This is a genomic window from Arthrobacter alpinus (genome assembly GCF_001294625.1).
In the GTDB taxonomy this organism is placed as follows: domain Bacteria; phylum Actinomycetota; class Actinomycetes; order Actinomycetales; family Micrococcaceae; genus Specibacter; species Specibacter alpinus_A.
Map to the genome: position 1 here is coordinate 3,967,040 of NZ_CP012677.1, position 56,108 is coordinate 4,023,147.

The window sequence follows — 56,108 nt, forward strand, 5'->3', positions numbered from 1 at the left end:
CTACACCGATGAGGGCACCTTTGACTTGGTCGGCAACAACATCCCCGTCTTCTTCATCCAGGATGCGATCAAGTTCCCGGATGTCGTCCACGCTGCCAAACCCCACCCGGATCGGGAGATCCCGCAGGCACAAAGCGCCCACGATACTTTTTGGGACTTCGTGTCCCTGCACACTGAAGCCCAGGCCCACACGATATGGTTCATGGCCGATAGGGGCATTCCCCGCTCATTTCGGATGATGGAGGGTTTCGGTGTCCACACTTTCCGTCTGATCAACGAAGAGGGAAAGTCCACCCTGGTGAAGTTCCACTGGAAGCCTGCACAGGGGGTCCATTCCTTGGTATGGGAGGAAGCCCAGATCGTCAATGGCATGGATCCTGACTTTCACCGCCGGGATCTGGCCGATGCCATCGAATCAGGAAACTATCCGTCGTGGGAACTGGGAGTCCAAGTGTTCCCGGACACCGATGACGAGATGTTTGAAGGAATCGACCTGCTTGACCCCACCAAGTTCGTACCGGAGGAACTTGCACCGGTGCAGATGCTGGGTCGGATGACGCTAAACGCCAATCCGAAGAATTATTTCGCCGAAGTAGAGCAAGTTGCCTTCCATCCGGGCCACTTGGTGCCTGGAATCGACGTCACGAACGATCCGTTGTTGCAAGGCCGGTTGTTTTCCTACCTCGACACACAAATCAGCCGCTTGGGTGGACCAAATTTCGGCCAACTTCCCATCAATCGGCCCCATGCACCCGTCAATGACATGCTGCGTGACGGTATGCACCAGAGCGCTGATTACATCGGGGTGGCCCCCTACAAGCCTAATTCGCTCGACGGCGGCTGCCCCTTCCATGCCGGAGCAGACGCCGGGGCGTTCATTGACTTTCCCCAGCCAGTTGAAAGTGCGGCCAAGGTTCGAGCTAATCCTGCCTCTTTTAGTGACCATTACTCCCAAGCGACCTTGTTCTACCGCAGTCTCTCTGCCACCGAGCAGGCCCACGTCGTGGAGGCCTACACTTTTGAACTTGGCAAATGCTACGAACAGGTCATTCGGGAACGGCAGTTGGCGGCACTGGCCAACATCGACGCGGGCTTGTGCAGCGAAGTCGCAACAGGTCTGGGCCTTTCGGCGCCCGAACCCGAACAGGAACCCACCTCGGAGGCTACCAGTCCCGCCGTATCCCAAATCGGCGGTACGTGGCCGGTGGCCGGTCGTGTCATCGGAATCGTCACGGACGCCGGTAGCGACCCTCAACGGGTGCTCGAGGCCCGGGATGCGATAGCTGCAGCCGGGATGCTCGCACTCTTGGTGGCACCTGTGGGTGGGACCCTGCAAGGAACCAGCGAACCCGTCCAAAGGACGTACGCCTCAGCACGATCGGTCGAGTTCGACGCTCTGCTCCTTGCTACATCCGCCGGCGCTGGATCAGAAACAGGACAGCACATCCCCATCGACGAGCGCGTGAAGGTGATGGTCGCGGAGGCTTTCCGCCATGCCAAGGCCATCGGCGGGTGGGGCAGCACTCAGGATGTCCTCAAGGCTGCTGGCGTGGACGTGGATGCCGAAGGCATTGTCCAGGGCAACCCGGATGAAGTCGTCCCCGCCCTCGCCACCCTCTTGGAACGACATCGCATTTGGCAACGCTTCGCGACCCAAGCCTGACCGCAGCCTTGCCAGGGGTCGGGCCGTCAACCCAACCCCTGGCAGGCGCTGTGTCTTAAGGCGTCAGTGGGGCCCGGCGGGTGCGTCGGGACCTAAAATCCATCACCGCCCTCGTTCCCAAGCGCCCGGACTGTGCTCGGACAGGGCACCGTTCTCGACTCCCACGGTTCGGGACTGCCATGGCCGGGACCTTGTCCGAAGTGTCTGGGCCGTGGCCTGGTTGTTCTGCTTGGCTGGGAAGCTGTTTGCCTGCTGGCGTGCCCGCCACGGCTTTATGCAATGTGACTGGTTCAGCTCACTGGGGATGATGGCGCCGTGGGGTCAGCGTATTGGCCGGTCCTGTCCAATGTAGACAAAAAACCGGCGAACCCCCCTTCGATGCGGCTTTGCAAGCGGGCGGAGGTGCCAACGCGGCATGTGTCGGTGGCGAGGACGTGGAAGCCGCCCGCACGGGCTTGTGCCACCAAGGCGCGGTCTTCACCCACGGCAAGGTCTGGGAAACCACCGAGCTTGGTGAACACGTCGGCCCGTAGGCCCAGGTTGGCTCCATGGATGTGGGGGTGTCCTTCACCGAGTTGGTGGCAATTGCGCCACTGTGCCAGGCGTGTGCCTGATAGTTCACCGGGCATGGGTTCGACCGTGCCGAGGAGCATCTGGGCACCGCTGGTGGCAAAGGCATGGTGGCATGTGAGCCAGTCCTCGGGGACGGCGCTGTCAGCATCGGTGTTCGCTATCCACAGCCTGCTAGGTTCCACACTGGCCATGGCCATCGCAGCGGCGATCCCGGCATTACGAGCACCGCCCACCCGCCCAGTGTTGGTGCTCATGACGTGCACTTGCGGGTCTCTGTTCAGTATTTGTGCGGAATGATCGCTTGTGCTGTCCAGAACGAACGTGAGGGTGGTGCGCACGTCCGGCACTGCTTCGGCTAGTCGTGCCATGGCGTCATGGAGGGCCCCAAGTGCCCGGGGCAACAGTTGGGCCTCGTTTCTGGAGGGTACGACGACGGCGATCTCGCCAATGACGGGGCTCACGGGGCGTCCCGGAAGCAAAACATCTCGAGTAGGAAGTCTTCTTCGGTGTAGGCGGCCAACAGCTTCAGCCGGGCATCGTTGCGGAGGATTCTGTGGACGTCGTCGCCCCCTAGAGGCCATCCGGCTATGGGATGGCGCCAGTGGCAGGCCGCGACACAGGTGTCGGGCAATGCGGAAGCAGCCATCTTTCCAACAACCTCTGAGAGTTCTTCTGCGGTGAAGTAGTAACCGGTTTCAGAGAGGACGAATAGATCGAAGCGCCCAGGGGGCCATTCTTGTGGCAATGTCGAGTGAAGGATGTGGGCATGCTCGATGGTGGCCAGGCGCAGCTTAGCGCTGGCCGCCGCCTCTGCGCTGGCGTCGACGCCGGTGATCTGTCGGCTGCGGGGTGCCAATTCGGCCGTCAAGGCTCCGGTGGAGCAGCCCAATTCCAGCGTCGACTGGTAGAGGGTGCGGGGAAGTGCTGCCAGCAGCAGCGACCGCTTCCGTGTTTCGTACCAAGATTGCGGGTCCCATGGTTCGGCGCCGTCGGCATGGACAGCGTCAAACTGGGTGCCCAACCATGCAGGGTACCTGGGACCCGACGGTGTGAACTTGCCGGCCATGTCGATGAAGGTTTCAAAACTGCGGCCGAAGTGTGCCAACAACGCCGGGGAGAGGAGGGTTTCGTCCCCAGCGTTGTCGGACAGGGGTGCGATTTGGCTGGTGTGGCTGGACATCGCAGCAGCCTTCAGTGCATGTTCTTTCGGCGTCAGGCCAAATTTTCGCAGTGCCGGCCAGGGAACGTTGGGGTGTGCCGGGGAGCCCCAATGCCACATCCAGATAGGATATTCCAGCAGCAGGCTGCCGGTGAGTGCTGCGGCGTTGGTAGCCGCGGCCCCTGCAGCGTCGTGGTCCGTGTGGCCGTCGGCGGACCATGGAGCCACAATCAACGTTGCCGCTCCGCCGGGCGTCGCGGCGGTGGCAATTTCGTGCTCCAGATCCCGGGTGTGTTCGCTGAGTCCGCCGTCAGGCAGGCGAAGGGTTCGGCAGTTAACCCCTGGGGTGAGCACAGCCAGTGCCTTTTGGAGTTCGATGGTGCGAAGTGCCGCCAAATGTTCCGGTGTGTGCGTCGTGGATCGGGGATGGGATTTCTCTCCCATGGTGGCCACCAGCACCTCAACGCTCACGCCGTGGTCCGCCGCCCGTTGTAGGAGCCCGGCAGCACCGAGCGTTTCGTCGTCGGGGTGCGCGGCGACCACTATCAGTTTCTCCACCGTGTCCCAGTCAATTCCCAGTTCGGCCATGGCAGAAACACGCGGGCTTTCCAGCCAATCCGCTTCGGGGGTGGCTTCCTGGTCGTGGGTAAAAGTCACCATGGAGGTTCACCGCCGCCCGCTGTGGTGAACACCGAACGGCCCTGGGCAGAGAGGGAGCGCTCCGCGTGGTCTTGGCGCAGATAGAGTTCCAAATCCGCCACACGCTGGGCATGTTCTGGTTCGAAGGCCAGCGGTTCGGGCCCCATGCCGTGTGCTGAGACGGTAAGGATGGTCTCGGAGGCGGAAACGACAGCGGCCCTGAGGCGTGCCGCCGTAAGTGCGGGCGCGTCGCCCCCGCCATGTTCCAACGAGTCGGCCGATTGTCGGTCGACGGTGGCTGCTGCGGCCTCAAAAGCCACTCTTGAGGACCAGAGTGCCTGGTCGAGCGTCCCAAGGTGCCAGAGGGCGATTTGGTCGGGTTCGCGTGAAAGGCAATGCCGATACACGCGCCTGGCCAAGGCTGTTGCGGCGCCGTGCCAGATGGCTGCCACCCCTATGCCGCCCCACGAGAAGCCGGGCCTTTGGACGTACCATTCAGGGCTACCGACGGCTATGGCCGGGACATCCACCAGGGACAGGCCTCGACTGGGCACAGAGGGCAGCCCCAACGCCGTCCATGCCCGTCCCATAGTGGAGATGCCCGGATGGCTAAGTTCGATCGCGAACAACCTCATGCCGTCCTCGGCCCGTGCCGTCACGAGGGCGTGGCTGAGATCCTCCGCCAAGGAACACCATGGCTTGGGTCCGTTGAGCCGCCAGCCCCGGTCTGTTTCAGTTGCCAGCAGCTGCTCTCCCGGTCCCTGGGCCGCGAAGACACCCCAGGTGGAGTCTCCCGTTTGGATGTCACTCCGCCCGGCTTGGTGAAGAATGGCCACCGCATCCACATGTGGTTCGATGATCCGTGCTGCCGTGAGATCCGCCGCCCCCAAGGTAGCCAACGCCTGCCAGAGCCCCAGTGTCCTTCCCCTCCCGGGGAAGGGTAGTTGCGGACCGAGCTCCCGTGCAAGGCCGAGGATCGCCGGAACCCTGCCGCCACAATCACGGGCGGCATCATGGAGCCCGTCCAGGAAATCAGTGCCGTCCAGATCCGTGATCCCGTCTCTGGTACCCAGGTACACCCCCCGGCGGGACGGGAGCCCCGAGGTCGCGGTGGTCGGAGCCGTGGGCTCGTGCATTGCCGGGGTCATAGGACCTCCCTAGGTCAGTTAGTGAAAACGGCGCATTGCCGTTGTTTTGCCAGCGGCGTTATCCGGGTGCTGCTTGGCCCCGTTGCGGAGCAAGAGCCAGATGGGTCAGCTCGCAGGACCAGAAGGCAGCGCGCCGCCTTCATCCGCCCAGTCCTGGCCCACGGCATCGTTCAACGCAGGGTCTGAATCCACGTCTTCGAGCGTGCGATGCACACCGGCAACCGATTCAGAGGCTGGGTGGATCGCTGGGCTATCCTCATTCGCATCCCCGGTCGACCCACCAAAGAGACGTGATCCCATTTTTTCGGATTCCTCCTTGACGGATTTTTCCACGGTTTGGACCGTGTCCTGGACTGCGTCCATCCGCCAAAAGGCGCGAGCGTTCTTTTTCAGGCTCTCATAGCCGCGGCGCCCGACACGGGTGCCGAGAACATACCCCACAGCCAATCCAGCTGAGAAAGCCAACTTCGTTTTCATCGGTAACTCCTTGCCTGCACGTCATCCGTGCCTTGGTATCGCGGATCTACAACGTAATGGGTGGTTTCTCAAACTCACTCTAACCACGCTCGCGAGATTCGGGAATGAGCCACGCAGAGTGAGCGGGCGTACTGGTCGAGTGCGGGTACGCAGACTGCTGTTTAGCTCGGGGCTTGGCGACAGAACCGTCAGGGCCAGCGCCGCCACACTATCGAAATTACAGTAAGCCCTGTGACCAGCTACTTGCTAACAGCGGCGTCCTGTTGCCACGTAGCCCAATTTGGACACCCGCCGCCACGTGCAACCCCACGCAGGGCAGACACGACCGAACCAGCTTGACACTCCTACCTACTTGACTCTCCAACTTAAACGCTTGCGACCATACCGCTAGAGGGGAGACGGTGATTGCGTCCCCGCCGCCGGGTGGCCCTTCCCGTTGATTTTGGTTTTCGGTTTGGGCTTGAACGATTTTTCGTTCGTACAGCAGGTCCTTCTCGCCATGGTCCTCGGCGCCGTAGAGCTTGGAATTGGAAATTTTAAGTTCCAGCATCAACGCCTCCAATTTCAGGTTGATGGCCAGGTTGTCCCGGTTCTGTGTGTTTTGGATGATGAAGACCATCAGAAACGTCACGATGGTGGTGGCTGCATTGATGATCAGCTGCCACGTGTCCGAAAAGCCCAGAACAGGTCCGCTGACGGCCCACAGGAACAGGGCCAGTACGGCGCACAGGAACACGATGGGACGCCCCAGCATGGCGGCGATGAGGGTCGTGAACTTACTGAAGGAATCCTTGCGGACGCGTCTGCTCAATCTCTGGGTCTTTCCGGGAGGGGGCCGATGCTGGCAACGACGTCTTGGCCCGCCACCCCCTGACGTGCAGAAGGGTGCGGTGGGCCAGGACCTGGGCGTCACTGGGTTGGCGTTGTTTAGGGTGTGGGGCTGCCGCCGTTGACGTTCAGTGTCTCCCCGGCAACGTAGCTGGATTCGGCGGAGGCGAGGAAAACGTAGGCCGGGGCGAGTTCGGTTGGCTGCCCGGCACGGCCCAAGGGTGTGTCCTTGCCAAATTCGGGCAGAGCCTCCTTGAGTTGGCCATCGCTGACTTGCAGAGGGGTCCAGATCGGACCCGGCGCGACGGCGTTCACACGAATGCCCCGCGGTGCCAGTTGTTGCGCGAGTCCCTTGGTAAATGCGTTGATGGCAGCCTTCGTCGAGGCATAGTCAATCAGCGTGGGGGAAGGGTTATAGGCCTGGATCGAGGTGGTGTTGATAATGGTCGATCCGGGTTTCAGATGGGGGAGGGCGGCTTTCGTGATCCAAAACATCGCGAACACGTTCGTGGCGAACGTGTCAGCGAACTGTTCATCGCTTAGGTCCTCCAACGCCTCAACGGCGATTTGCTTGCCGGCGTTGTTAACGACAATGTCCAGGCCCCCAAGCTGTTCCACGGCGTGGGCGACAAGATCGCGAGCCCGAGCCGGTTCGGAGATGTCTCCGGGCAGGAGCGCAGCCTTTTGTCCGGCGTCGCGGATGATTCCGGCCACCTTTTGGGCGTCAGGCTCTTCCTCCGGCAGGTACGAAAGTGCCACGTCGGCACCTTCTCGGGCGAAGGCAATCGCGACGGCCGCGCCGATACCGGAGTCCGCGCCGGTGATCAGGGCCTTGCGTCCTGTGAGTCGACCGGTGCCGCGATAGCTGTCCTCACCTCGGTCAGTTTGGGGTTCCAAGTCCCGATCCAGTCCTGGTTCGGCCTGGTCCTGTTTCGGGGGGCTGATACTGGGAAAGCGACTCACTGGGTTCTGGAAAGTGTATTGGTCCTCGCTCATGATGTTCTCCTTTGAGGTGATTGCCATGAAGGTCCGGACTCCCCTGGAAAGGAGTCCGGACCGTACGTCCAAGCCTTTAATCCTATAACCGGTGCTGCTTCTTGAAGAGGATCAAGCGTTGGTTTTGTTCCGGCCGGTGATGGCCCCATAGATTCCTGCCACGACCAAACCGCCCACGATCGCCAGGATCCATGAACCGAGGTTCCAAAATTCCATGGTTCCCCCACCAAAGAGCAGGTCGCCGATCCACCCCCCGACAATCGCCCCGACCACGCCCAGAATCAGGCTGGTGACCCAACCGCCGCCAACCCTGCCTGGCATGACTGCCTTGACGATGGCCCCGACGATCAGGCCCAAGATGATCCAACCAATGAAACCCATGACGACTCCTTAGAAATATGAGGGTTGTGTTGTAGCGGCTTCCACCTAGGCGCCTACTTGGCTGTGTCCGAACCGGTTGGTGAGGCGGGCTTTACTTCGTGACGGAGAGTACCCGTGTTGTTTTCCAGGTGGGCCCGCATGAACCATTGAAAGAGTTCAAGCTTGGCGGCGTGGCCGATAAGCATGTCCTCGGTGATCGGGTCCAGCTCACCGGCAGTGGATATCGCCTCGCGGTGGCTGGAGATCAGTCCGTCGTAGACGGCATCCAGGGCGGAGAGATGCTCGGCCGTGTCAGCCCGGCCGACGGGATAATCCTCCCAGCTACGCGCCTGCACCATGGCCCCGCAGAGACCGTTCGGGGCGACACCCAAGGTGGCCATGCGCTCCGCTGTTTCATCAATCATTGTTCGAACGAGCTCGATCTGCGGATCCAGCATCTCGTGGACACCGATGAAATCCCGACCAACCACGTTCCAGTGTGCGTGCTTGAGGGTGAGCTGGAGATCATTGAGGGCGTGCAGGCGATTTTGCAGCAACGCTCCCACCTTATGACCATCTTTGAGCGGCATGCCCGGAACAGTGAACTTTGCCTTTGAATTATTCTTTGCAACCACAAAAATCAACTCCTTACATACATTCGACAATTGACGTTCAACACTCGACGGAACGAAGACGCCAATAACCGGTGCCGGCTATGTTGCCTCGGCGATCTTTCCTTCATGGCCATATTGCAACACCGTAGCCTTTATACCGTAGCCTTCCACGCGGTTGCAAACATTTTGAGCGTTCGCTACATTGGACAACGTCAGCCCGCCACGGCGGGGCGAAACGATCCACAAGGAGAACCATCATGGCAGATGAGAACAACCCTGGACAGTTCGGAAACCGCAATGACACCGAAGAACAAGCACGCAAGGGCGGCCAGACCAGCAGCGGGAGTTTCGGAAGTGAAAACGCCGCCGACCCGTCCCAGGCCGGCAAGGAAGGCGCGCAAGCCTAGTCGCACGACGCCAAAGTTGAGGGCGGCCGCAACAGCCACCAGAATGATGGAAACAACACCAACCTATAAATACCAATGAATTGTTTGTATATTCCAAAGTGATAAGCGAATGGGTCGTTGAACGTGACCCCTAATTGATGCTTGCGCCGAATGCGGCTATTTGTAACAAATAGTTTATCCAAAACGATGGGCGTGCCATCATTCACGCTGAATGATGGCACGCCCGCCCTGCGTTGACCTGTTAATTGGCGATTTCTCCCGGGCCGCCACCGAGAAGGGAATTACCGCACCCTGGACAAACCGGGGCGGCACTTTGAAATGAGACGGTTGTATGAATCTCCGGCACTCCAGCAGCCACTTTCCGCTCAGCCTTCCAATCAGTTAGGGTTCGCGGTGGGAAGGTAGGCTTTCAGGTTTGGTTTGTCGTGGTGATGTGGGTCGGACCGGGCTGGGACGTCGGTGTGATTCCGGGGGAGTGCTGTGGAATGTGGTGGTCTTCTTTTCGGATCGTGGGCGGCTGTAAGCAGTGCATATACAGCGCTGTCCCTGTTCCGTGCCAGGTCGGCGACGATGCCTTGTTCGAAGAGGGCTAGCACCCTTGGATTGATGTAAGATTCGCGGGCGACCGTGGGTGTGTTGTGGAGCCATTCCGCGGCGTCGCGAACTGCGGCCGTCATGGCTTGCGGAGAGGAAGCGCCAGAACGGGATGAGCGGGATAGGGAACACGCTGCAACAACAGTGCCCTGCCACGTGCGGAAGTCCTTGGCGGTGAAGCCGTGCCCGGCGATCTCACCTAGGTAGGAGTTGATGTCTGTGTCCGAGACCGGTTTCCAGTCCTTGCGTCGTCCCGCGGTGATCGCATAGCAGATCGCGGGTCCCGATGGCGGGGTGCGGGGTATGGACGCCATGTATTCGGACAATAGCTTGTCTTTCAACCGCATGTCCCAATCTCCGGCCGATTTGCCGCGGAACACCAAGTGTATGAGATCGGCCTCTGCGGTGACATGACGCCGCTGCAGTGTGGTGGCGCCAAAAGAACCGTTTTCCATGGCGTACGCAGCCCCTCCCACGCGCAGCCCGGCCCTATCGATAAGCCGGACGCCAGCGGCCAACGCCCGGCGGCGGCCATCCGTGGTCCGTTGCAGGTCACGTGTGACGGCACGGCGGATAGTTGGTAGCCGTTGGGCAAAGGCCAAAGAGCGGATGAACTTCTCGCTGTCCCGGATTTCTCGCCATCTTGGATGATAAAGGTACTGCGTCCTCCCGGCCGCGTCGACGCCGGTGGCCTGAATGTGGGCGTTGGGCTGGGAAGCGATCCAGACATTGCTCCAGGCCGGCGGGACGGCCAGCTGGTGAATGCGCTCCAGCAGCGTTTCGGAGCGGATGCGCCGGCCATTGGCGGAGATATATGTGAATCCGCGCCCGGCCACCCGCCGGGTGATGCCGCCGGTTCCAGGCTCAATCCGGCGTAAGGGTTCGGCCACGGGCATTCCTTCCTAGATTAATTGCAAGCGCGGCCATCCGCCGTGCGGGTGAGCCGTCGCCGATGACTGACGATGGGTATGCCTAATCAGCCGGTTCTTGGGGGACTTCCTCGACATACGTTTCGCCTTCGGGGCTGGTGTAAATGATGGCGTTCGGTGTTTGTTGGTTCTTCTCCGCTTCGGCTGCACGTTCCGTGGGTGGAGCATCGATTGCCGAACGTTCGGCATCACCGAACACTGCGCCCAGTCCCTTCGAGTCGGCGGTGACAGCCCCCGGCGGTATGTTCTCTCCGTCCCCGCGGGGGTGTTCTGCCTCCGGCGATTCGACTTGGTTCAGGGTGGCGAAGGTGTGGGCGCCTTGGTGCAGCCAGCTCACGCGCACACTGGCGGAACCGTCCTCAGACGTGTCGACTTCGGTCAGTACTTCTGATTCCGGGGCACCCATCTCGAACAACTTGCGCTGGTAGGACGCTGTCAGTTCGACCAGGCTCTCTGGGGTCCATTCACCAGAGCGCATCCGGACGGAAATCTCCACTGGTTCAGCATGTGATTCTGTCATTTCAACCTCTCAATAGGGAGATATTGGGTTGGGGAATATCTGATTGACGGCGTAACGGTGGACTAGGAGTTGCGGAGCGCGTCAATCAGTTCCTGTTTGCGCTTGCAGGAGTATCCCTTCAGACCGATTTCCTTCGCCTTCGCTGTCAACTCGGCGACCGTCCATTCCTCATAGGAGCCGGCCTTGCCTCCCTTGCGCGCCAGGGCCGAACGCCCCTTCTTGGCGGCGGCATTGGAGATCCTGGCCGCTTTTTCCTTTGAAGCCCCGTCGCCGCGCAAGTCTTCATACAATCCTGGACCTTTCAGACTCGGACTCTTCTTCAATGGCACTTCACCTATCCGTATTTGCCACTCTATCGACATCCCCACACCCTTTAGATCATGTCTGGTGAATTTCAACGCTAAAGCCAGTCTCCTGCCGATGCAAGGACGTGTAGAAACCCCGGAGATCCAAACACCACACGGGCGAACACTGGGGACGAGCGAAACCGACTGCCAACGTTTGCCGCCACGCTTACCGTGCATGGTCCCGGCGTCAAACCCGGCAGGGGGCACAAGGCATCCAAAACGACCTTTGGGCACCCGGTGAGGACGGGTACGCAATGAGGCAGTTCCGAATGCCGCAATGCCGTGGTCTTCCTGACGGCCCTGGGGACTCGCCGAGGACAAGCCGAGACTTCCTCAACCGCCATCTGAGGGGAGGAGTTGATTGAGGCCTTGAGATTCGGCTGGGTCATCCCCTCCGGGCGGCTACTCGTGGCTGCTCTGGCGGCCCCGCTGCCGCGGCCGCTCCCCTTGAAGTAGCCGGGCATTGGTCACCACGGAATCTCTAGTGGGGATGGCTCGATCCCGATATAAGGCCGTCCCAAGCCGAACCGGCGCGATAAGTGACATTGGACCTGCGCGGACGCACACACACCGTCTAGCGGGGTACCTATAAGCGTAACGGGTGCTCCCTCGTGGTGTGATGGACGGTGGGGTAGGTCGGGAGTACTCTTTTGCTCGACAGCAGGTCTGTGGTGATGTCGAGCAGTGGCGTTCGCGGGGTGCTGGTCGTGCCGGCAGGCCGGGGATTGAGCTTTTTGTGTGGTGGACGGTCGATACGAGGGTCCCGCCTTTTTGGTTCTTCACCGGGAGTTTTCATGAGCAGGTGGCCAGCTGGTGATCGTTCCGGTGGCGGCAATGATGACGCCCCGCCTCTGGTGTGCACGGTGTGTGGCAGCGCCGATGACTTGGTAATCGAGGCGATCGAGTCCACGAGTCCTGCAATGCCAGATTTTGTTTCCATTGAGTATTCCTGTGCTGCCTGCGAGTGTTTCTACGCCCATGACGCGACCGTCGCGCAGGTCGCCGCCCTGCTGCCGGAACAGGCCACCGTCCCGGGGGTCCTGCGATTCGGTGACCATTTCCTCCATTGCGGTGAACCGATGGAGGAGATGTTGGGTCCGTTTCCCGTCACCATACAGAACGGCGGGAAGGCACTCCCCTGCCGATCGCGGTGGCCAAAGGCGCGTTGCACTGCGGTTCAGGGTGCACCCTGGGCGACCTGGTGGCCGAGACCCTCGCCTTCCTCGCCCCGGCCGTTCTCGTCCCGCTCGGCTTCCCCGGCTTCTTCAGAGAGCGGATGTTTGCGGTATGGATTATCGACTTCGTTTTCGCATTCGTCATCGGCGTGGCCTTCCAATACTTCGCGATCGCCCCGATGCGGAACCTGGGTCTGCGAACGGGGCTGTGGGCTGCGGTCAGGGCCGATGCCCTCTCCCTCATCTCCTGGTAGGTCGGAATGTACGGATTTATGGCACTGGCCATGTTCGGGATCTATCGACCCTGGCTCGGCCAAATACCCGAGGCGAACTCATCGGTGTTCTGGTTCACGATGCAATTCGCGATGGTCGCAGGTTTCGTCACGGACTACCCCACGAACTTGGCCCTCGTGCGCAGCGGCATCAAGGAACGGATGTAGCCCCGATCCGCCCGACCAGTCGGCACCCGCACGCCCCCGTCAGAAACGGAATCCGCTCCACTCCACGACAAAGCCCACCGGGTACGTGGTAGCGGAGTTTCCCTTGGTGAGTGGGCATCAGTTCTGTGACGAAGGCTTCCCGCTCAGCTCAGTGATTTTGCCCCACCACGACACGGTGGTTGGCATCCAAACGTCGTGTCCATACGCGGGAGTCAAGGTATTCAAGCAGGGGAACCACGATACGTCTTGTTGTGTTGAGCGCTTGTTGTGCCTGACTTGTGGTGAAGGGCTGCTCCAGACGGGTCAGCGTGCGCATTGCTAAGGCCGGCGCTGTGGGCAGGAGAACGATCCCGTCATGCAGCCGCAGCAACCGCCCGGTGCGCTCGGCAGCGGCCAGTTCACGCGTGCCTAAGCCCAGGGAAGCCAGTTCGTCGGCATCGGGGGCATGGAACACGTCCTCGGTAAGCCTGCGTTCCAACTCGGTGATCGCTGGCCCGGCGGGACCAAGGAGGTGTGTACTCCCGGCGAGACGGATGTGGCCTCCCTGTTGTTCCAGTCCTGCACCGCGGACGACGGCGGTAGGAAGCTTGTCATCGGGGAGTTTGAGCAGGTCCCGCGCCGCTCCTTGAGACAGTCCGGCGTCTAGGGATCATGCGCTTGCCGGGTCTGCAGAGTTTTTAGTTCGCGGCCAGGCGACGGGAACCTCTTAGCTGACATTATCTAGGTTATCGGTGTTCCATAAGCTTTTGTATTCCATAAGGTTATGGAGTACCATATAGAGTATGGCAATCAAGTTCGCGGCATCGGCAGATAAGCATGGCGTACCTCATGAGGATGCCTGCACGCCATTGCCAATGAGCTGTATTCCGAAGCTAATTTCAGCGATCCCCGGGTGCCTGGTCGGGGTAAACCAACTTTGTTCATGGGTCCGCCTCGTCAGCTTGGTGGGCCGCTCTTGGAAGTCATGGTGGAGATCGCCCCGCCGCGGGACGTGTTTATCTTCCACGTGATGGAAGCTCGTCCGAAGATCCTAGAAAGGATGAAAAACAATGACTAAGAAAGATGCTTCGGAACTGAACGCCGAAGAGGAAGCCCGCTACCAGCAGATGGCAGACTGGGCCGAAAATGGGTTGCCCCAGGCAAAGCCCTCTGGCATAGTGCGCCGTGGATCAGAAGCTGCCGCACACGGGCGGTCCATTCTTCTGGAAGCTGGCATGGATCCGGCCGAGCTGGACCGTCTGATTGGCGGGCGCCCCAACCTGGACCCTGACGCCAAGCCCGGAAAGCACTCGCCTCATCTGAACCTCCGCGTCACTGAAGATCTCAAGCAGCAGCTCAAGGACCTTGCTGCCGAGCGCCAAATCAATTCCAGCGATTTGGTCAGAGAAATCCTGACAGCGGGTGTGCATCAGATGCAGCAGTCCCGCAAGCGGGAAAAGCACCCGGCCTGATAAAAACTGCAGCCGCACCAATCGACCGTTAAAGACAGTCCCCGACAACTGATACCAAAGCCGGCCCATCCTTTCAAAAAAGTTTGGACGTGTGGAGTTCAGCAGTTCGTGGCGGTGCCCTGTGATGGCTCGGTGCCGCAGTTCTGGGCCCAGCATCGTCTCCCACCCCACCGGATGCAAGGCATTGTCCCCAACCAGCCGTTCTTGACGGCTGGTTGGGTGCACCTGCGCCAAATATCGGTGTGAGAATACCGCCATTTATTGCAACGATCCATAGGCGTGGACTGCCGGTGCTGGGGAGCGGCTAGTGGGTGTCCCATTAATGGTTCCTTTGATGGGACGAAATGTTGACAATCATTGAGTCTCTAACCGGTGCAACTATTGATTCAGTTACGGCTGCGCCAACCAGGAAGGGCAGCGTCCAAGGCTTCAAGTCTCCACTGGCGCAGTGTCTTCTCGGCCCGTCTTTGATGTTGGACGTGTAGCCAGACGCCGAGGGTATGTTCGAGCTCGGTCTGGAACCGCTTGTACCGAGGGAGTTGGCCCGTGGCAGCGACGTACTCCTTGAGCTGGGCGAGACGTGTGTGCCATTGCTGGTCTAGTTGTTGTTGTCGGGTTTCAATGCTCCACCCGGGCAGGCTGTCCAGCAGGACCTTTTTGGGTGTAGACAGGGCACCGATTCGGTAGGCGAGTCGTTGCGCGTTGAGCCAGGCGTGGAGGGATTCTTCTTTTTTGTCGCCGGTGCAGGCTGGGGGCCGGTTGTGTTCGGCATGGAAGGCAGTGACGTCCTTGAGGCGCCGGCGCCATGTTGTGGTGGGGCGATCGGGGTCTCTGGATACAAACGATGCGTTATGCCGGTCACGGAGTCCGGGTTGGTAGCCTTCTCGAACTTGAAGGTGTCGATGAACAGTGCTGCGTTTGTGGTGGCACCGGTCGGCTATTTCACGCACGGTCAGGCCAGCTTCGTACATCAGGTCCCATTCGGGGTGCCTGGACGTTTCCCACCCTCCCATGTCTGAGACACTAGCCCACAGAGCATCAGGTGGACCAGAGCGCACATCAAGACTCGGCCACCCTTATTTCGTCTGCCGACCGGGGTGGCAAAGAAGTCGAGCTACGTGTTTGGGGATGTTGGCGCGCGAACAGTCATGGCCTTCTGTGTACCAAAAATTGGATCCGTGCGCAGATGGTCCCAAGATTTTTGGCATAGCTTGTGGGAAGGTCAAGTTGGGGTCTGGGGAAGATCTGCCCGGAAATTCTCTAATGATTCTTGGTAGGCCTGGTGCCCACTGTCAGGATAGGTGCCACTGCTTCTCGACGTGACTCGATCTTTCTCTGGCGACGAATTCATCTGTCCTATTTTTGACTCGTCCATTGAATGGCAGTGGCATCAGCCTGGCCCCTTGCCTTGGCTTGATAAAAGGTTGACCACACCAGCGATGGTGCGTGTCTCATTAGAGATCTGCCGGACAAGACTTGAACACCAGATGCGATGCCACCAAATAGCGGCAACGACTGGAAAGCAGGATCACCATCATGGCCCTTGTGGCAGAACAATACGATTACGTCATCGGTATCGACACGCACTCGCGTATCCACACGTACGCCGTCATCAACACCAACACTGGAGCCAAAATCGGTGTGAAACATTCCCCGTCACCAAACCCGGGATGAACCGTGCCATCGCCTGGATCCGCAGGAATACCTCCGGGGAGATCTTGGCATCCATTGAGGGAACCAACTCCTACGGGTCTTCTATTCGCCGTGCGCTCATTGTTGAGGGAGTGCGCGTAGTGGAGGTGAAGCCGCCAAGGAAGAAGGCACGTCATGGGGTCGGAAAATCCGATCCGATCGACGCATTTGCTGCAGCTAGGAGTGTTCTGGGACAAGAGACAGAGTTGCTGCTTCATCCCCGTTGTGACGGAGAACGTGCTGCGATCAGCGTGCTTTTGGCTGCACGGCGCCGTATCGATCATCAGCGCACCGCAAACCGCAATGCCTTGAATGCCCTGGTGCAATTAGTCGACTTAGGGGTTGATGCCCGCCATGCGTTGACCGACGCCCAGCTCAAGGAAATCAGTGAGTGGCGCACACGCGAGCATGACAACAAAGACCAGCGGGTCGCCCGGGCCGAGGCTATCGACCTGGCAAAATCCATCAAGACCAGCAAGGCAAGGCTCAAAGAAATCGAGGCTGAGTTGGTTGACCTTGATGAGAAAATGGCGCCGGGATTGCAGGATCAATTTGGTATGGGTCCGGTGACCGTCGGGATCATCTTGGCCGCGTATTCACACCAGGGCCGGGTTCGCTCTGAAGCTGCCTTCGCAGCCCTAGCCGTCACTTCACCACTCCAAGCATCCTCCGGGAACACCAAACGGTACAGACTTAACCTCGGAGGCGACAGGCAACTGAACATGGCCTTGGACATCATTGCCAAGAACCGTATGAGATTCGATGAGAAAACCAAGGCCTACGTCGAGCGACGAACCGCAGAGGGACTGAGCTACCGAGAAATCAAAAGATGCTTGAAACGGTTCCTCGCCCGATCAATTTTTAGGCAACTCGAAGCACTTGGGGCTTGATTTAATCCATAAAAGGGTCAAAAAAGACAGCGGTATCAAACCCGGGACGGTTTAGTCTGCCCTCGTTCCGTGTCGAGGCTTGGCAACAAGATGAAATGTGAATGCAGCACGGGGACATTGTGTGGAACTTGACTATGATGCTTTCAAAGTCTGCACCATAAGTGCACCACAACATCCCAGAAATGACGAAAACCCCCGGTAAACCGGGGGTTTTCATTGGCGGTGACGGTGGGATTTGAACCCACGTCAGGCTCTCACCTGAACAACATTTCGAGTGTTGCACCTTCGGCCGCTCGGACACGTCACCAACGCGTCAACAATACCGGCTTAGAGCGCTGGAGCAAAAATGGCGGTTTCCATCCCACCTAATATGTCCGATCCATGGTGCAAGATAAGCACATGGACACTCCAACGCAACGTGCCTGGAGCTGGCACAAACAAGGCCTGGACGGATCGCTGGAGGGGAGCACCAGCGCCGAAATATTCACCAAGGCAGGGTGGGCCCGGTCCGTGGGCGGCGCAAACCCCTACCTGACACTCTTCTCCCGGGCGGGGATCCGCAGGGATGTGGCCGACGCCGACGTCGCCGCAGTGCGCATCCACGAACTTCCGACGGCGCGCGGCTGCACCTACGTCCTCGGGGCTGACGACTTCGCCTGGGCTCTGACTCTGGGGCGGGCGGCGGCCGACGCTTCGGTGAAGATCCTGGACAAACTCGGCGTGGACCGTCGGGAAATCGACGAGCTTGCCGCGAAGACCCTGGCATTACTCCAGGATGCCGCCAGCAACGGCACCGGCGCCCTGGACCCGAAGCAGCTCAGGGACAGCCTTGGCGACGCCGTCCGCAGTTTGGGCGAGGAAGGCAAGAAGAAGGGGGCCTCCACCACCCTGCCCACCGTGCTGGGGATGCTCCAGGCCGGCGGGCGCATCCGGCGCGTCCCGCTAAACGGCCGGCTGGACCAGCAACGCTACGCTTACACCTTCTGGGGGCTGGAGCCCGCGCCGGAAACCACAGAACAAGCCCGCGCCACCTTGATGGAACGGTATCTGGGCTGGACGGGCGGGGCCACACTCAAGCAAACCCAGTGGTTCACAGCCTTTACCGTGGCGCAAACCAAGGCAGCGCTCGCAGCAGCCCAGGCCGTGGAAGTTGACGGGCTGTGGCTGCTGCCCGCAGACACCGACGAGAGGGAAAACTATACGGCGCCGCGGGAGGAGAAGATCCAGCTGCTCGCCGGCACCGATGCGCTCTTCCTGCTCAGGCGCAACGCCGCCAGCCACTTTGCGCAGGATGATCAGGACCGTCAGCTGCTCACCCAGAAACTGGCACTCCAGGCCGATCTTCCCGACCATCCCATCGTGGACCGCGGCCTCATCATCGGCTTGTGGCAGTACGATCCTGGTAACAAACGGATCGCGCACTGGCTCTTCAATGAACCCACCACGGCGGTGATGCACCGGATCAAGGAGGTGGAGGCGTTCATTCGCGATGACCTGGGCGACTTCCGCAGCTTCAGCTTGGACTCGCCGTCGAGCAGGCAAAAACGCATCGACGCCATCAACGCCGCCTGACAGTCAGCTAGCTACGCCCCCGCTTTGCGCCACACAATCTGTTCACCAAGTGAAACACTCATCTCCCCGGGTTGGGGGGCTTCCCCGGCCAGCAAATACGGTTGCACGATGCTCAGCGACACGCCTTCGACGTGCTCGGCCGCCAGGTGGATGGCGTCGGTGCCCTGGTTCGGAAGTGAGATGTTTGAAACCACGATGGCGGCCCTGAGTTCGTCGTGGCGCTTGGAGAGGCCGTGGTAGCAGTCGGCGATGATCTCGCTCGACCCCGAGGCATCCTCCTCGCGGGGTTCGGCCATGATGAAAGCAGGCTTGCCGTCGGTGCCGATGGCGGCGGCAAACGGGACGAACTCGCCGTACTTGGCCAGACACTGGTGCGCGAACGGCAGCGCCATGTTCAGCAAGCCTTCCAAGTCTTCCTGTGCCGCCTCGGACACGGAATCACGCCATGATGTCACAGTCCACCCTCGCAGAAAATAGTTGTCCACCCGGTTTCCGGGCTCCGGAGCAGACTTTACCAAGGCGGTGCGCGTTACCAGGGCTCGCTAGCGGTGTCCGCTGAAGAAGTCCCTCAACAGTGCAGCGCATTCCTCCTCCCGGACGCCGGGGAAGACCTCCACCCAGTGGTTGAGGCGGCGTTCGCGCAGCACGTCAAAAACCGACCCCGCTGCTCCGGCCTTCTCATCCCAGGCCCCAAAGACGACGCGCGGCACACGTGCCAGCACAATGGCCCCGGCACACATGGTGCACGGTTCCAGGGTCACCACCAGGGTGCAACCTGCAAGACGCCAAGAGCCCAGCTTCTTGGCCGCCTCGCGGATGGCCACCACCTCGGCATGCGCCGTGGGGTCTCCATGTGCTTCACGTTCGTTGCGCCCCAAACCGAGGACTTCGCCGTCGTTCCCTATGACCACGGCACCGATCGGCACGTCCCCCGTGAGGAGGGCGCGGCGGGCTTCAGAGAGGGCCAAGCCCATCCACTGGGCGTGCATAGCCGTGGTGGTGGTCTCGATTGGGTTGAAATTCGCGGTGGAGGGCACGGCTCAATGGTAGCTTTTATCTATGCGCGTACTGGTTGCGGATCATCCGCTGATTGCCCACAAGTTGACCGTTCTGCGGGACAAGAACACTCCGTCCCCCATTTTCCGGCAGTTGACCGAAGAACTTGTCACTTTGCTGGCCTATGAGGCAACCCGTGAAGTTCGGGTTCAACCCGTGAAAATTGAGACCCCCGTGACCTCCACGATTGGCACCGGGTTGTGCAAGCCCACACCCCTGGTGGTGCCGATCCTGCGTGCCGGCCTGGGCATGCTCGAGGGTATGACCCGGCTGTTGCCCACCGCCGAGGTAGGCTTCCTGGGTATGGCCCGCAACGAGGAAACCCTCGAGGCCATCACCTATGCTGAACGCCTCCCCGAGGACCTGACAGGGCGCCAGGTCTACGTCCTGGATCCCATGCTGGCCACCGGCGCCACCCTGATCGAAGCCTTCAAGTTCCTCTTTGACCGCGGCGCCGCGGACATCACCTGCATCTGCCTACTGGCCGCCCCCGAGGGCCTGGCCAAACTTGAAGCCGCCCACGGCGACCGCGACAACGTTCATATTGTGCTGGCCTCCATTGACGAGGGCCTGGACGAAAACTCTTACATCGTGCCGGGTCTAGGCGACGCCGGCGACCGCCTGTACGGCGTGGTGGACTGACCCTTGTGACGAGAACGGGGCCAACCCGCGAGAACGGGTATATTACCCACCGTTCTCGCGGGTTGGCCCCGTTCTGGCGTTAAAAGCGGGCTTAGTACCAGCCGACGGCGTTCGAGTGTCCCCACGCGCCGCACGGGGTGCCGTAGCGCCCCGCGATGTACGTCAATCCCCACGCGATCTGGGTTTGGTAGTTGGTGGCCCAGTCCGCGCCGACGCTTTCCATCTTGCTCGCTGGCAGTGATTGGGCAATCCCGTAGGCGCCGCTGGAGGGATTTTCCGCCGACGTGAGCCAGCTGGATTCGCGTTCCCACAGCTGGGTCAGGCAGCTCATTTGCTCTGCGCCCCAGCCGCGGGCGCTCAAAGTTGTGGCGGCGTAGGCTTTCGCGGCGGCCGGGTTGTCGGCAACTACGGCTGCGGCGGGCGCTGCCGTGGGGCTCCCCACCGCAGTGACGGCGTCGGCCTGGCTCTTGACAGTGGGCGAGGTGCTAGATGCGGTGCTGGAGCCGAGCGGGACGCTGGAAAATGCGATGGCCGCATCAGACGGTGCGGAAATGGCCGACGGCGCTGCATTGGACGCGGTGGTCGATGTCAGGCTGGCTGCCGAGAAGTCAGCGGGGGCATTGTGGGCACCAGCCTGGGTCAAACCTCCGCCGGCTAGCAGTGCCCCGGCGATGGCAACGACTGCCATGCGTTTGGCCGGACTTACGCGCCGGGCGTTGCTGTGGGAGGCGGCCGCACTGGCGGACCCGGGGCGTTTGGCTTCTTGGCGGGAAGGATCTTGGCGGGAAGGATTGCTGGCGGAATCGGCGCGGCGGCGGCCGCGCGCAGGTGTATCGGGCATAGTGAACAGGACCTCTCTACGCCTGCGAGGTGAGCTGTCGGGAACGGATGAGAGCATCCGGCCAGGCGCCGGGCAAAAAAATGCCCGCGCTTTGGTTTAACCCCAAGGACTTCCAAGGTGGAGGCCCGCAAAGATTGGGTCCCCCGTCTCTGCCATCAGTGTGAACGGGAAATGGGCGGCGGCAGAGCTCGGCGAACCGTCCATTTGCGCCCTGGAACCGTTGGTGTTTCGGTAGGCACTTTCCCAACTTTACGCAACGAAACCGCGTATGTCACATTTTGGTAACGGGCATGACGGGACAGCCATTTACTTAGCAATGCTAATGACCTAGGCTAAGGAAAACGAGATACGTAACTTTTTCAGCGGACAGATGCAGGCGATGACTGAGGCTTCAACAGCATTTACGACGGCGGAACATGGTCCGCCACTGCCTCTCGCCGGGTGCGAGGAGACTCCGGACCAAACACGAACTGCGGATGCGGGCCTCCTTGCCGCCGAACTGCGTGTAGCGATCATGCGCACCTCCCGCCGGGTGCGGGCAGAGGGGGCTTCCCGGGAAATCAGCCCCGGACAATATTCGGTGCTAGTGGGCGTCGTGGACGGCGCCCGGACCTCCGGGCAACTCGCCGAACGCGAGCAGATTCAGGCGCCATCGATGACCCGCATAGTCAACGGACTGGTGGCTGCCGGCTTCGTCACCCGCGAGGCCAGCCCCCAGGACGGACGGCAGGTGTTGGTGCGAATAACCAGCGCCGGAACCGAGGTGCTCCGGCAGGCCCGCTCGCGGCGGACGCAATGGTTGGCCCAACGCGTTGCCGCCCTGACCACTGAAGAGCGTGCCACACTTCACCGGGCTGCCCTGATCCTGACGGAGATGAGCGGCTCGTGAATTCCATGTTCCGTGCCCTGAAGGTGTTCAACTACCGGCTCTGGGTGACCGGAGCGTTGGTGTCCAACATTGGCACCTGGATGCAACGCGTGGCCCAGGACTGGCTGGTGCTGACCATCTTGACCAACCATTCCGGAACTGCCGCCGGCATCACCACCGGACTGCAGTTCTTGCCCATTCTCTTTCTGGGCCCCTTCGCCGGCCTGGTGGGCGACCGCGTGAACAAGAGAAAGCTGTTGCTGTGGACCCAGAGCGCCATGGGGCTCTTCGCCCTGCTGCTGGGCCTGCTGGTGATCACCCACACGGTGGAGCTGTGGCACGTGTATTTGCTGGCATTCTTGCTCGGTGTGGCCAGCGCCTTTGACGCCCCGTCACGGCAGGCATTTGTCTCAGAAGTCGTCGATAAAGAAGATATCCCCAACGCCGTCGCCCTTAACAGTGCCTCCTTCAACCTGGCCCGCCTGGCAGGCCCCGGGATTGCCGGGCTGGTGATTGCCTTCTTTGGGACAGGTCCGGCCTTCTTGATCAATGCGGCAAGCTTCCTGGCGGTGATCATTTCGCTATGGCGCATGCGTGTCTGCGAATTGCAGCCTGCGGTGCAGGTGCCACGGGCCAAGGGGCAGATTCGCGAAGGGTTCAGCTACATCCGCCAACGGCCGGATCTGATGATGATCATGTTTCTGGTGTTCATGGTGGGCACCTTTGGCATGAATTTCCAGATCACCAATGCCCTTATGGCCACTACCGTGTTCCATCTGGGGCCCGGTGAGTATGGGCTTCTGGGATCCGTCATGGCTGTCGGTACGCTGGCGGCAGCCCTCATGGCGGCGCGGCGCAAGAGGATGCGGATGCTTTACATCGTGGGCGGGGCCTTTGCATTTGGGGTAACCGTTGCCATCGCCGCGTTCATGCCCACCTTCTTGCTCTATGCCCTTGCCTTGGTCCCTGTGGGGCTGGCGTCGTTGACATTCCTGAACGCCTGCAACACCACCGTCCAGCTGACCACCGATTCAGCCATGCGTGGACGTGTCTTGGCGGTTTACATGATGGTCCTGCAAGGTGGCACGCCCATTGGGGCGCCCTTGGTTGGCTGGATCGCCACCGAATTTGGAGCCCGCTGGTCGCTGGGGATCGGCGCCGTGGTGGCTGTAGTCTGTTCGGCGATTGCCATGGTCATGATGAACCGGCGCAACAATATCCGCTTCCGGGACCAGTTCCAAAGCATGCGGCCATTTGCCGTGGCCCGCATCCTGCACCGATAAGCGCCGCCACCGCTTGCGTCGGTGCTAGCTCTGATACAGCACAGTGCGGGCGGACCTGGAGCCGGTGATCCGCAACCTTTGCTGACCTACCGTAGAAGGCTGGGAGAAAACCGAACGCCGCCGATCGTTTGCGAGGACATCATAGACATGCTTTTTTGTGAAATGAATATATTCGTCGATAATCGCCTTTTCGTAGAATTTATGACAATAAAATCCGACAAGATCTTTAGGAAGTTTGACACAAAGCGTCATTTACGGTGCAATTGAGACTAAAGATACATTGTCGCCTTGGTCACAAATGGCCCGTCAGTCTCAAATGGTGGACACTTCCCCCCTTTGTTACTTGCACGTTCGGATTGTTACGTAGGAGACTAGCTAGTGTGAACAACCACTCAGTGAATTCTGCAGCAACAGTCCTCGTCCGGGCCACGGGACAGATGTTGATGCGCTGTCGAATGCAGGCCTAGCCGGACCCCTTTGTTTTATGCATTTTCGGCCACTGGCCGGCTCGCAACCGGGCAGTTAGTTCCGGTTTCCAGCACACGAGGAAAGCATTCGCGCCGTAGCATACGGCCATACACCTAGGTAGTTCAATGTCTGTAGCATCCGGATACGTCCATATCTCTGTTCGCAACGCCGCCAAAGCTGTAGCCCGTGGCGGCTCACAAAACCCGCTGAACCGCAGCCTGCACCAGGATCAGCCATCCTACGAAGGCCCGGCCTCCTACCGGCGGGACGCTGATGCCATGTCCTCCCGCTTTCGCACCGTTCCCACCAACGACACCAACCCGATGACTGCGCCCACCCCTGTGGTTGCAGGCGGTGACAAGCTGCGTGGTGTCGCCACTGACAACGTTGCCCGCGGCTTCGTCCTTTACGTTGGCGTGGATGAGGACACCGCGGCCGCGGCCGGGACCTCCCTTGCCAAGCTCGCACAAGAAATCCGGGCCTATGCCCAGACTTTGGTGCCCCAGGCCCAGAGCTATGCGGCCGTGGCCATCGCGCCGTCGGATGCGGTGGGGACACCGCTGGACGTGGTGCGCTCCACCTTTGGTGACCCCACGGTGCTTACCCGCCAGCGTCAAGAAGCCCTCCGCCTCCCCGTAGCCACCGAACAGCGACCCACGGGTGTGCTGATCGACTTGGCCCGCCGTGAAGTACACCTTGACGGCGATACCCTGAACCTCACGTTCAAGGAATTTGAGCTGTTGAACTACTTGGTGGAAAACGGTACCCGCACCGTGGGCCGTGACGAACTCCTTGAAGGGCTGTGGAGCAACGCCGACGAGGTCCCCAATGAGCGGACCATCGATGTGCACATCCGCCGTCTGCGTTCGAAGTTGGGCCGCCTGGCCAATACGGTGCGCACCGTCCGTGGCGAGGGTTACCGTTTCTACGAGCACCCCGAAGTGGTTGTTTGGGCCGCACCGGAATACTCCATCTAGCGGTTGCCCCGGACCAGTTCAGGAACGTGCGACGGCGGTCGGGTCACCTTAGGTGAGCTGACCGCCGTCGTTCCCATTAAATTTCACTAAACTGTGAACATGAGCGAACACCACATTAAACGGCTGATCCTGATGCGTCATTCCAAGGCGGCCTTCCCGCTGGGTGTGGAAGACCACGAGAGGCCGCTGGCCCAGCGCGGACACACCGAGGCGCCGCTGGCCGGGAAATGGCTGGTGGAGAACGCCGTGGTGCCCGATTTCATCCTGTGTTCCTCAGCCCTGCGGACGCGGCAAACCTGCACCTGGGTGTGCCAGCAGCTGGGGGAGAAGGCGCCCACGCCCAAACTTGAGGATGGCTTGTACGCTGCCGGGCCACGCCAGATCCTGTCCGTGATCAACCATGTTCCGGAGACTGTCACCACGCTCATGGTGATAAGCCACATGCCAGGCGTCCAGGAGGCTGCCCTGCGGCTGGCGTCGCGGGAATCGGACCAGGAGGCGTACATGTACCTGGCCTCGGGGTTTCCCACCAGCGCCTTTGCCGTCTTTGAGCACGGGGGCGACTGGGCAACCCTTGACGGCCAGGACGCGACGCTGCGCAATTTTGTGGTGCCGCGCTAGAGACGCCGGGCCCCCGGGAACACGCAGCTAGACAGCGATCTCCGGCATGAGCGTCTTCAGCGTCCAGGTCTTGTTCCTGGCCACGGCCGCCCAAGCGAACAGCAGGCCCAGTACGAGGTATCCAAGCAGCCCCAGTGAAATGGGCACCAGCGGCGCCAGATCGGCTCCGTAGATGAGGTGTCGCATGCCTTCCACCACGTGGCCCATGGGCAGTATCTGGTGCATGATGTGCAGCGGTTGCGGCGTGGTCTGCCAAGGGAATGTGCCCCCGGAGGACACCAGCTGCAGCACCAGCAGGATCAGCACCACAAATTTCCCAGGCGTTCCCATCAAGGCCACAATGCCCTGGATGAGGGCCGTGAAAGTCAGTGAGGCTAGCAGTAACAGGCCCAGCGTGAGCCACGGATGGCTCGGCTCGAGCCCCAGGCCAAACTTCACGACGGCGTACAACAGGAGGGCCTGGAACGTGGAGACCGTGGCAAACGGCAGCCAGCCGCCCACAGCGATCTTCCACGACGGGGCGTTGGAGGCCAGCGCCCGCAGCGTCAGCGGCCGCATGGCCTGCACCAACATGAACGCACCAATCCACAGGGCAAGCACCAGGAAGAACGGCGCCAGCCCCGAGCCGTAGTTGGGGGCCTGGGCCTGGGAAACCGAGTCGACACGTACCGGGTCGGCGATGACGCCCGCGGCGTTCTCCTTGGTTTTGTCGTTGGGATTGGGCACCGAACCGGCGCCGTTTCGCAGCTGCGTGGACAGCTCCGTGGCCCCGGCGGACAGCTTGCCGGAGCCGTCCTTCAAGTCAGCAGCCCCGGAGTCCAGCTTCGCGGCCCCGGAAGCCAGCGCGTTGGCGCCATCTAGGGCGGTGGTCTGCCCCGTGACAAGCGCCGAGCCACCACCGGAGAGGGCGCCCGCCCCGGCATGGGCCTGCGCAATCGCCGCAGTCAGGGTAGGCGTCGCCGTGGCCAGTTTCGCGGCGCCGTCGGCAACAGAGACGGAACCGGCGGCCAGCTTCTGGATGTCGGCGGCATCCGTGGCCAGCTTTGCCTTCAGCTCGGCCACTGTAGGGCTTGTCGCGGCCCCAGTTAACGAGCTGCGGATCTGGGCCGCCTGCGTGGCGGTGATGGTGCCAGCCGCCACCAGCCCGTCAAGCTTGTCGTTGATGGCCGAGGTGACAGCGCCATCCAGCTGCCCGGCGGTGCCCACGGCGCCCTGCACCTTCTCGTTTAGCGCGGCATTTCCGGCGGCGACGGCGGCCGCACCGTCGGAAAGTTTCTGGGTGTCGGCGGGCAGGGTGGCCGTTTGGCTTTCCAGCAGCCCCAAGCCCTTGTCCAAGGACGAGGAACCGGACAGCAGCGCATTCGCGCCGGTCACCAGTTTCACCTGGCCGGCGGCCAGTGCGTCGGTGCCGGCGAGCAGCTCGGAGGTACCGGATTTCAGGGTTCCCACGCCGGAGTCAAGGGTTGCTGCGCCGTCGGCAAGCTGTTGGGCACCGTCCGCGGCCTGCACCAGCTGGGCGTGGATGGTGCCATAGCCGCTGAGCAGGGCATTGGCAGTTTGCAGCCCCACTTGCTGTGCCACGGCGGCATGGACCTGCGTTGTCACCTTGTCCACGATGGAGGTCAGTAGGTAGTTGTTGGCGTCGTTGGTGGTCACCGTCAACATGGCCTGCTTGGCCGCGTTAAAGTTCTCGGGCGAGGCAAGGTTTGCGGAAAAGTCCTCCGGAATGATCAGCGCAAAGGCAAAGTCACCATTTTTGACTCCCGCGTTTGCCTCCTGCGGCGTATCCACCAGCTGCCAGTCGAACTTCTTCCCCTCCACGAGGTTTGCCGCAACCTCCTTGCCAACAGTGAGTTCCTTGCCGCCCTTGGTTACGGCACCAGCGTCCTGGACCACCACGGCGGCCTTGAGCTGGTCCAGGTTTCCGTACGGATCCCAGTTGGCGTACAGGTAGACGGCACCGTACAGCAACGGCACCATCACCAGGGCGACGATAGTCAGCTTGGGCAGCATCCCGCCTGTCATGCGCTTGAGTTCGGAAAGGGCCAGACGGAAGACGGTCATCGTTGCCCACCCTCGCCGTGGATGCGGTTCTCGGATGTTGCCTCAAGGGGGTCGTCATCCTGAGGTTCCTGAGGGGCGACGCCGGAGGACTGGGTTTCGCCGTCGTCCTGCGTTGCCGCTGGCGTTGCCCACGGCGTGGCCGTTGCATTGCCGGCCAGTGCGGTGGGGCCTGTCCAGCCGTCTGGCAGTCGGCCCACCACGCCCACCACAATCAAAGGTCGCGGCGGGGTGTCGGCAGGCGAATCGGGGTCACGGCCCAGTTGGCCCGCCGCGGCTTGTTCCAGGAGCGGGAGCCAGGCGGAGGGGTCGGCGGTATGCCGGTCGGGGGAGTCGACCACCACCACATCAACATATTGGTTGGCCAGGGTCAGTTCCAGTTGCAGGTGCAGGAGCCGCCCCGGGTCTAGGGCATGAACCCATTGGTCCAGGATGTCCCGGAATCCGTGCTTGACCAGCCAGGCCGTGGGGCGGGTGCGGTCCCGGAACGCCAGGGGGACAAGTGCCAGGTCCTCGGAGACCAGGGAACGGACCGTAAGGTGGTGTTCCGGGGCGTTGACGTCGGGGGAGTCCACAATCGCGCTGCGTTTGCGCAGGGCGCTCATGGCGCCGTCGTGGCCCAGCGCCACGGAGCCGGAGGAGGGCCTCATGCGCCCGGTCAGGGCCAGGGCGAGGGCCGTTCGGCGCTCCTGACCGTCGGCCTGGATGAGGAGCACCTCAGCCTTGCCGGCTTCGACGGTGGTGGCGGGCAGCAGTGTGTGATGGCGGCCATCGATGTGCAACTGGCTGGTGGTGAGCATGCTGGGAGCTCCTTAGGCGGCGGGACGAGCTGCATAAAAATATCAGAACTGACCGGTCGGTGCAAGAAATGCGGCTACCAGTTCTCTTGTCACATTTTCACACAACGCCAGCCAGCCGGCGTGTCAGGCCAGGGCCCGCTGGAGGGCCTCGTCACGGTCGCGGAGGATGCGCACGCTCACCTCGGCGTCCGGGATAAGCCCCTCGGCGCCGTGGTAAACGCCGGCATAGACCTGGAATTCGGTGCTCACGCCGGCGCGCAACAGACGGGCCGCGTAGTCGAAGTTCTCATCCCTGAACAGGTCGAGTTCACCGATCTGGATCAGCGTAGGCGGCAGCCTTGAGAGGTCAGTGGCCCGGGCAGGCGAAGCATATTCGCTGACTCTGTCGGTCCCGTGGGCCGGGCCCAGCAGCCAGGACCAGGCCAGTGTGTTGCGTTCGCGGTTCCATGACGGGATGCCGGAGAACTCAGAGTTCGACGGCGTGTGGTCCCGGTCATCGAGCATGGGGTACGCCAGGTACTGGAAGCTCAAAGCTGGTCCCTTTTCATCGCGGGCGCGCAGTGCCGTGCCTGCGGCAATTCCGCCGCCGGCGCTGGCGCCGCCAATGGCTAGGCGGTGCGGGTCGATGCCCAGCAGACCGGCATTGGCAGCGGTCCACAACAGGCCCTGGTGGGCGTCGTTGATGGCTGCCGGGAAGGGGTGCTCGGGTGCCAGACGGTATTCCAGCGACACAGCAACAAGGCCCAAGGACTTTGCCAGTTTCAGGCAGTACACATCGTCCTCGGCCATGCTGCCGGCCACCATGCCGCCGCCGTGGATCCAGAACAGGCCCGGCAGCGGACCCTTCGCCTTGGCCGGCCGGTAGCTGCGCAGGGGGACGCCCACGTCGGGGCCCGGCGCCACATGGTCGGTGATCGTCACGGCGTCCGTCAGCTCGGCAGGCAGCCCGGGGCGCCGGGCAAGGTTCGCCGCCCGCGTGGCGACAAGCTCTTCCGGCGTGCCCGGAGGGGTACTGCCCACTAGGAAGTCGACGCCGGCTTGCAGTTGCGGGTCCACTCGGTCAAAGAACGTCATGCCGGGTCCTTTTCGGAAACGGGGTGGGCTAGGCGCCCAGGGCGTCCTTGAACCAGCCTGTGATGGTGGCCGGGTGGGTGATGGCGGTGCCCACCACCACGGCGAACGCGCCGGCGTCCAGGGCCGCGCGGGCTTGGGTGGGGGAGTGGATGCGGCCCTCGGCGATCAACGGTTTGCCCAGCTCCGCCGCGGCGATCGCGGCGATGAGCTCCAGGTCCGGGCCGTCGGTCTTGGGGCGTTCGCCCGAGTACCCGGCCAAGGTGGTGCCGATCAGGTCAGCACCGGCGTTGGCCGCGGCAACGGCGTCCTCGAAGGATCCGCAGTCGGCCATGACCAGGGCGTTGGACTGGGCGTGGATGCCGGCGATGGTCTGTGCCAGCGTCAGGCCGTCCGGGCGGGGGCGGCGGGTGCCGTCAATGGCCACAATGTGCGCCCCGGCGCTTGCGCAGGACAGGGCGTGCTGGAGCGTTGGGGTGATGAAGACGCCGTCATGGCCGTCCTTCCACAAACCGATCACGGGGACCTCCACGGCGGCGCGGGCGAACTGGATGTCGGCAATGCCTTGCACCCGGATGGCAGCGGCCCCGCCAATGACGGCCGACGCCGCCACCTGGGCCATGGTGCGCGGGTCGCGCATGGGTTCTCCCGGGTACGCCTGGGCCGATACCACCAGTTGGCCTGCGAGCGAATCGAGATTGGTCAGTTTCAGCGTCAAGGTGACTCCTAGATAAGGGACAAACGAAAGATTTTAGGCGAGGACCAAAGACGCCGCGCCCACCAGGGCGGCAGTGTTCCCGAGTGAGGCCCTGACCACGGGGACGCTCGCGAGGGGTGCCAGCAGTTCTTGGCGCAGGGCGAGGTCCATAGTAGTCCACCAGAGGTGTCCGGCATTGGCCAGACCACCGGAAATGACCACCACGCCGGGGTCAAGGATGTTGATCAACCCGCCCACTGCCTGCCCTGCGGCCTTGGCGCCCACACCTATGGCCGCCAACGCCGCGGCGTCGCCGCCTCCTCGGGCCAGCTCAAAGACTTCCCTGGTGTCCGGCACCGACGGGGAGCCGCCAAAGCGGAGGTAGGATTCGTGGATGGCGGGTCCGGAGGCGATGGCCTCCACGTGACCGGCGTGACCGCACGAGCAGGGGAGGGCGGCGCCGTCGTGGTAAGCGTAGGGGGAGGCGAAGTGGCCCACGTGGCCGCCAACAAAGTGGTGGCCCAGCAGCGGCTGCCCGTCAACCACAAAACTGCCGCCAACCCCGGTGCCGAAGGCGACCATGAGCGAGGTTGCGGTTCCTGCCCCGGCACCCAGCCAGGCCTCGCCGAGGGCGTGGGCGTGCACGTCGTTGACGACGGCGCACGGCAGTCCCAGCCGCTGTGTCAGGCCGGCCGCGAGGTGGGTTCCGGTCCAGCCAAGGATCGCGTCGGTGGCGGAGATGACGGTTCCTTCGGCGGCGTTGATGACACCGGCGGAGCCAACCCCCACGGCATCCACCACGGCGCCCTGCTCTGCGGCACGCTCGATGAGGAAGTGAACTAGGACGGCGGTGGCGTCCAAAATGGCTGCGCCGCCGTCACGGTTCTTCGTGGGGATTTCCCCTTGGACCAGGACCGAGCCGTCCTCGGCCACAACTCCGGCTGCCGTTTTGGTTCCGCCAAGGTCAACGCCAACTACGTACCGCATAAGAGAATCCTTCAAGGTTTAGGTCTGGGCTAAGAGTCCATTGCCCCGTCCGGGCCACGCAGGGCGGGCCGGACGGGGTCAAAGATTCTTAGATCAGGCCCGTGCGCTCAAGGATAACCTTGATGGCTGCGGTCTCGTCCTCATCCAACGCGAGCATCGGGGCGCTCATGACGTTGGTCTTGATGACGCCCATGAGCATCAGCGCGGTCTTGAACGCGCCAAGGCCTGCGGCGTTGCCGGACACGCGGCCGGCCTTCGGGGTGTAGACGATGTTGAAGACGTCGGCAATGCGGTCCTGCTCGGCAGCGGCACCGGCCCAGTCGCCGGCCACGGCCAGGTCGTACAGGCGGCGGTACGCCTTCGGGTCGACGTTGCCCAGGCCCGGCACAACACCCTGCGCGCCACCGAGCAGCGCACCGTCAACAACCACTTCGTGGCCGGTGAAGATGTCAAAGTTCGGGATGTCCTTGGCGGCGATGAGCAGCTGGCGGAAGGAGACGTCGTCGCCCGAGGAGTCCTTCACACCGGCGATGACGCCTTCACGGCCCAGCTCAACGAGCAGGTCGGTGGGCATCTTGAAGTGGGTGCGCACCGGGACGTCGTAGACGAACAGGGGAACGTCCACGGATGCTGCCACAGTGCGGATGTGGCGGCCGGTCTCCTCGGCGTTGCTGATGGCGTAGTACTGGCTGGTGGCTACGATGCCGTCGGCGCCCAGGGAAACCATGCGGCGGGCTTCCTCGACAACACGGTTGGTGGTCTGCTCAACGGCACCCACCAGCAGGGGGACCTGTCCGGCATTGACGCCGGCAATGGTTGTCAAAACGGTGTCGCGCTCGGTGTTGGTCAGGTGGGTGACCTCGCCGGAGGAGCCGTTGACGAACAAGCCGGATACGCCGCCGTCGAGCAGGTGGCGGGTGAGGTTCTCGAGGGAGGGAACGTCAATGGCGCCATCGGCGGTGCGGGGGGTGCAGACGGGCGGGATGACGCCCTGGAAACGGGAAGCGACGGTAGTCACGTAGATTACTCCAAAATTGTGTTGTACGGGTGAAAAATATGGGCCAGCCCGGGAGGGTGTGGGTGGGGATTAGATGTGCAGCAGGGACGGCGCAGCGCCGAGCAGCTTCTTGGTGTAGTCGTTGGTGGGGTGGTCAAAGATCTGCTCGGCGGCGCCCTGTTCAACAATCTCGCCGTAGTACATGACGCAGATGCGGTCCGAGACGTAACGCACCGTCTGGATGTCGTGGCTGATGAACACCATGCCCAGGTTCAGTTCCTTTTTAAGGTCCGAGAGCAGGTTCAGCACCTGGGCGCGGACGGAGACGTCCAGTGCCGAGGTGGGCTCGTCCGCCACGATGATGTCCGGGTCCAGTGCTAGGGCGCGGGCGATCGCCACACGCTGGCGCTGCCCGCCGGAAACTTGCGACGGCGTAACCTCGGCTGCCGACTGCGGCAAGCCGACCAGCGCCAACAGATCGGCGACCTTGGCCAGACGCGATGCTGCGTTGCCGATGCCGTGGATGGTCAGCGGATCAACCAAGATGTCCTGGATGGTCATGCGCGGGTTCAACGCCGTCGAAGGGTCCTGGAAGACCACAGAGACGGAACGGCCAAATTCCTTGCGCATGGCGGCGTTGCGCTTGATGGCGGGCTCGCCGCGGAACAACACCTGCCCGGACGTGGGAGTCTGCAGGCCAACCAGCACAGAGGCCAGTGTGGACTTGCCACACCCGGACTCGCCCACGATGCCCACGGTCTCGCCGCGGCTGATCGAGAAGTTCACGCCGTTGACGGCCTTGACATAGTTCGGCTTGAATAGGCCACCGGAGCGGGTCCGGTGGTGGACGTGCAGGTCCTTGAGCTCGATGACGGGGGTAGTTGAAGAGACGGGCGCTGTGTGCTTGCTCATTATGCGTTTTCCTTATCTGCGCCGGAAACTGCCAGCGCATCTTCGGCCTTGTGGCTGGCCCAGAAATGGTCGCCTGTCACGCCGTCACGGGTGAGCGGAACAAACGCCAGCTTTTGCCCGGCGTCGGCATCCGGGCGCTGTGAACGGCCGGCAAATCTGTCGCCGGTGGCAAACTCGCGAGGTGAGGGAACCGTGCCGGGGATCTGGTGCAGGCGTACGGCGTCGGACTCGATGGAGAGAACAGCACCTAGCAGGCCACGGGTGTATTCGTGGGTGGGGTAGCTGAGCAGCTCCGAAGCCTGTGCCGACTCCACCACCTGGCCGGCGTACATGACAGTGATCTTGTGGGCCAGGGAGGCCACCAAGGCAAGGTCGTGGCTGACGAAGACCATGGCGAAGCCAAGCTGCTCACGCAGCTCGTTCAACAGGTCGACGACCTGCTTTTGTACCGTGACGTCCAAGGCGGTGGTCGGCTCATCGGCCACTACGATCTTCGGTGAACGGGACAGTGCCATGGCGATCAGCACGCGCTGGCGCTGGCCGCCGGAGAGTTCGTGCGGGTAGCTCTTGAGCGTCCGATCCGGATCCAGCTTCACCAGTTCCAATAGTTCACGCGGGGTCTTGCGGCCGTTGCGCTTGGTGAGTTGCAACATCTGATCCTTGATCAGCATGGACGGGTTCAAGGAGCTCAACGCATCCTGGTAGACCATGGAGATCTGCTCGCCGCGCAGGCCCTCGTAGGCCTTGACCGAGCTGTGCTTGATGGCCGGATCCAGCAGTTCCTTGCCATCGAACTTGATGGAGCCGGTGACCTCGGCCGTCTTGGGCAGCAAGCCCATGATGGCAAGGGAAGTGATGGACTTGCCACAACCGGATTCGCCCACCAAACCCATGGTTTCGCCTTCACGTACGGTGAAGGAGACCTTGTCCACGATGGCGGTTTCGCCAAAGCGGCCCGGGAAGCGGATGGAGAGGTTGTTGACCTCCAGGATCACCCGGGCCTCGGGGCCCACACGGGGGAGGCGGTCGGAACGGGAGCGTTCAACAGCCTGCAGCAGGAGCAGTTCCTTGTTCAGGGCCGCGAACGGGTCCTCGATGGCTGCGCGGGCGGCTGCATCAGCCTTGGCGAGCTCAAGAGCGGCGGCGGCTGAACCGTCGTCGTCCTTCACCGGGGCAGCCTTCTTGAAGCGAGGGTTGACCATGGCATCGGTGAGGCCTTCGGCCAGGATGTTCAAGGAAAGCACCGTCAGCAAGATGACCAGGCCGGCGAAGGTTGTGGCCCACCAGCCGCCGGAGAGCACCAGGTTGCGGCCGTAGGAGATGACGTTTCCCCAGCTGGGATTGGGGTCCTGGATGCCGGCGCCCAGGAAGGACAAGGAGGCCTCCAAAATGATGGCGTCGGCAACCATAACGGTGGCAAACACCAGAACGGGGGCAGCAGTGTTGCGCACAATGTGCTTGAGCATGATGTAGGCGCGGCCTGCGCCGATGACCCGCTCGGCGCGGACGTAATCCTCGCCATACTGGGCCAAAACGTTGGCACGTACCACGCGGGCAATCTGCGGGGTGTAGATGATGCCGATGGCAATGATGATGGTGGGTACCGAGTTACCGAAGGCTGTCAGCAGCACCGCGGCAAGGGCAATGCCCGGGAACGCCATGAGGATGTCCATGAGGCGCATGATGACCTCATTGACGGCCTTGGAGGATGTGGCGGCCAGGGAGCCCAAGGTGGCACCGACAATGATGGCCAGGGCCACCGAGCCAAGGCCGATCATCAAGGATGCCTGGGCGCCGTACATCAGGCGGGAGAGAACGTCCCGGCCGATCCTGTCGGTGCCGAACCAGTTGACGGCGTTCGGGGCCTGGGCCGGATCGCCCGTCTCCAGGGGGTCGTGCGGTGCAATCCAGGGGGCCAGGATGGCCACGATGACAATGAAGAGCAGGAAGATCAGGGCCAGTTTGGAGCCCAGGTTCAGGGCTTTGAAGCGTAGGCCCGGAGCGCTGAGCCGTTCGGCAAGTTTGCTTCGCATGACTTAGACCGTCCTGATTCGGGGGTTGATGAGCAGGTAAAGAAGGTCCACGAGGATGTTCACGAGGACGAACGTCACGGCGATGATCAGAACCACGCCCTGGACCAGGTTCGTGTCCGAGTTGGTGATGCCGTTGAGGATCTGCTGACCCATGCCCGGCAGGGAGAAGATCATTTCAATCACGACGGCGCCGCCCAGTAGGTAGCCGATGCGAAGACCCAGCACGGTTACCGGGGTGACAAGTGCGTTGCGCAGCACGTTGCGGGACACCACTGTGAAGTAAGGGACACCGTTGCCGATGGCCGTGCGCACGTAGTCGCGGTCTAGTTCTTCCACCATGGACGTGCGGACAACCCGGATCAGTGAGGCTGAGACCGGAACGGCCAGGGCCAGGGCCGGCAGCGTCATGGAGCTGAGCCAACCGCCAAAGCCTTCAGAAGGATCTGCCAGGCCGCCGGAGGGGAACCAGGAATTCTCGCCCAGGGCAAACCACTGGATAAGCAAGATGCCCAACCAGAAGGACGGCGTGGCGATGGCGGCGATGGAGAACACGCGAATGACCTGGTCAACCCAGGTGTCGCGGTAGAGCGCGGCAAGAACGCCGAAGACAAGGGAAATAACAATGGCAATCAAGACGCCCAAGAACGTCAGCTGCAAGGTTACCGGAAATGCGCTGGCAATAACCTCGGTGATGGGTTTTGCCGGAGGCAAGGTGTTACCAAAGTCACCCCTGATGAGCTTGCCTAAATAAGTGAAATATTGAATGAAGAGGGGTTCGTTGTATCCGTTGGCCTGGCGGTACTGTTCGAGGGCCTCGGGCGAGGCTCCTTCGCCCAGTGCTGACACGGCACGGTCGCCTGGGGCGAACTGCAACACAACGAAGACGAGCAGGGTGACACCCAGGATCATCAACGGCAGTGCTGCGAGCCTGCGCCCAAGCAGTCGCAAAAAGTTTGCCAATGTACTTACTCCGGTTCTAATTGCGGCACGGCTCTGGTGGTGAACGTGTGCCACGTCATAGGAAATGTGGTGTGAGACGGGAGGGGCCGTGGCCTGGAGGCCACAGCCCCTCGGGTCTGTCATGCAAGGAAGAAAATTAAGCTGTTCGGCCTACACCGATGAATGACACGCCCGTGGTGGGCAACGGCGCGAAGCCAACGAGCTTCTTGGAATCCCAGGCGGTGGGCAGCTTGCGGTGGAAGATCGGGTACAACGGCGCCTCTTCGGCGATGATGTCAATGACTTCCTTGTACAGCTTCTTGCCGTCTTCCGGGGAAGCGGCAAGGGCTGAATCCAGCTTGGTCTGAACCTTCTTGTACTCGGCGGATTCGCTCCATGCGAAGCGGTTCTTGGCCCAGGTGTTGCCGCGGTAGAACCAGCTGAGCAGGATGTCAGCGTCGTTGCCGAACACGGAGGGATCACCGGGGGCTGCGACGACGTCGTAGTTCAGGCCACCAACCTTCTCGGGGGCGTAAACTGCGGCGGAAGCCAACGGCTCAAGAGTGGTTTCAACGCCAATGGCGTCCCAGTTCTTCTTGATAACCGGGATGACATCCTTGACCCACGCGGTGTCCGTGCTGGTCAGGGTCAGCTTCAGGTTGGTGACACCGGCGCCGGCGAGCAAGGACTTGGCCTTGGCTGCGTCGAAGGCGTAAACCGTGGAAGCCTTCTGGTAGTTGGAGCTGCCTTCCTGGAAGTAGGAAGTGGCTGCCGTGCCGTTGCCCAGCAGGGCCGTCTTGATGATGGCTTCCTTATCCAGGGCGTAATGCAGGGCCTGGCGGACTTCCTTCTTGTCGAAGGGCGCGCGGGTCAGGTTGAACATGAGGAACATCAGGCCGAAGGACTGGACCGACTCAACGTCAACCTTGGCCTTCAGCGCGTCAACATCCAGGTAGGGGACGTCCTCGATAGCCTGGACGCGACCTGACTGCATGGCGGTGACGCGGGCGCTGGCATCGGAGAGCAAGAACCAGGTCATGTCCTTGGCCAGGGCAGGCTTCGGGCCGTTGTAGTCGTCGTTGCGGGCGAAGACGATCTTGTCGTCCTTGGCTGCGGAAACGAACTTGTATGGACCGGTACCGATCGGCTTGGCGTCGAACGCCTTCTGATCGGCGGAGGCGAGGGCCTTCGGCACAACCTTGACAACGGAGATGCGCGGACCGAATCCGGCGAATGCGGTTTTGAGCTTGAATTCGACGGTCTTGGCGTCAACGACCTTGACGGAGTCGATGAAGAAGATGAACTGGGCGAACAGGGCCTTGTTGGCCGGGTCCAGTACACGCTCGAAGGAGTAGGCGACGTCCTCGGTGGTGACCGGGGTGCCGTCGTGGAACTTGGCCCCATCGCGGATGGTGACCTGGTAGGTCAAGTCGTCGACCTTCTTGGGGTCTGCGGCGGCGAGAGCGTTGTAGGGCTCGCGCGTTGCCGGGTGAAGTTCCACCAGGCCTTCGAAGATGTGCAGGTTGGCGGCCAGCGGGGTGGCGCCGGAGGAGCTCATCGGATCAAAGCCAGTGGACAGTGAGTAGGAGATGCCGGCCTCGATGGAGCCATCCTTGTTGACAGCAGCGGCGCTGGCAGATTCGGAGGTGGACGTCTTGGAGGAGCCGCCGCAAGCGGCCAGGGTTGCGGTGAACGCGGTTGCAGTTCCAAGGACGCCTGCGGCCTTAAGGAACGTGCGCCGTGATGCGTTGCTCAGAGGCAGGTTCTGAAGAGAGTTGCTCATTCGGGTGACTCACCATTTCGTATGTTAGTTATCGGATGTAGGACGTCCGATGCTTATAGGGAAACTGTAATCGTGGTCACAGCGATTGGTCAAGTGTCTAAGGTCTCGTTTTGGCAACAAGCCTTTTGGCGCATATGACGCTGAGTTGCCGGGAGTGGCACGACGCTGTGAATGACGGGTAGATGGGGGGGGAAGGGCCTCATTGCTGTGAGGGATAAAGGCGGCAAGATGCGGCGTGACGGACCGGTGCGCCCGGCGCGATTTTCGGGTCCTATGTGCCATTATGTAGGCAAGTCGTGGGACATCCGATATTCTATGTCATAGGTCACGTCCCGAGCTTTCACTTGTCTTAAGTGAAAGCCGGTAATTTGAGTGCCAAGATAAGGGGAGATCCGTTGTCCACCATCCTAGTGCCGAAGGCGCGTTTCAGTGCTCAGTCGCGTTTACGCGCCCTGCAGGCAGACATTATGGAACTTATTCTGGATCGCGATCTGGACGCGGGTGATCCCATGCCTACCGAGAACGAGCTTTCAGAGGTTCTGGGCGTCGGCCGCAACACCTTGCGTGAATCCCTGAAGGTTCTGCAGGCGCTGGGCGTCATTGAGATCCGCCACGGCTTTGGGATGTTTGTGGCTCCCAGCAACTTCGAGGCACTGGCCGACGGGCTGACCTTTCGCGGCAGGCTGTCCCTGCGCCACGAAGGACTGGAAGCGCTTCAGCTGGTTGACATCCGCCAGGCCCTGGAATCGGGCCTCATTGGCGCCTCCATCGCCAAAGTCACCGATGAGCACCTGATCAGCATCGAGGCGGCGGTGGTCAAGATGGAACGCCAGGCGGCCAAGGGCGAGACCTTCACCGAGGCTGACGCCGAATTCCACCGGCTTCTCTTTGAGCCGCTGAACAATGATCTCCTGATGAACCTCATGAGCGTCTTTTGGAAGGTCTACCGCAAAATTCACCTGGAGATTGGTATTGGCAGTTCCGATCTTCTCGACACCGCAGCCCAGCACCGTGCCATCTACGACGCCGTCGCCGGCAAGGACTCCGCCACCGCCGCGAGCCTGCTCAGCTGCCACTTTGACGGCATCCGGGCCAAGATCATCCAGTTCGTGAGCCCCGTCTAAAGCCTGCGGCGGTTCCCTGGACGACGGCCCAGCGACGGTTGCGCCGTCGTCGTTTGGCCCATGGCGCGAGTTCTCGGCGATACGGTCAACATGACGGTGCGCAAAGTTCGCGCAGGTGGGTATGAAATTGTCACAACCGACACAGGCAAGGTGGAAGGGCGCACCTTTTTGCTGGTGCACGGCGTCGGCATGGGGATCCCATATTTTGCCGAACTGAGCCAGGCCCTGGAATCCCATGGGCGGGTGGTGGCCATCGACCTGCCTGGTTTTGGTGACGCGCCCGAGCCCAAAAATGCGATGATCATGGCGCAAATGGGCAGGGTGCTCATTGACTTTGTGGAAGTCGAGGGGCCGGGCCGGCCGGTCCTGGTGGCTCCAACCTGGAGGTCCGGGGCAACCGCGATCCCGTCTGCCCCCACGGCTGGGTGGAGGAAGTGACTGCGCAGCCCGGCGGCTTGTGCCTGCTGGTTCTGGTGCATAAACGTACGTTGTCCGCTTACCCGTTGTTAGACAACAGCGGGTAAGCGGACAACGTACGTTTATGCGCCGAAACGCTAAGTTAAAGCAAAAAGCGGCCCACCTAAATGGACCGCTTTTTTCAAAGTGCGCGCGAAGGGACTCGAACCCCCAACCTCCTGATCCGTAGTCAGGTGCTCTATCCATTGAGCTACGCACGCATATTTAGTTTCTTTGTTTCTTTGTTGACCCTCGGGCCGTGAATAACTCTAACCCGCATTGACCGTGGGCACAAATCGAAAGCGCGGTGTTCCCCAACACTAGACCGGTCTAGGTGATCTGTCTCACAAATGTTGACCATAACAATTCGTGAAAACCCCGCAGGTCAGCGGTTTTTCCCATGAGGTGCACGGGTACATCCCATGTCCAACGCCCGGGAAATCCGATTTCGGGGCCATAGCATTTAGTCACCAACTGACTGACCCAATGAAGGGATACATGATGGGCCACGCGCCAGTGCAGGAACCCGTGCAGGAATCTGTTGAGCAGGCAATGACAACCCACAGCGGCCTAGCCGCATGGGTGGAGGAGATTGCAAAACTCACTCAGCCGGACACCATTCACTGGGTCGACGGGTCTGAGCGCGAATATGCCGAGCTTGCCGACGAGCTGGTGGCGTCCGGGACATTCACCAGGGTCAACCCGGAACTTTTCCCCAACTCTTTTGCCGCATTTTCGGATCCAGTGGACGTGGCCCGCGTTGAAGGCCGGACGTTCATCTGCTCGGAGAAGCAGCGCGACGCCGGATTCACCAACAATTGGATGGAACCTTCGAAGATGAAGGAGATCCTGGATGACAGGTTTGCCGGCAGTATGCGCGGTCGAACCATGTACGTCATCCCCTTCGTCATGGGGCCCCTGGACGCGCCGGATCCCAAGTACGGCGTCGAGATCACCGACTCCGCCTACGTTGTGACTTCCATGCGAATCATGGCCCGCATCGGTACCGACGTGCTGCGCCAGATGGAACTCAGCAACGCCTTCTTCGTCCCCGCACTGCACTCCGTGGGTGCGCCGCTGGCTCCCGGGGAGAAAGACGTTGCCTGGCCATGCAATGAAGAGAAATGGATTGTGCACTTCCCCGAGGAGCGCTCCATCTTCTCCTACGGCTCCGGCTACGGCGGCAACGCGCTGCTGGGCAAGAAGTGCTTTGCCTTGCGCATCGCCTCCGTCATGGCCCGCGACGAAGGGTGGCTGGCCGAGCACATGCTGATCCTGAAGCTCATCAGCCCCGAGAATAGGAGCTACCACGTGGCCGCGGCGTTCCCGTCGGCCTGTGGCAAGACCAACCTGGCGTTGCTGGAACCGACCATTCCCGGGTGGAAGGCCGAGACGCTCGGCGATGACATCAACTGGATGCGCTTTGGCAAGGAAGGCGAACTCCGTGCGGTCAACCCGGAGGCGGGCCTGTTCGGCGTAGCCCCGGGCACCGGCTGGTCCACCAACCCCAACGCCATGGCAGCGATCGCCAAGGGCAACTCGATCTTCACCAACGTCGCATTGACGGACGACGGCGGCGTGTGGTGGGAGGGCATGACCGAGGAGGTGCCCGCTCACCTAACCGACTGGCAGGGCAACAGCTGGACGCCGGATTCAGGACGCCCCGCGGCCCATCCCAACTCACGGTTCTGCACGCCTATTGACCAAGTGGACATGCTCTCCTCCGAGTACTACGCTCCCGAAGGCGTGGAAATCAATGCGATCCTGTTCGGCGGCCGCCGCAAAACCACAGTTCCCCTTGTGACGCAGGCCCGCGACTGGACCCACGGTATCTTCATGGGTTCAACCCTGTCCTCGGAAACCACCGCTGCCGCGACCGGTGCGGTGGGTGTGGTGCGCAGGGATCCCATGGCCATGTTGCCCTTTATCGGCTACGACGCCGGCGACTACCTCAAGCACTGGATCGATCTCTCCGCCCAAGCCAACCAAGCCCGGCTGCCGAAGATCTTCCTTGTGAACTGGTTCCGCCGTACCTCCAGCGGTGGCTTCGCCTGGCCCGGATTTGGTGAGAACAGCCGCGTGCTCAAATGGGTGGTGGAACGCCTTGAAGGTACCGCCGACGCTGTGGAGACGCCCATTGGCTTCACCCCGGCCCCCGGCTCACTGGACCTGAGCGGTTTGGAGGTCTCGGCGTCGGACATGGCAGATGCCCTGAAGGTGGATCCGGCCGAATGGGAGCAGGAGTTGCAGGGTATTGAGCAGTGGTACGCCCGCTTTGGCGATTCCCTGCCGGCGGACATGGCTGCCGAGCTTGAAGACCTAAAGCAGCGCTTCGCGGCTTAACCCAGCCCACCGTTGAGAGGGCAGATCACCACGGGCCCGGCGGCGTTCGACGCCGCCGGGCCCGTGGTGATCTGCCCTCTCAACGAGATCCGCTAGGAAGCTGCGCCGGCGAGCCAGAGGTCCGGGCCGAAAACCTCGTAGTGGATCTTCGTGGACGGGATGCCGGCGTCGATCGCCTGGTTGCGGATGGCCTTCATGAACGGCAGCGGCCCACACACATACATTGAGGCGTTCGCTGGAATGTCCAGGCCGGCCAGGGACATAAAGCCCTTGTGGAAGCCCTCGGTCGGTTCCTCCAGCCACAACTGCAGCTCGGCGCCGTCGATGGCGTCGACGTCGTTGGTCATCTGATCGCGCAGGGCCCAAGCGGCAAGGTTCTTTTCTGCGTGCAACACCATGACCTCGCGATCGGTTCCGGTGGCAGCCAGTGAGCGCAGCGCCGACGCGGAGGGGGTACAGCCAATCCCTGCCGTGGCGAACACGACCGGGCCTTCGCCGTCGAGGGTCACATCGCCGTAAGGGTTGGAAAGCTCGAGCACGTCCCCCACCTGCACATTGTTGTGCAGCACGGGCGAGACCTCGCCGCCGTCATCCTTCTTGGTGGTGAACACGCGGCGGGTGGTGGACTCGACGTCGGCCGAGAGCGAGTACTGGCGCACCTGCAGCAAGCCATCGGGCAGGGCAACCTTGACGGAGACAAACTGGCCGGGGCGGGCCACGGTGACGGGCGTGTCGTCGGCAGGCGCCAGTACGAAGGTCATGGCGTCGGTGCCGGCGGGGTTCTTCTCAATGACGGTCCAGGGCATCCACATCTTGTCATTGGCCTGCAGAGCGTAAAGGCCCTTTTCAATCTTGATCAAGGCGTTGGCCATGAGCCAGTACACCTCGGTCCAAGCATCGGCGATCTCGGCGGTGATGACGTCAGCGAGTTCCTCGGCGATGGCTTCAAACAGATACTTGTACACGATGTCGTACTGGTCCTCGGTGATGCCCAGTGCCGTGTGCTTGTGGGCAATCCGGCTCAGCAACTGCTCCGGGATGATGTCCGGGTTGGCCACCAGGGCGCTGGCGAATCCGGCGATGGAACCGGCCAGTGCCTTCTGCTGCTCGCCGTTGTTCTGGTTGGCGCGGCTGAACAGGCCGTCCAAGAGCTCGGGGTGCGCGGTCAGCATTCGGCTGTAAAAATTCGGCGTGATGGTGCCTAGGCGAGAACCTACCAGGGGAAGTGTTGCGGTAATCAGCGGGCGGGACTTTTCCGAAAGCATCGGTACTCCTTGGGTGGAATTCGAGGTGACATTCCAAAAGTAGCATCTGAGATGCGTCTTTAAAGTCGCAATTTCTACGAGTTGTAGAAAAGTGTTGAATTGACGCGGACTAGGCCGGGCGCACTGTGCTCAAGGTCACAGAGACTGGGCCTTCCTGGGTTTTGCCGGCCAGACCGTAAATGGTCACGCTGTCCAGCGAGGAGTAGAAGGCTTCGCGGGCGTGGTTGAGTACCCCGCGCAACCCGCAGTCGTGGATTAAGGGGCAGGCGCCCATGTTCGTCTGGCACTCGGCCACGTCACTGTGGTCATCGAGCACACGCAGCACGCCGCCCACGGTGGCCCGACGGCCCTCAGGGGAGATGCGCACCCCGCCGCTGCGGCCGCGGATGGCCTCCACCAGGCCCATCTGGCGCAGCTTCAGCACGGCCTTGCTGACGTGGTTGTACGGCGTCCCCACGGCCTCGGCGAGTTCGCGAGTGGTGGCAAGCTCATCTTCGGGTGTTGAACCCAGCACCATCAACAGCCGAAGGCTGACATCGGAAAAGGAGTTGATGCGCATGCGCTAGGCCCAGATTTGATTCTCGCCGGGCTCCAGGAACGGGGCGCCAAAATCCCAGCCGCTGGGTGCCTGTCGGTACGGGCGCACCGCCGAGATACTCACGCCGTTGCTGTGTTCGGCCATGATGTGGATGGCGTCGGTGGAGTCGTCCGGGAGGTGAATGTCACAGACGACGGCGGCGGCCCGGTTTTGCCCCTTTTGTTGCGTCAGGGCTTCGTAGAGGTCCGAGATCATCTCATCGGCGTCCAGATCGGTTTCCGCTTCGCCTTCCACGGTGTTCGGAGAGACAGCCACGAGGCTGATCTCGCCGTCGTTGCTGACCACCAGGGCCACCGGCAGGAACGCGCCGTGGGCTTCGATTTGGTCTCCGGCCACACCGAGCGCGGTGCCAATGAGCTTGTTCAGGTCGTCCTGGACCAGCTGGTCTGCAGCAATTTGCTCGGCGCTGGCCTGGTCGGCTGCAGCGTTGTTGGTATCCATCGGTACTCCTTGGGAAGTGGGTGCGGGGGAATCGGTTACTGTCGGACCAGGGCCAGAACAGCGTCGCGGACATCTGCCATAGTGACGGCGTCCACGGCCTCGGCGTTCAACCGCAGGAACGGTTCGGTGTTGGAGGCGCGCAGATTGAACCACCACTGGCCATTGTTGGCCGTGAATGTCAGTCCGTCGAGCTCGTCGATGGTGACGTCCTCGTTTGTGTAGGCGGCACGGACACGGGCCACGGCGGCGGGTACGTCGGCGAGCTGGGAGTTGATCTCCCCGCTGGAAACGTAGGGCTCGTATTCGCGGCCCAGATCCGACAGCGGGCCCTCCTGCTCACCGAGTGCGGCCAGGACGTGCATGGCGGCCAGCATGCCGGTGTCTGCGTTGAAGAAGTCGCGGAAGTAGTAGTGGGCCGAGTGCTCTCCGCCAAAGACGGCGCCTTCCTCGGCCATGGTGGCCTTGATGAAGGAGTGGCCCACACGGGTGCGGACCGGGCGCCCGCCGTCGTGGGCGATCAGCTCGGGCACGGCACGGGAGGTGATCAAGTTGTGGATCACGGCGGGGTGCTCCTCGCCCAGCGCCTTGGCGCGGGCGATCTCGCGGCGGGCCACCAACGCTGTCACTGCCGAAGGCGAGACGGGTGCGCCGAGTTCGTCAATGACGAAGCAGCGGTCAGCGTCGCCGTCGAACGCCAGGCCAATGTCGGCGCCATGCTTGATGACGGCCGCCTGCAGGTCCAGCAGGTTGGCCGGCTCCAAGGGGTTGGCGGGGTGGTTCGGGAAGGTGCCATCCAGCTCAAAGTACAGGGGCACAATCTCAAAGGGCAGACCCGCGAGCAGGGTGTCGCCAAGGACTGCGGGGGTGGTCATTCCGGCCATGCCGTTGCCGGCGTCGACCACCACTTTCAAGGGGCGCGAGCCGGAGAGGTCCACCAGGCTGCGCAGGTATTCTGCGTACTGTAGCAAGACGTCAGTCTCGGCGATGACACCCTTCGCCGCAGCGGCCGGGATCCCCTCCGCCAAGTACGTCTGGGCCAGGTCGCGGATGTCCATCAAACCGGTCTCGGAGGAGACCGGGACTGCTCCTGCCTTCGCCATCTTCATGCCGTTGTACTCGGCAGGGTTGTGGCTGGCGGTAAACACGGCGCCGGCGGCGTTCAGTGAACCGCAGGCAAAGTACAGCTCATCGGTGGAGATCAAACCGAGCAGTTGCACATTCGCGCCGCGGGTGGCAGCGCCGTCGGCAAAAGCCTGGCTGAACTCGGCGGAGGAGGGGCGCATATCCCCGCCCACCAGGACGGTCTCGCCGGCCAGGCCCAGCACGTCGACAAAGGCCGCGCCGACGGCTTGGACGGACTCGGCGGTAATGGTCTGGCCCACAATGCCGCGCACGTCATACGCCTTGAAGGAGCTGGACAGATCGACAGGTACATTCTCTGCAGTAGTCACATCTCCATGATACCGGGCACAATTGTAAGGACATCGCCGTTATCCACAGATTCGGTGCCGGGCAGGCTTTGGGGATTCCATTGTCGGTGACCACTGAAATACTTAGCACCATGATACCTAGCCAGTCCCCGTCCCTGCCTCCGGCCACCGTTGAGACTTCCGCCACCCGTGAGCAGGCGTTGGTGGTGTTGCGAAAGCTCGTGGGACGGGCGGACGCGGAATTCCACGACGGCCAGTTTGAGGCCATCGAGGCGCTGGTCGACGCCGGCCGGCGGGCCTTGGTGGTCCAACGCACCGGCTGGGGGAAGTCGGCTGTGTACTTCGTCTCGTCCCTGCTTCTACGTGCCCGGGGCGCCGGCCCAACCTTGATCGTTTCCCCGCTGCTGGCTCTGATGCGTGACCAGGTGGCGGCAGCAGAACGGGCCGGCGTGCGTGCCATGGCTATCAACTCGGCCAACGCCACCGAGTGGGACCTGGTCTCCGCGGCCTTGGCAGCCGACGAGGTGGATGTGCTGCTGGTCTCCCCGGAACGGCTGACCAACCCGTCCTTCAGGGAAAACCAGCTGCCAACCCTGATCCGGCGCACGGGCCTGTTGGTGATTGACGAGGCCCACTGCATCTCCGACTGGGGCCATGACTTCCGGCCCGACTACCGCCGGATCGCTGACCTTATTGCGCGGCTGCCGCCGTCGGTCCCGGTCCTGGCGACCACGGCCACGGCCAATTCCCGGGTGGTTGCAGACATCGAGGAACAATTGGGCGCCGGCGTGTTCACCATCCGGGGTCCGCTGGCACGCAAGTCGCTGCGCCTGGGCGTGCTGCGCCTAGCCGATTCCCGGGACCGGCTGGGCTGGTTGCTGACGCACCTGCCCGAGCTGCCCGGCAGCGGCATCATCTATACCCTGACGGTCTCCGCGGCCGAGGACACCGGACGACTTTTGGCGGAGGCCGGGCATGTGGTCAAGGCGTACACGGGACGCACCGACACCATGGAGCGGGAGGCCCTGGAAGAGGCGCTCAAGGACAACCAAGTCAAGGCGCTGGTGGCTACCAGCGCCCTCGGCATGGGGTTCGACAAACCAGATTTGGGGTTCGTGATTCACTTGGGTGCGCCGTCATCCCCGGTGGCCTACTACCAGCAGGTGGGCCGTGCCGGCCGCGGAAGCGCCAACGCCGACGTGCTGTTGATGCCCGGGGCTGAGGATCAGGACATCTGGCAGTATTTCGCGACGGCTTCGATGCCTGCCCAGGACAAGGCGATGGCGGTTTTGGAGGCCCTGGGCGCGGCGGCCAAGCCCATGTCCACCCCCGCACTGGAGGCGCGTGTGGACTTGCGCCGCACCCCGCTGGAACTGCTGCTGAAGGTGCTGGCGGTGGACGGGGCCGTGCGGCGGGTCTCCGGCGGCTGGGAGTCGACCGGGCAGCCATGGGTTTATGACAGCGACCGCTACGAACGTATTGCCCAGGCCCGTGTGGACGAACAACAGTCCATGATGGTGTACGAAAAAATGTCCGGCTGCCGGATGGAATACCTCGCCGCTGCCCTGGATGACACCACGGCAGCGCCCTGCGGGCGGTGTGATTCATGTGCCGGGCGGTGGTTCCCCACGGACATCGGCTCCGGTGCCGTGGAGGCGGCCAGCGAATCCCTGAGTCATGCCGGCCTGCCCATTGAGCCGCGCACCTTGTGGCCCACGGGCATGGACAGGCTGGGCGTTCCGGTGAAGGGCAAGCTCAAGGCGGAGGAACAAGTGGCGCAGGGTCGGGTGCTGGCCAGGATGACGGACCTGGGCTGGGGCAACTCCCTGCGGGCCATATTTGCCGCAGGCGCCCCGGACGCGCCCCTTGATCCCGCCGTGGCGCAGGCCGTGGTGGGCGTGCTGCGCGACTGGGGCCAGGCCCGGTGGGCCGGCGCCGGCCGTCCCGTTGCGGTGGTGTCGATGCCGTCGCGGACCAAGCCGGAATTGGTGCGCTCGCTGGCCCAGACCATGTGCGAGATTGGCAGGCTGCCCTACCTGGGTGAGCTGTCCCTCGAATTTGGCGGGCCCACCGGGCGCCGTGGCGGCAACAGCGCCTACCGATTGGCGGGCGTGTGGGACAGGCTGGCCGTGGGGCCGGAGCTTGCCGCCGCCCTTGTCGCCTACCCGGGAGGGCCGGTCCTGCTGGTCGATGACCTCGTCGACAGCCGCTGGACCCTCACCGTTGCCGGCCGGGCGCTGCGCCTCGCCGGGGCCACCCAGGTGCTGCCGCTGGTCCTGGCTCAGGCCGGCTAATTCCGCTTCCAGACAAACGCTGCATCACCTTTTACTTGTTTTTTCGCATCGCTGCATCACCTTTTACGGGTTTTCCGGCAACGCTGCATCACCTACTGATGCAGCGTTGCCGAAAAATCTGTCATTGGTGGTGCAGCGTCTGGTGGGCTACTGGCTGACGGGGCGCAGGCGCAGGGCCTGCATACCGCCGTCGACGGCGATCGAGGTGCCGGTGGTGGAGCCTGCGAGTGGGCTGGCGAGGTAGGCCACGGCTCCTGCCACTTCCTCGGCCGTCACCAGGCGCCCGTGGGGTTGGCGGGCGTTCAGGGCGGCACGCTCGGCTACGGGGTCATCCGCCTGATCCATGAGACGGCCAATCCAGGGGGTGTCGGCTGTGCCGGGGTTTACGGCGTTCACGCGGACGCCATCACGGAGGTGGTCGGCCGCCATCGCCTGGGTTAGGGACAGCACTGCACCCTTGGTGGCGGAGTACAGTGCCCGCTGAGGTAAGCCGGCGGTGGCGGCGATGGAGCAGGTGTTCACGATCGCCGCCGCAGAAGACTTGCGCAGGTGCGGCAGGGCCGCCCGGCTCACCCTGACCATGCCGATGACGTTGATGTCCCAGACCCGTGCCCATTCGGCGTCGTCGTTATCTTCAACGGTGCCCTGCGAGCCGATGCCGGCGTTGTTGATGACGATGTCGATGCCGCCAAAGGCTGCAACGGTGCCCTCGATCGCTGCCTTGACCGAGGCGTCGTTGGCCACGTCGCAGACAAAGCCGAGCTGCCCCTTAGGGAGGTTCGTGGGGTTCAGGTCAAGGACGGCGACCTGGGCGCCCATAGCCTGCAGCATCGCTGCGATGGCCGCACCGATGCCCGATGCTCCGCCAGTGACAACTGCTGTCAGTGATGAGAATTCTTGGCTCATTTAGACCTCCTGCGTGGTAGTTGTGGCCCGGAAGAATTCCTGGCGCTGGCGACCCAGACCGTCAATTTCAATTTCGACAACGTCGCCGTTTTGGATGTAGGGGAAGCGGCCGGAGAGGGCGACGCCTTCGGGCGTGCCGGTCAGGACCACGTCCCCGGGTTCGAGCACCATGTACTGGCTTAGGTGGTGGATGATCGTGGGGACGTCGAAGATCAAGTCAGCGGTGCTGGAGTCCTGGCGGGGTTCGCCGTTGACCCAGCTGCGCAGGCGGAGGTTATTGGTGTCGATCTCGGAGGCAGGCACCAGCCACGGGCCCAGTGGGGTGGACTTGGGCAGTGATTTGCCCTTGGTCCACTGGCCGGCGGCACCGGGGATTTGGTATTCGCGCTCGGAGAGGTCGTTGGCGATGACGTAGCCGGCCACGGCGGCGGCGGCCTCCGAAACGCTGGAAAGGTAGCTGACCTCACGGCCGATCACCACGGCGAGTTCCACCTCCCAGTCGTATTTGGCGGCCAGCGGCGGGATCGGTGCCGCGTCGTTGGGGCCGGCAACGGTGTTGTTCGGTTTCAGGAACACCACCGGAATGGTGGGTGGAAGGGCGCCCGACTCCGCGGCGTGAGCGGCGTAGTTCATGCCGATGCAGATGACGTTGTTGGGCCGGACGATGGGGGATCCGACCCGCAGGTTCCGGGCACCCGGAAGCTCGGGAAGTTCCCCGCGTTCGACGGCGGCCGCCAGTTGGGCGAGCCCGTCGCCGGCGAGGAAGTCACCGGTGATGTCGGCCGTGACTGGGCGGGCGTCATAGACTCGTTCGGCGCCGGTGGAATCAGTGGCCAGCACGGCAGGAATTTCCGCACCCTGCGCACCAAGACGTGCAATCTTCATTTATTACTTACCTCCGTGGCCGCCGTGAGGGCGGCCCTAGTGCGTGCCGGGGCCCAACATAGGTCTTAACATCTGAGCTTTTAGGCAACTTTACCCACAAGTTCGGGCCATTTCAGCAATATTGCTCATATTGACATGTAAAACATCCGATGTTTAGCTTGGAGTAGCTTTTTTGGTTTACCCACAATCTTTCGCAGGGAGCAGCAATCGTGAGCATAGTCATCGCCGTGGAGACCAGTGACGTTCGTTTTCCGACGTCGCGTGAATTGGATGGCTCGGATGCCATGAACCCGGATCCGGACTACTCCGCGGCCTACCTTCGCATTGTCACGGACAGCGGTGACGGCCTTGAAGGGCACGGTTTCGTGTTCACCATTGGAAGAGGCAATGACGTGGAAACGGCTGCCATCAAGGCGTTGACACCCTATGTTCTTGGCCGCAACGCCGAGGAACTTCTTGCGGATATGGGAGCCACCTGGAAAGAGCTGGCCCATGATTCCCAGTTGCGCTGGCTGGGCCCGGAAAAGGGCGTCATGCACATGGCCATCGGCGCCGTCATCAACGCGCTGTGGGATCTGAAGGCCAAGCGAGCCGGGTTGCCGTTGTGGCAGCTGCTGGGGCAGATGACGCCGGAGGAGCTTGTTGACCTGGTGGACTTCCGCTACCTCACGGATGCCCTGACCCGGGACGAGGCCCTGCAAATTCTGCACGCGGCCGAACCCGGTCGCGCGCAGCGGACGGCCACCTTGCTCGCCGAAGGCTACCCCGGCTACACCACCACGCCCGGCTGGCTGGGGTACTCGGATGAGAAATTGACGCGACTGGCCCACGAGGCCGTGTCCGCCGGCTTCAAGCAGATCAAGCTCAAAGTTGGCGCCGACCTTCAGGACGACATCCGCCGCCTGCGTGCGGCTCGTGCCGCCGTCGGGCCGGAGATCTTGATTGCCGTGGATGCCAACCAGCGTTGGGACGTGGCCGAAGCCATCGAATGGATGGGCCACTTGGCCGAATTCGGCATTGCCTGGATCGAGGAGCCCACCAGCCCGGATGACATCCTGGGCCACGCCGCCATTGCCCGGGCTGTGGCGCCAATCCCGGTGGCCACCGGCGAGCACGTGCAAAACCGTGTGGTGTTCAAGCAAATGCTTCAGGCCGATGCGCTCCAGGTCCTGCAAATCGACGCCTCCCGGGTGGCCGGCGTCAACGAGAACGTGGCGATCCTGCTACTTGCGGCCAAGTTCGGCGTTCGGGTCTGCCCGCATGCCGGAGGCGTGGGGTTGTGCGAGGCCGTGCAGCACCTGTCCATGTTTGACTTTGTGGCGGTGTCGGGGACCAAGGAGGGCCGCATGATTGAATTTGTGGACCACCTGCACGAGCACTTCGTCACACCGATTGACGTCCACGACGGCTGCTACTTCCCGCCCACAACACCCGGCGGCGGCAGCGAAATGCATACGGCCTCCATCGCCGAATTCACTTTCCCCGATGGTGGCTTCTGGCTGGCGGATGCGCAGACAAGGCAGGTACAAGACGTGGAAGTAGCGGTTTAGGGCAATGCCACAGCAAGTTCACGTAGACCACGCGCTTTGGTTCACCGAGGCACGTTTTGGCATGTTTGTGCACTGGGGCTTGTATTCCTTGGCGGCCCGGCACGAGTGGGTGAAGTACCAGGAGGAAATATCCAACCAGGAGTACCAAAAATACTTTGAGCACTTTGACCCGGATCTCTACGACCCCCGGGAGTGGGCGGCAGCTGCCAAAAAGGCTGGCATGAAGTACGTGGTGCTGACCACCAAGCACCACGACGGATTCTGCCTGTGGGATTCCGCCTTGACGGACTACAAGGCCAGCAACACCCCCTACGGCAAGGACCTGTTGACACCCTACGTCGAGGCGCTGCGCGAGGCGGGTCTGAAGGTGGGCTTCTACCACTCGGTCATCGACTGGCAGCATCCGGACTTCGCCATCGACGGCAACCACTCCGAGCGGAACAACCCGGCCGCCGTGGAATTGAACAAGACCCGCGACGGCGGCAACTACCGTGCGTACCTGCACGGCCAGGTCCGCGAACTGCTGACCAACTACGGGAAGATCGATTACCTGTTCTTCGACTTCTCCTACCCCACCGTCGACGGCGCGGCGTCGGCCGGGACAACGTTCCCCGGCAAGGGCCGCAAGGATTGGGGCTCGGCGGAACTGCTGGGCATGATCCGGGACTTGCAACCCGGCATCGTGGTCAACGACCGCCTGGATGTTCCCGGAGACTTTGTCACCCCAGAGCAGTACCAGCCCGCTGGCGCCATGTTCAGCGGGGGCAAACAAGTGCCGTGGGAGGCCTGTCAGACGCTTAACGGAAGCTGGGGCTATGACCGGGACAACCTCGACTACAAGTCTGCTGACCTGCTGGTGAGGATGCTCATTGACGGGGTGTCCAAGGGCGGAAACCTGCTGCTCAACGTCGGCCCTACGGCTCGTGGCGAGATCGATTCGCGCGCCCACGGCGCCCTTGACGGCATGGGGGAGTGGATGCGTGTCCACGGCAGATCAATCTACGGCGCGGGGGCCGCCGCTGCGGTGCCGCCGCAGGACGGGCGGTACACTCGCCGCGGCGACCGGCTGTACCTGCACCTTTTTGCCTGGCCGTTCCAGTTTGTGCACCTGCCGGCGCTGGCGGGCAAGGTCCGCTATGCGCAGTTGCTCAACGACGCCTCAGAGGTGGCCATGATGATCCTTGGCCCGGGCCAGGCCGCAGGGCACATGACCCCTGCCGGCCAGGACGCCGGGACCTTGACGCTGAAGCTTCCTGTGCAACGGCCCAATGTGGCCGTGCCCGTGATTGAACTGTTCCTCAATGAAGAAGGTGAGATCTGATGCACAAGATCGCCCTGCACACCCGACTCAAGGCGGGGAAAGAGGCAGAATACGATTCCGTCCACTCCACCATCAGTGACGAGCTTGACGCTGCCCTGCGCACCGCCGGCGTGCACCACTGGAACATCTGGCGCAGCGGCCGGGAACTCTTCCACGTCGTCGAGGTGGATGACTACCAGGCAATGCGCAAGGAACTCGCCACCAACCCCGTGAACATCGTCTGGCAGTCCGTCATGGCCGAGTTGCTCGAGGTTGCGGACGACTACTCCGGCGATGACATGGGCTTGGCGAAAGTGTGGGAACTGCCATGAGTGTTCCGGAACTGGGCCGGCTGGGCTTCGGTGCCGCGGGCATCGGCAATTTGTATCGGGCCATGGACGATGCCGTTGCTACCGCCACCATCGCGGCCGCCTGGGACACGGGCATCAGGTACTTTGACACGGCACCCCACTACGGGCTGGGCCTGTCAGAGCGCCGTGTGGGCGCCTTCTTGGCCACGAAACCCCGCAATGAGTTTGTTATTTCCACCAAGGTGGGGCGCATCCTGGAGCCGGCGTTCAACCCGTCGGGGGCCAGGGACGCCGAAGGCTTCGATGTTCCAGCGGACGCCGTGCGCCGCTGGGACCCTTCCGAAGCCGGCATCCGCCGCAGCCTTGAGGACTCCCTGACACGGCTGGGCCTGGACCGCATCGACATCGCCTACTTGCACGACCCCGACGTCTACGACCTGGAAGCCGGAATCAGTCAGGCCCTGCCGGCGCTGGAAAAGCTGCGCGCCGAGGGCCTGGTCGGGGCCATCGGTGTGGGAGCCAACTCCGCCCACGCGCTGCGCGAGTGCGTGCAGGCCGCGGACCTGGACCTGATCATGCTCGCCGGACGCTACACCCTGCTGGAACAGCCTGCCGCCGCCGCTCTGCTGCCCCTGTGCGCCGAACGTGGCGTGGGCGTGGCCAATTGCGGCGCCTTCAACTCCGGACTCCTGGCCCGGCCGGTGGTCCCGGCGGATGCGCACTACAACTACGAGCCCGCCCCGGCCGCCATTGTGGCCCGTGCCAGGGCGCTCGCTGCCTGCTGCGAGGAATTTGGTGTGGAACTGCCGACGGCGGCACTTCATTTTGCCGCCAACCATCCCGTCGTGCGCACAGTGGTTGTGGGCGCGAGCCGCCCCGAACAAATTACACAAAGTGCACAACGCATGTCGACGCCGGTCCCGGCAGGGTTGTGGAACGAAATGGTCGACCGCGGGCTGCTTGCGGGGGAGCTCGTCCATGGCTAAGACGCCCGCACCGGCCACCGCTGTGCCGACCACCGCTGTGGTGGGCCGGACGCCTCAGACGGGCAACGGCGTCGTCCGCCTGGATTCCCACCTGCACCTGTGGGAGTTGGGGGAGGGCATGTATTCCTGGCTAAATCCTGAATTGGGGCCGCTCTACAACACCTTTACGGCGGGGCAGTCCCGGGAAACACTGGCTGGTGCGGGGGTTCGGCGCGCCATCCTGGTGCAGGCGGATGACACCGCCGCGGATACCGTGGCCATGCTGGAAAACGCTGCGGAGAACGATTTCATCGCCGGCGTGGTGGGCTGGCTGCCGCTGGAAGATCCTGCAGCCGGGGCCTCTTTGTTGGAGAAATGGTTGGCACAGCCCAAGTTTTGTGGCGTGCGGACCTTGATCCATGACGATCCGCGCCCGAATGTGCTGGATCTTGCCCCGGTGCGGGAGTCCCTGCGCATGCTGGCACGGGCAGGGCTGCCCTTCGACGTGCCGGACGCGTTCCCCCGGCATCTGGGGCAGGTGGCGGCCCTTGCCGCCGAGTTGCCCGGGCTGACGGTGGTGCTGGACCACCTGGGCAAGCCGCCGCGGGCCGGAACGCCTGACGAGTTAGCGCACTGGGAGCGGGAATTCCGGGCTGTGGCTGCCCTGCCCAACACCGTGGCCAAGCTGTCCGGGCTGCATTGCCCCGGTGCAGAATTCAGCGCGCAGGCGTTGGAGAGGGTCTGGGACATTGCCTTGGACGCCTTCGGGCCGCAGCGGCTCATGTTTGGCGGGGACTGGCCCGTGAGCCTGCTCGGGGCAGACTACGCGCGATGCGTTCAGGTGGTGGCAGCCCTGCTTGAGCCCTTGAGCGGCACCGAAGCCGCTGACATTTGGTCGGGCACCGCTGAGCGGATTTACCTCCGATAACCTTTTCGTAAACATCGGATGTTTTAGCGTAAAATATCTATCTTTGTGTCGTGGATAACATACCATGGGGTAAGTTCCGTTGCTCCAATGGTGGAATCGGATCCACGTGAATACCGACGTTACGGTAATATTCAAACAATTTGTCAGACTTTGGCGCTCGGGGAACCGCTTCGCCAAGAGGTCTGACGTCAGATCTCATTAATAACGCTTGAGAGGGCAGTATGAGCAACCATCTTCTTCGCATGAGCGGGGTGAACAAGAGTTTCCCTGGCGTCAAGGCACTGTCAGAGATGCAGCTGGATCTGGGATACAACGAGGTTCTGGCCCTGGTGGGCGAGAACGGTGCCGGCAAGTCAACCCTCATGAAACTGCTCTCCGGCATCTATGTCCCTGACTCCGGCAAGTTTGAAATTGACGGCGAAGAGGTCGCTATTGCGGGCACTAAGCATGCTCAGGAACTGGGTATCAGCATCATCCACCAGGAATTCAACCTGATGCAGGACCTGACGGTGGCCCAGAACATCTACATCGGCCGCGAACCCCGTCTTGGCGGCATGTTCCTCAGTGAACGCAGGCTCAACCGCAAGGCCGCATTCTTGTTCGAGAAGATCAACATCGATCTGGACCCGAAGGCCCGTGTGGGAGACCTAACAGTTGCCAAGCAGCAGATGGTCGAAATAGCGAAGGCACTCTCCTACAAGTCACGCATCCTGATCATGGATGAGCCGACCGCTGCGTTGAACGACGCTGAAGTGGCCACCTTGCACGATCTCATCCGGAACTTCACCAGCGAAAAAACCGGTGTCATCTACATCTCGCACCGAATGGATGAGCTCAAAGCCATCTCCAACCGCATCAGCGTCATACGCGACGGCGAATACATCGACACCGTCAACACCGCCGAAACCAGCATGGCCGAGGTCATAAACTTGATGGTTGGCCGGGAAATCTCCGGAAACCAGCGTCCGGAAGCAATCCCACACACCAGCGACGTCGTCTTGAAGGTGACCGGGCTCTGCACCAAAGATCTCCTGGACAATGTCAGCTTTGAGCTGCGTAAGGGGGAAATTTTGGGTTTTGCCGGCCTCATGGGTGCCGGCCGGACCGAGGTGGCTCGCGCCATCGTGGGAGCTGACCGTATTAGCTCAGGATCCATTGAGCTAAACGGTTCCCCGGTGACCATTGGAAATCCGGCCATCGCCGCCAACCTGGGCCTTGGGTACCTCTCGGAAGACCGCAAACATCTTGGGCTGATGCTCGAACGCGACGTCAAGGACAACATTGCTCTGAGCTCGCTGAAGATGTTTAGCCGCATGGGTGTCCTGGATAACCGGGCCATGAAAGCCACGGCAACCGAATACATTGACAAGCTGCGCATCAAGACGCCCTCAAGTGCCCAAGCGGCCAAGAACCTCTCGGGCGGCAACCAGCAAAAGATCGTCATTGCCAAATGGCTCGTCAAGGACTGCGACGTCCTCATCTTTGATGAGCCCACCCGCGGCATCGACGTAGGTGCCAAGGAAGAGATCTACACACTCCTGAACGACCTGGCGGCGCAAGGGAAGTCCATCATCATGATCTCCTCAGAACTGCCCGAGGTCCTGCGGCTTTCACACCGCATCGCCGTGATGTGCGAGGGGCGGCTCACCGGATTCCTTTCCAACGCCGAGGCCAACCAGGCAAACATCATGGCCTTGGCTACGCAAAGTACTGAAGATGCCACCGCCAGCAACCGTGCCAGCGCGCAGCGCTAAACCAAGACAAGAAAGTGAAGGCTAAGACATGACCTTGGTAAAGGACAC

The 56,108-nt window shown here is 62.2% G+C and carries 53 protein-coding genes, 2 tRNA genes, 2 pseudogenes and 1 riboswitch (1 of these 58 cut by a window edge); of the genes and pseudogenes, 22 read left to right on the top strand and 35 right to left on the bottom strand.

Annotated features, from left to right (window positions below; genetic code table 11):
- Window positions 1-1,663 carry the 3' portion of a catalase gene (locus AOC05_RS18175; protein WP_062009014.1) on the top strand. It extends 509 nt beyond the left edge of the window, so the window shows 1,663 of its 2,172 coding nt (coding positions 510-2,172); its start codon lies off the left edge, out of view; its stop codon occupies window positions 1,661-1,663.
- 290 nt (window positions 1,664-1,953) lie between these two features.
- Here AOC05_RS18175 and AOC05_RS18180 read toward each other — a convergent pair whose 3' ends face one another.
- The 8 genes from AOC05_RS18180 to AOC05_RS18215 all read right to left on the bottom strand — a co-directional run bounded on the left by AOC05_RS18180 (window position 1,954) and on the right by AOC05_RS18215 (window position 8,478).
- Window positions 1,954-2,697 carry a glycosyltransferase gene (locus AOC05_RS18180; protein ID WP_062009016.1) on the bottom strand — a complete coding sequence of 248 codons (744 nt, stop codon included), beginning with the start codon at window positions 2,695-2,697 and terminating at the stop codon, window positions 1,954-1,956.
- The gene (locus AOC05_RS18185; protein ID WP_062009018.1) at window positions 2,694-4,055 is read right to left on the bottom strand and encodes a bifunctional PIG-L family deacetylase/class I SAM-dependent methyltransferase; all 1,362 of its coding nucleotides are present in this window, start codon (window positions 4,053-4,055) and stop codon (window positions 2,694-2,696) included. The genes AOC05_RS18180 and AOC05_RS18185 overlap by 4 nt, the downstream gene beginning before the upstream one ends.
- Window positions 4,049-5,182, bottom strand: coding sequence for an acyl-CoA dehydrogenase family protein (locus AOC05_RS18190; RefSeq protein WP_062009020.1), 1,134 nt, complete (start codon window positions 5,180-5,182; stop codon window positions 4,049-4,051). Before AOC05_RS18190 ends, AOC05_RS18185 begins: the two co-directional genes overlap by 7 nt.
- Window positions 5,183-5,287: 105 nt before the next feature.
- Entirely contained in the window at window positions 5,288-5,659 is a 372-nt protein-coding gene (locus AOC05_RS18195; RefSeq protein ID WP_062009022.1) for a hypothetical protein, read from the bottom strand.
- Between the two features lie 217 nt (window positions 5,660-5,876).
- Window positions 5,877-6,470 carry a low affinity iron permease family protein gene (locus tag AOC05_RS19135; RefSeq protein ID WP_231687148.1) on the bottom strand — a complete coding sequence of 198 codons (594 nt, stop codon included), beginning with the start codon at window positions 6,468-6,470 and terminating at the stop codon, window positions 5,877-5,879.
- A gap of 116 nt (window positions 6,471-6,586) precedes the next feature.
- Window positions 6,587-7,483, bottom strand: a complete 897-nt coding sequence (locus AOC05_RS18205) for a glucose 1-dehydrogenase (protein WP_062009024.1) — start codon at window positions 7,481-7,483, stop codon at window positions 6,587-6,589.
- 111 nt (window positions 7,484-7,594) lie between these two features.
- Window positions 7,595-7,864, bottom strand: a complete 270-nt coding sequence (locus AOC05_RS18210) for a GlsB/YeaQ/YmgE family stress response membrane protein (protein WP_062009026.1) — start codon at window positions 7,862-7,864, stop codon at window positions 7,595-7,597.
- 53 nt (window positions 7,865-7,917) lie between these two features.
- Window positions 7,918-8,478, bottom strand: coding sequence for a Dps family protein (locus AOC05_RS18215; protein ID WP_420480372.1), 561 nt, complete (start codon window positions 8,476-8,478; stop codon window positions 7,918-7,920).
- A 236-nt stretch (window positions 8,479-8,714) separates the two neighbouring features.
- On the opposite strand from AOC05_RS18215, the gene AOC05_RS19895 reads away from it, so the two are divergent.
- Window positions 8,715-8,864, top strand: a complete 150-nt coding sequence (locus AOC05_RS19895; protein WP_197277854.1) for a hypothetical protein — start codon at window positions 8,715-8,717, stop codon at window positions 8,862-8,864.
- 377 nt (window positions 8,865-9,241) lie between these two features.
- Here the strand turns inward: AOC05_RS19895 and AOC05_RS18220 are convergent, their stop codons facing one another.
- The 4 genes from AOC05_RS18220 to AOC05_RS18235 all read right to left on the bottom strand — a co-directional run bounded on the left by AOC05_RS18220 (window position 9,242) and on the right by AOC05_RS18235 (window position 12,312).
- Window positions 9,242-10,348 carry a DNA topoisomerase IB gene (locus AOC05_RS18220; RefSeq protein WP_082358258.1) on the bottom strand — a complete coding sequence of 369 codons (1,107 nt, stop codon included), beginning with the start codon at window positions 10,346-10,348 and terminating at the stop codon, window positions 9,242-9,244.
- A gap of 82 nt (window positions 10,349-10,430) precedes the next feature.
- The gene (locus AOC05_RS19900) at window positions 10,431-10,907 is read right to left on the bottom strand and encodes a hypothetical protein (RefSeq protein ID WP_197277855.1); all 477 of its coding nucleotides are present in this window, start codon (window positions 10,905-10,907) and stop codon (window positions 10,431-10,433) included.
- A 62-nt stretch (window positions 10,908-10,969) separates the two neighbouring features.
- Window positions 10,970-11,269 (bottom strand): DUF7218 family protein, encoded by a 300-nt coding sequence (locus AOC05_RS18230; RefSeq protein ID WP_420480373.1) that lies wholly within the window; start codon window positions 11,267-11,269, stop codon window positions 10,970-10,972.
- A 764-nt stretch (window positions 11,270-12,033) separates the two neighbouring features.
- Window positions 12,034-12,312 (bottom strand): hypothetical protein, encoded by a 279-nt coding sequence (locus AOC05_RS18235; RefSeq protein WP_062009030.1) that lies wholly within the window; start codon window positions 12,310-12,312, stop codon window positions 12,034-12,036.
- A 143-nt stretch (window positions 12,313-12,455) separates the two neighbouring features.
- Here AOC05_RS18235 and AOC05_RS20285 point away from each other — a divergent pair.
- Window positions 12,456-12,869, top strand: a pseudogene (locus AOC05_RS20285) (DUF4396 domain-containing protein).
- A 148-nt stretch (window positions 12,870-13,017) separates the two neighbouring features.
- Here AOC05_RS20285 and AOC05_RS20290 read toward each other — a convergent pair.
- Window positions 13,018-13,323 (bottom strand): SelB C-terminal domain-containing protein, encoded by a 306-nt coding sequence (locus tag AOC05_RS20290; RefSeq protein ID WP_062009036.1) that lies wholly within the window; start codon window positions 13,321-13,323, stop codon window positions 13,018-13,020.
- Here AOC05_RS20290 and AOC05_RS20295 point away from each other — a divergent pair.
- Window positions 13,315-13,515 carry a hypothetical protein gene (locus AOC05_RS20295; protein ID WP_231687149.1) on the top strand — a complete coding sequence of 67 codons (201 nt, stop codon included), beginning with the start codon at window positions 13,315-13,317 and terminating at the stop codon, window positions 13,513-13,515. The two genes, AOC05_RS20290 and AOC05_RS20295, sit on opposite strands and share 9 nt — an antisense overlap.
- A 403-nt stretch (window positions 13,516-13,918) precedes the next feature.
- Window positions 13,919-14,320 carry a hypothetical protein gene (locus AOC05_RS18260; protein WP_062009037.1) on the top strand — a complete coding sequence of 134 codons (402 nt, stop codon included), beginning with the start codon at window positions 13,919-13,921 and terminating at the stop codon, window positions 14,318-14,320.
- Between the two features lie 386 nt (window positions 14,321-14,706).
- Here the strand turns inward: AOC05_RS18260 and AOC05_RS18265 are convergent, their stop codons facing one another.
- Window positions 14,707-15,291 carry a Helicase associated domain protein gene (locus AOC05_RS18265; protein ID WP_062009040.1) on the bottom strand — a complete coding sequence of 195 codons (585 nt, stop codon included), beginning with the start codon at window positions 15,289-15,291 and terminating at the stop codon, window positions 14,707-14,709.
- 565 nt (window positions 15,292-15,856) lie between these two features.
- On the opposite strand from AOC05_RS18265, the pseudogene AOC05_RS18270 reads away from it, so the two are divergent.
- A pseudogene (locus AOC05_RS18270) lies at window positions 15,857-16,902 on the top strand (IS110 family transposase).
- Window positions 16,903-17,119: 217 nt separating this feature from the next.
- Here the strand turns inward: AOC05_RS18270 and AOC05_RS18275 are convergent.
- Window positions 17,120-17,209: transfer RNA gene (locus AOC05_RS18275), tRNA-Ser, on the bottom strand.
- A gap of 92 nt (window positions 17,210-17,301) precedes the next feature.
- Between AOC05_RS18275 and AOC05_RS18280 the strand changes: the two genes are divergently transcribed.
- A complete protein-coding gene (locus AOC05_RS18280; RefSeq protein ID WP_230085428.1) occupies window positions 17,302-18,474 on the top strand; it encodes a DNA glycosylase AlkZ-like family protein in 1,173 nt (390 codons plus the stop codon).
- Window positions 18,475-18,485: 11 nt separating this feature from the next.
- On the opposite strand, the gene AOC05_RS18285 is transcribed toward AOC05_RS18280, so the two are convergent.
- Window positions 18,486-18,929, bottom strand: coding sequence for a hypothetical protein (locus tag AOC05_RS18285; protein ID WP_154604866.1), 444 nt, complete (start codon window positions 18,927-18,929; stop codon window positions 18,486-18,488).
- 87 nt (window positions 18,930-19,016) lie between these two features.
- Window positions 19,017-19,463, bottom strand: coding sequence for a tRNA adenosine(34) deaminase TadA (gene tadA, locus AOC05_RS18290; RefSeq protein ID WP_062010023.1), 447 nt, complete (start codon window positions 19,461-19,463; stop codon window positions 19,017-19,019).
- A gap of 70 nt (window positions 19,464-19,533) precedes the next feature.
- On the opposite strand from tadA, the gene upp reads away from it, so the two are divergent.
- The gene (upp, locus tag AOC05_RS18295) at window positions 19,534-20,172 is read left to right on the top strand and encodes a uracil phosphoribosyltransferase (protein WP_062009046.1); all 639 of its coding nucleotides are present in this window, start codon (window positions 19,534-19,536) and stop codon (window positions 20,170-20,172) included.
- Between the two features lie 91 nt (window positions 20,173-20,263).
- Here upp and AOC05_RS18300 read toward each other — a convergent pair whose 3' ends face one another.
- Window positions 20,264-21,013, bottom strand: coding sequence for a hypothetical protein (locus tag AOC05_RS18300; RefSeq protein WP_062009055.1), 750 nt, complete (start codon window positions 21,011-21,013; stop codon window positions 20,264-20,266).
- 7 nt (window positions 21,014-21,020) lie between these two features.
- Window positions 21,021-21,201, bottom strand: a riboswitch (cyclic di-AMP (ydaO/yuaA leader).
- 191 nt (window positions 21,202-21,392) lie between these two features.
- Between AOC05_RS18300 and AOC05_RS18305 the strand changes: the two genes are divergently transcribed.
- The 4 genes from AOC05_RS18305 to AOC05_RS18320 all read left to right on the top strand — a co-directional run bounded on the left by AOC05_RS18305 (window position 21,393) and on the right by AOC05_RS18320 (window position 25,230).
- Window positions 21,393-21,902 carry a MarR family winged helix-turn-helix transcriptional regulator gene (locus tag AOC05_RS18305; RefSeq protein ID WP_082358261.1) on the top strand — a complete coding sequence of 170 codons (510 nt, stop codon included), beginning with the start codon at window positions 21,393-21,395 and terminating at the stop codon, window positions 21,900-21,902.
- Window positions 21,903-21,907: 5 nt separating this feature from the next.
- Window positions 21,908-23,164: an MFS transporter gene (locus AOC05_RS18310; RefSeq protein WP_062010025.1), complete on the top strand. Its 1,257-nt coding sequence runs from the start codon at window positions 21,908-21,910 to the stop codon at window positions 23,162-23,164.
- A gap of 593 nt (window positions 23,165-23,757) precedes the next feature.
- Window positions 23,758-24,609 carry a winged helix-turn-helix domain-containing protein gene (locus tag AOC05_RS18315; RefSeq protein WP_062009058.1) on the top strand — a complete coding sequence of 284 codons (852 nt, stop codon included), beginning with the start codon at window positions 23,758-23,760 and terminating at the stop codon, window positions 24,607-24,609.
- Between the two features lie 99 nt (window positions 24,610-24,708).
- Window positions 24,709-25,230 (top strand): SixA phosphatase family protein, encoded by a 522-nt coding sequence (locus AOC05_RS18320; RefSeq protein WP_062009059.1) that lies wholly within the window; start codon window positions 24,709-24,711, stop codon window positions 25,228-25,230.
- Between the two features lie 27 nt (window positions 25,231-25,257).
- Here AOC05_RS18320 and AOC05_RS18325 read toward each other — a convergent pair whose 3' ends face one another.
- The 10 genes from AOC05_RS18325 to AOC05_RS18370 form a co-directional block, all read right to left on the bottom strand.
- Window positions 25,258-27,294 carry a YhgE/Pip family protein gene (locus AOC05_RS18325; RefSeq protein WP_062009062.1) on the bottom strand — a complete coding sequence of 679 codons (2,037 nt, stop codon included), beginning with the start codon at window positions 27,292-27,294 and terminating at the stop codon, window positions 25,258-25,260.
- Window positions 27,291-28,091 (bottom strand): hypothetical protein, encoded by an 801-nt coding sequence (locus tag AOC05_RS18330; protein ID WP_062009064.1) that lies wholly within the window; start codon window positions 28,089-28,091, stop codon window positions 27,291-27,293. The genes AOC05_RS18325 and AOC05_RS18330 overlap by 4 nt, the downstream gene beginning before the upstream one ends.
- 123 nt (window positions 28,092-28,214) lie before the next feature.
- Complete coding sequence (locus AOC05_RS18335) at window positions 28,215-29,165, bottom strand: alpha/beta hydrolase (protein ID WP_062009066.1); 951 nt, start codon at window positions 29,163-29,165, stop codon at window positions 28,215-28,217.
- A 28-nt stretch (window positions 29,166-29,193) separates the two neighbouring features.
- Complete coding sequence (locus tag AOC05_RS18340) at window positions 29,194-29,880, bottom strand: N-acetylmannosamine-6-phosphate 2-epimerase (protein ID WP_062009068.1); 687 nt, start codon at window positions 29,878-29,880, stop codon at window positions 29,194-29,196.
- Window positions 29,881-29,913: 33 nt separating this feature from the next.
- Window positions 29,914-30,846 (bottom strand): ROK family protein, encoded by a 933-nt coding sequence (locus AOC05_RS18345; RefSeq protein WP_062009070.1) that lies wholly within the window; start codon window positions 30,844-30,846, stop codon window positions 29,914-29,916.
- An 88-nt stretch (window positions 30,847-30,934) separates the two neighbouring features.
- Window positions 30,935-31,864 (bottom strand): dihydrodipicolinate synthase family protein, encoded by a 930-nt coding sequence (locus tag AOC05_RS18350; RefSeq protein WP_062009073.1) that lies wholly within the window; start codon window positions 31,862-31,864, stop codon window positions 30,935-30,937.
- Between the two features lie 69 nt (window positions 31,865-31,933).
- Window positions 31,934-32,755: an ATP-binding cassette domain-containing protein gene (locus tag AOC05_RS18355; protein ID WP_062009075.1), complete on the bottom strand. Its 822-nt coding sequence runs from the start codon at window positions 32,753-32,755 to the stop codon at window positions 31,934-31,936.
- Window positions 32,755-34,788, bottom strand: a complete 2,034-nt coding sequence (locus AOC05_RS18360) for a dipeptide/oligopeptide/nickel ABC transporter permease/ATP-binding protein (RefSeq protein WP_062009077.1) — start codon at window positions 34,786-34,788, stop codon at window positions 32,755-32,757. The genes AOC05_RS18355 and AOC05_RS18360 overlap by 1 nt, the downstream gene beginning before the upstream one ends.
- A gap of 3 nt (window positions 34,789-34,791) precedes the next feature.
- On the bottom strand, window positions 34,792-35,697 hold the full coding sequence (locus AOC05_RS18365; protein WP_062010028.1) for an ABC transporter permease: 906 nt from the start codon (window positions 35,695-35,697) through the stop codon (window positions 34,792-34,794).
- 187 nt (window positions 35,698-35,884) lie between these two features.
- Window positions 35,885-37,510: an ABC transporter substrate-binding protein gene (locus AOC05_RS18370; protein ID WP_062009079.1), complete on the bottom strand. Its 1,626-nt coding sequence runs from the start codon at window positions 37,508-37,510 to the stop codon at window positions 35,885-35,887.
- A 467-nt stretch (window positions 37,511-37,977) separates the two neighbouring features.
- On the opposite strand from AOC05_RS18370, the gene AOC05_RS18375 reads away from it, so the two are divergent.
- Together AOC05_RS18375 and AOC05_RS18380 are read left to right on the top strand one after the other, a co-directional pair.
- A complete protein-coding gene (locus AOC05_RS18375) occupies window positions 37,978-38,634 on the top strand; it encodes a FadR/GntR family transcriptional regulator (protein WP_082358075.1) in 657 nt (218 codons plus the stop codon).
- A gap of 60 nt (window positions 38,635-38,694) precedes the next feature.
- Window positions 38,695-39,072, top strand: a complete 378-nt coding sequence (locus AOC05_RS18380) for an alpha/beta fold hydrolase (protein ID WP_154604873.1) — start codon at window positions 38,695-38,697, stop codon at window positions 39,070-39,072.
- Between the two features lie 166 nt (window positions 39,073-39,238).
- Here the strand turns inward: AOC05_RS18380 and AOC05_RS18385 are convergent.
- Window positions 39,239-39,311, bottom strand: a tRNA-Arg gene (locus tag AOC05_RS18385).
- A gap of 280 nt (window positions 39,312-39,591) precedes the next feature.
- Between AOC05_RS18385 and AOC05_RS18390 the strand changes: the two genes are divergently transcribed.
- A complete protein-coding gene (locus AOC05_RS18390) occupies window positions 39,592-41,433 on the top strand; it encodes a phosphoenolpyruvate carboxykinase (GTP) (RefSeq protein ID WP_062010030.1) in 1,842 nt (613 codons plus the stop codon).
- 92 nt (window positions 41,434-41,525) lie between these two features.
- On the opposite strand, the gene AOC05_RS18395 is transcribed toward AOC05_RS18390, so the two are convergent.
- The 4 genes from AOC05_RS18395 to AOC05_RS18410 all read right to left on the bottom strand — a co-directional run bounded on the left by AOC05_RS18395 (window position 41,526) and on the right by AOC05_RS18410 (window position 45,188).
- Window positions 41,526-42,698, bottom strand: coding sequence for a globin domain-containing protein (locus AOC05_RS18395; protein WP_062009084.1), 1,173 nt, complete (start codon window positions 42,696-42,698; stop codon window positions 41,526-41,528).
- A 109-nt stretch (window positions 42,699-42,807) separates the two neighbouring features.
- A complete protein-coding gene (locus AOC05_RS18400) occupies window positions 42,808-43,257 on the bottom strand; it encodes an RrF2 family transcriptional regulator (protein WP_062009086.1) in 450 nt (149 codons plus the stop codon).
- Between the two features lie 3 nt (window positions 43,258-43,260).
- Window positions 43,261-43,737, bottom strand: coding sequence for a hypothetical protein (locus AOC05_RS18405; RefSeq protein WP_062009088.1), 477 nt, complete (start codon window positions 43,735-43,737; stop codon window positions 43,261-43,263).
- 35 nt (window positions 43,738-43,772) lie between these two features.
- Entirely contained in the window at window positions 43,773-45,188 is a 1,416-nt protein-coding gene (locus AOC05_RS18410) for a phosphomannomutase/phosphoglucomutase (RefSeq protein WP_062009090.1), read from the bottom strand.
- Between the two features lie 110 nt (window positions 45,189-45,298).
- Here AOC05_RS18410 and AOC05_RS18415 point away from each other — a divergent pair, with 110 nt between their 5' ends.
- The gene (locus AOC05_RS18415) at window positions 45,299-47,461 is read left to right on the top strand and encodes a RecQ family ATP-dependent DNA helicase (RefSeq protein WP_062009092.1); all 2,163 of its coding nucleotides are present in this window, start codon (window positions 45,299-45,301) and stop codon (window positions 47,459-47,461) included.
- Between the two features lie 147 nt (window positions 47,462-47,608).
- Here AOC05_RS18415 and AOC05_RS18420 read toward each other — a convergent pair whose 3' ends face one another.
- Window positions 47,609-48,367, bottom strand: coding sequence for an SDR family NAD(P)-dependent oxidoreductase (locus tag AOC05_RS18420; protein WP_062009094.1), 759 nt, complete (start codon window positions 48,365-48,367; stop codon window positions 47,609-47,611).
- Window positions 48,368-49,252 (bottom strand): fumarylacetoacetate hydrolase family protein, encoded by an 885-nt coding sequence (locus AOC05_RS18425; protein ID WP_062009099.1) that lies wholly within the window; start codon window positions 49,250-49,252, stop codon window positions 48,368-48,370.
- A gap of 209 nt (window positions 49,253-49,461) precedes the next feature.
- Between AOC05_RS18425 and AOC05_RS18430 the strand changes: the two genes are divergently transcribed.
- The 6 genes from AOC05_RS18430 (at window position 49,462) to AOC05_RS18455 (ending at window position 56,060) form a co-directional block, all read left to right on the top strand.
- Window positions 49,462-50,802 (top strand): enolase C-terminal domain-like protein, encoded by a 1,341-nt coding sequence (locus tag AOC05_RS18430; RefSeq protein ID WP_062009101.1) that lies wholly within the window; start codon window positions 49,462-49,464, stop codon window positions 50,800-50,802.
- A gap of 4 nt (window positions 50,803-50,806) precedes the next feature.
- A complete protein-coding gene (locus tag AOC05_RS18435) occupies window positions 50,807-52,123 on the top strand; it encodes an alpha-L-fucosidase (RefSeq protein ID WP_062009103.1) in 1,317 nt (438 codons plus the stop codon).
- On the top strand, window positions 52,123-52,434 hold the full coding sequence (locus AOC05_RS18440) for an L-rhamnose mutarotase (protein ID WP_062009106.1): 312 nt from the start codon (window positions 52,123-52,125) through the stop codon (window positions 52,432-52,434). The genes AOC05_RS18435 and AOC05_RS18440 overlap by 1 nt, the downstream gene beginning before the upstream one ends.
- Entirely contained in the window at window positions 52,431-53,399 is a 969-nt protein-coding gene (locus AOC05_RS18445) for an aldo/keto reductase (protein WP_062009108.1), read from the top strand. The genes AOC05_RS18440 and AOC05_RS18445 overlap by 4 nt, the downstream gene beginning before the upstream one ends.
- The gene (locus AOC05_RS18450) at window positions 53,392-54,306 is read left to right on the top strand and encodes an amidohydrolase family protein (RefSeq protein WP_082358076.1); all 915 of its coding nucleotides are present in this window, start codon (window positions 53,392-53,394) and stop codon (window positions 54,304-54,306) included. Before AOC05_RS18445 ends, AOC05_RS18450 begins: the two co-directional genes overlap by 8 nt.
- 221 nt (window positions 54,307-54,527) lie before the next feature.
- Window positions 54,528-56,060: a sugar ABC transporter ATP-binding protein gene (locus AOC05_RS18455; RefSeq protein WP_062009110.1), complete on the top strand. Its 1,533-nt coding sequence runs from the start codon at window positions 54,528-54,530 to the stop codon at window positions 56,058-56,060.
- Window positions 56,061-56,108 lie beyond the last annotated feature (48 nt).

Coding starts and splice junctions, on each gene's coding strand:
- AOC05_RS18380 (WP_154604873.1), top strand. CDS start 38,695: ATGGCGCGAGTTCTCGGCGATACGGTCAACATGACGGTGCGCAAAGTT.
- AOC05_RS18260 (WP_062009037.1), top strand. CDS start 13,919: ATGACTAAGAAAGATGCTTCGGAACTGAACGCCGAAGAGGAAGCCCGC.
- AOC05_RS18325 (WP_062009062.1), bottom strand. CDS start 27,294: ATGACCGTCTTCCGTCTGGCCCTTTCCGAACTCAAGCGCATGACAGGC.
- AOC05_RS18315 (WP_062009058.1), top strand. CDS start 23,758: ATGTCTGTAGCATCCGGATACGTCCATATCTCTGTTCGCAACGCCGCC.
- AOC05_RS18205 (WP_062009024.1), bottom strand. CDS start 7,483: ATGAGCGAGGACCAATACACTTTCCAGAACCCAGTGAGTCGCTTTCCC.
- AOC05_RS18195 (WP_062009022.1), bottom strand. CDS start 5,659: ATGAAAACGAAGTTGGCTTTCTCAGCTGGATTGGCTGTGGGGTATGTT.
- AOC05_RS18335 (WP_062009066.1), bottom strand. CDS start 29,165: ATGACGTTCTTTGACCGAGTGGACCCGCAACTGCAAGCCGGCGTCGAC.
- AOC05_RS19900 (WP_197277855.1), bottom strand. CDS start 10,907: ATGACAGAATCACATGCTGAACCAGTGGAGATTTCCGTCCGGATGCGC.
- AOC05_RS18355 (WP_062009075.1), bottom strand. CDS start 32,755: ATGAGCAAGCACACAGCGCCCGTCTCTTCAACTACCCCCGTCATCGAG.
- AOC05_RS18435 (WP_062009103.1), top strand. CDS start 50,807: ATGCCACAGCAAGTTCACGTAGACCACGCGCTTTGGTTCACCGAGGCA.
- AOC05_RS18390 (WP_062010030.1), top strand. CDS start 39,592: ATGGGCCACGCGCCAGTGCAGGAACCCGTGCAGGAATCTGTTGAGCAG.
- upp (WP_062009046.1), top strand. CDS start 19,534: ATGCGCGTACTGGTTGCGGATCATCCGCTGATTGCCCACAAGTTGACC.
- AOC05_RS18185 (WP_062009018.1), bottom strand. CDS start 4,055: ATGGTGACTTTTACCCACGACCAGGAAGCCACCCCCGAAGCGGATTGG.
- AOC05_RS18265 (WP_062009040.1), bottom strand. CDS start 15,291: ATGTACGAAGCTGGCCTGACCGTGCGTGAAATAGCCGACCGGTGCCAC.
- AOC05_RS18375 (WP_082358075.1), top strand. CDS start 37,978: ATGGAACTTATTCTGGATCGCGATCTGGACGCGGGTGATCCCATGCCT.
- AOC05_RS18450 (WP_082358076.1), top strand. CDS start 53,392: ATGGCTAAGACGCCCGCACCGGCCACCGCTGTGCCGACCACCGCTGTG.
- AOC05_RS18400 (WP_062009086.1), bottom strand. CDS start 43,257: ATGCGCATCAACTCCTTTTCCGATGTCAGCCTTCGGCTGTTGATGGTG.
- AOC05_RS18320 (WP_062009059.1), top strand. CDS start 24,709: ATGAGCGAACACCACATTAAACGGCTGATCCTGATGCGTCATTCCAAG.
- AOC05_RS18425 (WP_062009099.1), bottom strand. CDS start 49,252: ATGAAGATTGCACGTCTTGGTGCGCAGGGTGCGGAAATTCCTGCCGTG.
- AOC05_RS18300 (WP_062009055.1), bottom strand. CDS start 21,013: ATGCCCGATACACCTGCGCGCGGCCGCCGCCGCGCCGATTCCGCCAGC.
- AOC05_RS18370 (WP_062009079.1), bottom strand. CDS start 37,510: ATGAGCAACTCTCTTCAGAACCTGCCTCTGAGCAACGCATCACGGCGC.
- AOC05_RS18405 (WP_062009088.1), bottom strand. CDS start 43,737: ATGGATACCAACAACGCTGCAGCCGACCAGGCCAGCGCCGAGCAAATT.
- AOC05_RS18345 (WP_062009070.1), bottom strand. CDS start 30,846: ATGCGGTACGTAGTTGGCGTTGACCTTGGCGGAACCAAAACGGCAGCC.
- AOC05_RS18230 (WP_420480373.1), bottom strand. CDS start 11,269: ATGTCGATAGAGTGGCAAATACGGATAGGTGAAGTGCCATTGAAGAAG.
- AOC05_RS18210 (WP_062009026.1), bottom strand. CDS start 7,864: ATGGGTTTCATTGGTTGGATCATCTTGGGCCTGATCGTCGGGGCCATC.
- AOC05_RS18305 (WP_082358261.1), top strand. CDS start 21,393: ATGACTGAGGCTTCAACAGCATTTACGACGGCGGAACATGGTCCGCCA.
- AOC05_RS18360 (WP_062009077.1), bottom strand. CDS start 34,788: ATGCGAAGCAAACTTGCCGAACGGCTCAGCGCTCCGGGCCTACGCTTC.
- AOC05_RS19895 (WP_197277854.1), top strand. CDS start 8,715: ATGGCAGATGAGAACAACCCTGGACAGTTCGGAAACCGCAATGACACC.
- AOC05_RS20295 (WP_231687149.1), top strand. CDS start 13,315: ATGGAACACGTCCTCGGTAAGCCTGCGTTCCAACTCGGTGATCGCTGG.
- AOC05_RS18190 (WP_062009020.1), bottom strand. CDS start 5,182: ATGACCCCGGCAATGCACGAGCCCACGGCTCCGACCACCGCGACCTCG.
- AOC05_RS18280 (WP_230085428.1), top strand. CDS start 17,302: ATGGACACTCCAACGCAACGTGCCTGGAGCTGGCACAAACAAGGCCTG.
- AOC05_RS18330 (WP_062009064.1), bottom strand. CDS start 28,091: ATGCTCACCACCAGCCAGTTGCACATCGATGGCCGCCATCACACACTG.
- AOC05_RS18415 (WP_062009092.1), top strand. CDS start 45,299: ATGATACCTAGCCAGTCCCCGTCCCTGCCTCCGGCCACCGTTGAGACT.
- AOC05_RS18395 (WP_062009084.1), bottom strand. CDS start 42,698: ATGCTTTCGGAAAAGTCCCGCCCGCTGATTACCGCAACACTTCCCCTG.
- AOC05_RS18310 (WP_062010025.1), top strand. CDS start 21,908: ATGTTCCGTGCCCTGAAGGTGTTCAACTACCGGCTCTGGGTGACCGGA.
- tadA (WP_062010023.1), bottom strand. CDS start 19,463: ATGCACGCCCAGTGGATGGGCTTGGCCCTCTCTGAAGCCCGCCGCGCC.
- AOC05_RS18445 (WP_062009108.1), top strand. CDS start 52,431: ATGAGTGTTCCGGAACTGGGCCGGCTGGGCTTCGGTGCCGCGGGCATC.
- AOC05_RS18235 (WP_062009030.1), bottom strand. CDS start 12,312: ATGGTCACCGAATCGCAGGACCCCCGGGACGGTGGCCTGTTCCGGCAG.
- AOC05_RS18420 (WP_062009094.1), bottom strand. CDS start 48,367: ATGAGCCAAGAATTCTCATCACTGACAGCAGTTGTCACTGGCGGAGCA.
- AOC05_RS18455 (WP_062009110.1), top strand. CDS start 54,528: ATGAGCAACCATCTTCTTCGCATGAGCGGGGTGAACAAGAGTTTCCCT.
- AOC05_RS18365 (WP_062010028.1), bottom strand. CDS start 35,697: ATGATCCTGGGTGTCACCCTGCTCGTCTTCGTTGTGTTGCAGTTCGCC.
- AOC05_RS18440 (WP_062009106.1), top strand. CDS start 52,123: ATGCACAAGATCGCCCTGCACACCCGACTCAAGGCGGGGAAAGAGGCA.